50 protein-coding genes and 3 pseudogenes (1 of these 53 running past the window's edge) are annotated in these 57,671 nt (G+C 58.1%); 15 read left to right on the top strand and 38 right to left on the bottom strand.

The genetic code is table 11. The features are described 5' to 3' along the window. The 20 genes and pseudogenes from fliF to BW686_RS15090 all read right to left on the bottom strand — a co-directional run. Positions 1–768, bottom strand: partial view of a flagellar basal-body MS-ring/collar protein FliF gene (fliF, locus tag BW686_RS15185; protein WP_084918199.1) — the start only. Its footprint begins 1,020 nt before the window's first position; only the first 768 of its 1,788 coding nucleotides appear in the window; its start codon is at positions 766–768; the stop codon falls past the left edge of the window. A 15-nt stretch (positions 769–783) separates the two neighbouring features. Continuing rightward, positions 784–1,113 (bottom strand): flagellar hook-basal body complex protein FliE, encoded by a 330-nt coding sequence (gene fliE / locus BW686_RS15180; RefSeq protein WP_084918196.1) that lies wholly within the window; start codon positions 1,111–1,113, stop codon positions 784–786. A 251-nt stretch (positions 1,114–1,364) separates the two neighbouring features. After that, positions 1,365–2,780: a sigma-54-dependent transcriptional regulator gene (locus tag BW686_RS15175; RefSeq protein WP_084918193.1), complete on the bottom strand. Its 1,416-nt coding sequence runs from the start codon at positions 2,778–2,780 to the stop codon at positions 1,365–1,367. Then, positions 2,780–3,994 (bottom strand): sensor histidine kinase, encoded by a 1,215-nt coding sequence (locus BW686_RS15170; RefSeq protein WP_084918191.1) that lies wholly within the window; start codon positions 3,992–3,994, stop codon positions 2,780–2,782. Before BW686_RS15170 ends, BW686_RS15175 begins: the two co-directional genes overlap by 1 nt. 122 nt (positions 3,995–4,116) lie before the next feature. Next, positions 4,117–5,592: a transcriptional regulator FleQ gene (gene fleQ / locus BW686_RS15165; RefSeq protein WP_084918188.1), complete on the bottom strand. Its 1,476-nt coding sequence runs from the start codon at positions 5,590–5,592 to the stop codon at positions 4,117–4,119. A gap of 178 nt (positions 5,593–5,770) precedes the next feature. After that, a complete protein-coding gene (fliT, locus tag BW686_RS15160; RefSeq protein ID WP_084918186.1) occupies positions 5,771–6,067 on the bottom strand; it encodes a flagellar protein FliT in 297 nt (98 codons plus the stop codon). A 26-nt stretch (positions 6,068–6,093) separates the two neighbouring features. Continuing rightward, entirely contained in the window at positions 6,094–6,483 is a 390-nt protein-coding gene (gene fliS, locus BW686_RS15155; protein ID WP_084918183.1) for a flagellar export chaperone FliS, read from the bottom strand. Positions 6,484–6,605: 122 nt separating this feature from the next. Beyond that, on the bottom strand, positions 6,606–8,057 hold the full coding sequence (gene fliD, locus BW686_RS15150) for a flagellar filament capping protein FliD (RefSeq protein ID WP_084918180.1): 1,452 nt from the start codon (positions 8,055–8,057) through the stop codon (positions 6,606–6,608). Between the two features lie 82 nt (positions 8,058–8,139). Further along, on the bottom strand, positions 8,140–8,532 hold the full coding sequence (locus BW686_RS15145; protein WP_084918177.1) for a flagellar protein FlaG: 393 nt from the start codon (positions 8,530–8,532) through the stop codon (positions 8,140–8,142). 72 nt (positions 8,533–8,604) lie between these two features. After that, positions 8,605–9,453 carry a flagellin domain-containing protein gene (locus BW686_RS15140; protein WP_084918175.1) on the bottom strand — a complete coding sequence of 283 codons (849 nt, stop codon included), beginning with the start codon at positions 9,451–9,453 and terminating at the stop codon, positions 8,605–8,607. A 327-nt stretch (positions 9,454–9,780) separates the two neighbouring features. Then, positions 9,781–10,707, bottom strand: coding sequence for a ketoacyl-ACP synthase III (locus tag BW686_RS15135; RefSeq protein ID WP_084918550.1), 927 nt, complete (start codon positions 10,705–10,707; stop codon positions 9,781–9,783). 300 nt (positions 10,708–11,007) lie between these two features. Continuing rightward, positions 11,008–13,916: pseudogene (locus BW686_RS15130) on the bottom strand (TIGR00180 family glycosyltransferase). A gap of 106 nt (positions 13,917–14,022) precedes the next feature. Continuing rightward, a complete protein-coding gene (locus BW686_RS15125) occupies positions 14,023–17,598 on the bottom strand; it encodes a glycosyltransferase (RefSeq protein ID WP_084918172.1) in 3,576 nt (1,191 codons plus the stop codon). 89 nt (positions 17,599–17,687) lie between these two features. Further along, complete coding sequence (locus BW686_RS15120) at positions 17,688–19,280, bottom strand: flagellar hook-associated protein 3 (RefSeq protein ID WP_084918170.1); 1,593 nt, start codon at positions 19,278–19,280, stop codon at positions 17,688–17,690. A gap of 13 nt (positions 19,281–19,293) precedes the next feature. Further along, complete coding sequence (flgK, locus tag BW686_RS15115) at positions 19,294–21,354, bottom strand: flagellar hook-associated protein FlgK (protein WP_084918168.1); 2,061 nt, start codon at positions 21,352–21,354, stop codon at positions 19,294–19,296. 10 nt (positions 21,355–21,364) lie between these two features. Next, positions 21,365–22,606 carry a flagellar assembly peptidoglycan hydrolase FlgJ gene (gene flgJ, locus BW686_RS15110; RefSeq protein ID WP_084918165.1) on the bottom strand — a complete coding sequence of 414 codons (1,242 nt, stop codon included), beginning with the start codon at positions 22,604–22,606 and terminating at the stop codon, positions 21,365–21,367. Positions 22,607–22,616: 10 nt separating this feature from the next. Continuing rightward, complete coding sequence (locus BW686_RS15105) at positions 22,617–23,726, bottom strand: flagellar basal body P-ring protein FlgI (RefSeq protein WP_007252072.1); 1,110 nt, start codon at positions 23,724–23,726, stop codon at positions 22,617–22,619. Between the two features lie 13 nt (positions 23,727–23,739). Then, on the bottom strand, positions 23,740–24,453 hold the full coding sequence (gene flgH / locus BW686_RS15100; protein ID WP_084918163.1) for a flagellar basal body L-ring protein FlgH: 714 nt from the start codon (positions 24,451–24,453) through the stop codon (positions 23,740–23,742). An 84-nt stretch (positions 24,454–24,537) separates the two neighbouring features. Further along, positions 24,538–25,326 (bottom strand): flagellar basal-body rod protein FlgG, encoded by a 789-nt coding sequence (flgG, locus tag BW686_RS15095; RefSeq protein ID WP_005890056.1) that lies wholly within the window; start codon positions 25,324–25,326, stop codon positions 24,538–24,540. Between the two features lie 46 nt (positions 25,327–25,372). Beyond that, positions 25,373–26,113: a flagellar basal body rod protein FlgF gene (locus BW686_RS15090; protein WP_084918160.1), complete on the bottom strand. Its 741-nt coding sequence runs from the start codon at positions 26,111–26,113 to the stop codon at positions 25,373–25,375. A gap of 283 nt (positions 26,114–26,396) precedes the next feature. Between BW686_RS15090 and BW686_RS15085 the strand changes: the two genes are divergently transcribed. Further along, positions 26,397–26,588 carry a hypothetical protein gene (locus BW686_RS15085; protein ID WP_084918157.1) on the top strand — a complete coding sequence of 64 codons (192 nt, stop codon included), beginning with the start codon at positions 26,397–26,399 and terminating at the stop codon, positions 26,586–26,588. Here the strand turns inward: BW686_RS15085 and BW686_RS15080 are convergent. Then, positions 26,589–27,347 (bottom strand): annotated as a pseudogene (locus BW686_RS15080) (flagellar hook-basal body complex protein); the annotation flags it as partial. A gap of 1 nt (position 27,348) precedes the next feature. On the opposite strand from BW686_RS15080, the pseudogene BW686_RS15075 reads away from it, so the two are divergent. Beyond that, a pseudogene (locus BW686_RS15075) lies at positions 27,349–27,888 on the top strand (flagellar basal body FlgE domain-containing protein); the annotation flags it as partial. Here BW686_RS15075 and BW686_RS15070 read toward each other — a convergent pair. The 5 genes from BW686_RS15070 to flgB form a co-directional block, all read right to left on the bottom strand. After that, positions 27,864–28,337, bottom strand: coding sequence for a flagellar hook-basal body complex protein (locus tag BW686_RS15070; protein WP_084918154.1), 474 nt, complete (start codon positions 28,335–28,337; stop codon positions 27,864–27,866). The pseudogene BW686_RS15075 and the gene BW686_RS15070 sit on opposite strands and share 25 nt — an antisense overlap. A gap of 193 nt (positions 28,338–28,530) precedes the next feature. After that, positions 28,531–29,868 (bottom strand): flagellar hook protein FlgE, encoded by a 1,338-nt coding sequence (flgE, locus tag BW686_RS15065; protein WP_084918153.1) that lies wholly within the window; start codon positions 29,866–29,868, stop codon positions 28,531–28,533. A 25-nt stretch (positions 29,869–29,893) separates the two neighbouring features. Further along, complete coding sequence (gene flgD, locus BW686_RS15060; protein WP_084918151.1) at positions 29,894–30,583, bottom strand: flagellar hook assembly protein FlgD; 690 nt, start codon at positions 30,581–30,583, stop codon at positions 29,894–29,896. 15 nt (positions 30,584–30,598) lie between these two features. Next, positions 30,599–31,039, bottom strand: a complete 441-nt coding sequence (gene flgC / locus BW686_RS15055; RefSeq protein WP_002554316.1) for a flagellar basal body rod protein FlgC — start codon at positions 31,037–31,039, stop codon at positions 30,599–30,601. A gap of 3 nt (positions 31,040–31,042) precedes the next feature. Further along, complete coding sequence (gene flgB / locus BW686_RS15050) at positions 31,043–31,450, bottom strand: flagellar basal body rod protein FlgB (protein WP_084918148.1); 408 nt, start codon at positions 31,448–31,450, stop codon at positions 31,043–31,045. Positions 31,451–31,831: 381 nt separating this feature from the next. Between flgB and BW686_RS15040 the strand changes: the two genes are divergently transcribed. The 6 genes from BW686_RS15040 (at position 31,832) to BW686_RS15015 (ending at position 38,132) form a co-directional block, all read left to right on the top strand. Beyond that, positions 31,832–32,491: an ABC transporter ATP-binding protein gene (locus tag BW686_RS15040; RefSeq protein ID WP_256898522.1), complete on the top strand. Its 660-nt coding sequence runs from the start codon at positions 31,832–31,834 to the stop codon at positions 32,489–32,491. Next, positions 32,484–33,698 (top strand): ABC transporter permease, encoded by a 1,215-nt coding sequence (locus tag BW686_RS15035; RefSeq protein WP_084918144.1) that lies wholly within the window; start codon positions 32,484–32,486, stop codon positions 33,696–33,698. Before BW686_RS15040 ends, BW686_RS15035 begins: the two co-directional genes overlap by 8 nt. After that, positions 33,691–35,163, top strand: a complete 1,473-nt coding sequence (locus BW686_RS15030) for a TolC family protein (protein WP_084918141.1) — start codon at positions 33,691–33,693, stop codon at positions 35,161–35,163. Before BW686_RS15035 ends, BW686_RS15030 begins: the two co-directional genes overlap by 8 nt. Further along, on the top strand, positions 35,156–36,436 hold the full coding sequence (locus BW686_RS15025) for an efflux RND transporter periplasmic adaptor subunit (RefSeq protein ID WP_084918139.1): 1,281 nt from the start codon (positions 35,156–35,158) through the stop codon (positions 36,434–36,436). The genes BW686_RS15030 and BW686_RS15025 overlap by 8 nt, the downstream gene beginning before the upstream one ends. 322 nt (positions 36,437–36,758) lie before the next feature. Further along, complete coding sequence (locus BW686_RS15020; protein WP_084918137.1) at positions 36,759–37,205, top strand: hypothetical protein; 447 nt, start codon at positions 36,759–36,761, stop codon at positions 37,203–37,205. A 153-nt stretch (positions 37,206–37,358) separates the two neighbouring features. Next, positions 37,359–38,132, top strand: coding sequence for a hypothetical protein (locus BW686_RS15015; RefSeq protein ID WP_245399126.1), 774 nt, complete (start codon positions 37,359–37,361; stop codon positions 38,130–38,132). 73 nt (positions 38,133–38,205) lie between these two features. Here BW686_RS15015 and BW686_RS15010 read toward each other — a convergent pair whose 3' ends face one another. The 4 genes from BW686_RS15010 to BW686_RS14995 all read right to left on the bottom strand — a co-directional run bounded on the left by BW686_RS15010 (position 38,206) and on the right by BW686_RS14995 (position 41,073). Next, on the bottom strand, positions 38,206–38,679 hold the full coding sequence (locus BW686_RS15010; protein WP_084918135.1) for a nuclear transport factor 2 family protein: 474 nt from the start codon (positions 38,677–38,679) through the stop codon (positions 38,206–38,208). A gap of 10 nt (positions 38,680–38,689) precedes the next feature. After that, positions 38,690–39,157 (bottom strand): cyanase, encoded by a 468-nt coding sequence (gene cynS, locus BW686_RS15005; protein ID WP_084918132.1) that lies wholly within the window; start codon positions 39,155–39,157, stop codon positions 38,690–38,692. 110 nt (positions 39,158–39,267) lie between these two features. Beyond that, positions 39,268–40,095: a protein-glutamate O-methyltransferase CheR gene (cheR, locus tag BW686_RS15000; RefSeq protein WP_179149276.1), complete on the bottom strand. Its 828-nt coding sequence runs from the start codon at positions 40,093–40,095 to the stop codon at positions 39,268–39,270. A 51-nt stretch (positions 40,096–40,146) separates the two neighbouring features. After that, complete coding sequence (locus BW686_RS14995) at positions 40,147–41,073, bottom strand: chemotaxis protein CheV (protein WP_084918127.1); 927 nt, start codon at positions 41,071–41,073, stop codon at positions 40,147–40,149. 78 nt (positions 41,074–41,151) lie between these two features. Between BW686_RS14995 and flgA the strand changes: the two genes are divergently transcribed. From flgA to BW686_RS14975, 4 genes are all read left to right on the top strand, one after another. Continuing rightward, a complete protein-coding gene (gene flgA / locus BW686_RS14990; protein WP_084918125.1) occupies positions 41,152–41,910 on the top strand; it encodes a flagellar basal body P-ring formation chaperone FlgA in 759 nt (252 codons plus the stop codon). Between the two features lie 160 nt (positions 41,911–42,070). Continuing rightward, positions 42,071–42,385: a flagellar biosynthesis anti-sigma factor FlgM gene (flgM, locus tag BW686_RS14985; RefSeq protein ID WP_084918122.1), complete on the top strand. Its 315-nt coding sequence runs from the start codon at positions 42,071–42,073 to the stop codon at positions 42,383–42,385. Between the two features lie 49 nt (positions 42,386–42,434). Beyond that, complete coding sequence (locus BW686_RS14980) at positions 42,435–42,902, top strand: flagella synthesis protein FlgN (RefSeq protein WP_084918120.1); 468 nt, start codon at positions 42,435–42,437, stop codon at positions 42,900–42,902. An 82-nt stretch (positions 42,903–42,984) separates the two neighbouring features. Beyond that, entirely contained in the window at positions 42,985–43,731 is a 747-nt protein-coding gene (locus BW686_RS14975) for a flagellar brake protein (protein ID WP_084918118.1), read from the top strand. 69 nt (positions 43,732–43,800) lie between these two features. Here BW686_RS14975 and BW686_RS14970 read toward each other — a convergent pair whose 3' ends face one another. From BW686_RS14970 to BW686_RS14960, 3 genes are all read right to left on the bottom strand, one after another. Then, on the bottom strand, positions 43,801–45,198 hold the full coding sequence (locus tag BW686_RS14970; RefSeq protein WP_084918115.1) for an MFS transporter: 1,398 nt from the start codon (positions 45,196–45,198) through the stop codon (positions 43,801–43,803). A 54-nt stretch (positions 45,199–45,252) separates the two neighbouring features. Continuing rightward, complete coding sequence (locus tag BW686_RS14965; protein ID WP_179149287.1) at positions 45,253–46,494, bottom strand: glutamine synthetase family protein; 1,242 nt, start codon at positions 46,492–46,494, stop codon at positions 45,253–45,255. A 180-nt stretch (positions 46,495–46,674) separates the two neighbouring features. Continuing rightward, positions 46,675–47,586 carry a class I SAM-dependent methyltransferase gene (locus BW686_RS14960; RefSeq protein WP_084918110.1) on the bottom strand — a complete coding sequence of 304 codons (912 nt, stop codon included), beginning with the start codon at positions 47,584–47,586 and terminating at the stop codon, positions 46,675–46,677. Between the two features lie 235 nt (positions 47,587–47,821). Here BW686_RS14960 and BW686_RS14955 point away from each other — a divergent pair, with 235 nt between their 5' ends. Further along, positions 47,822–48,631, top strand: a complete 810-nt coding sequence (locus BW686_RS14955) for a glycosyltransferase family 2 protein (RefSeq protein ID WP_084918108.1) — start codon at positions 47,822–47,824, stop codon at positions 48,629–48,631. An 89-nt stretch (positions 48,632–48,720) separates the two neighbouring features. Here BW686_RS14955 and BW686_RS14950 read toward each other — a convergent pair whose 3' ends face one another. From BW686_RS14950 to BW686_RS14940, 3 genes are all read right to left on the bottom strand, one after another. After that, the gene (locus BW686_RS14950) at positions 48,721–49,416 is read right to left on the bottom strand and encodes a sensor histidine kinase (protein WP_084918106.1); all 696 of its coding nucleotides are present in this window, start codon (positions 49,414–49,416) and stop codon (positions 48,721–48,723) included. Beyond that, positions 49,413–51,014, bottom strand: coding sequence for a tetratricopeptide repeat-containing response regulator (locus BW686_RS14945; protein WP_084918104.1), 1,602 nt, complete (start codon positions 51,012–51,014; stop codon positions 49,413–49,415). The genes BW686_RS14950 and BW686_RS14945 overlap by 4 nt, the downstream gene beginning before the upstream one ends. A gap of 360 nt (positions 51,015–51,374) precedes the next feature. Beyond that, complete coding sequence (locus BW686_RS14940) at positions 51,375–52,049, bottom strand: TIGR04211 family SH3 domain-containing protein (RefSeq protein ID WP_084918101.1); 675 nt, start codon at positions 52,047–52,049, stop codon at positions 51,375–51,377. 411 nt (positions 52,050–52,460) lie between these two features. Between BW686_RS14940 and ppnN the strand changes: the two genes are divergently transcribed. Further along, a complete protein-coding gene (gene ppnN / locus BW686_RS14935) occupies positions 52,461–53,834 on the top strand; it encodes a nucleotide 5'-monophosphate nucleosidase PpnN (RefSeq protein ID WP_005771604.1) in 1,374 nt (457 codons plus the stop codon). Positions 53,835–53,885: 51 nt separating this feature from the next. On the opposite strand, the gene BW686_RS14930 is transcribed toward ppnN, so the two are convergent. Then, a complete protein-coding gene (locus BW686_RS14930; protein ID WP_084918099.1) occupies positions 53,886–54,755 on the bottom strand; it encodes a helix-turn-helix domain-containing protein in 870 nt (289 codons plus the stop codon). Between the two features lie 153 nt (positions 54,756–54,908). Here BW686_RS14930 and pobA point away from each other — a divergent pair, with 153 nt between their 5' ends. After that, positions 54,909–56,093 carry a 4-hydroxybenzoate 3-monooxygenase gene (pobA, locus tag BW686_RS14925; RefSeq protein ID WP_084918097.1) on the top strand — a complete coding sequence of 395 codons (1,185 nt, stop codon included), beginning with the start codon at positions 54,909–54,911 and terminating at the stop codon, positions 56,091–56,093. A 293-nt stretch (positions 56,094–56,386) separates the two neighbouring features. Here pobA and BW686_RS14920 read toward each other — a convergent pair whose 3' ends face one another. Further along, a complete protein-coding gene (locus tag BW686_RS14920; RefSeq protein ID WP_084918095.1) occupies positions 56,387–56,776 on the bottom strand; it encodes a hypothetical protein in 390 nt (129 codons plus the stop codon). Positions 56,777–57,671 lie beyond the last annotated feature (895 nt).

The following is a 57,671-nucleotide window of genomic DNA, read 5'->3' as shown; positions in this document are numbered from 1 at the left end:
GCGGCGGCTGTAATCAAACTGCTTGCCAGCCATGGTCAGCTCGGAGTTTTCCGCCTGATCGGACAGCAGAGCGCCCTTCTGGTCCACCACGGTGATCTGCGACTTGCTCAATTCGGGAACGCTGGTGGCCACCAGATTGATGATGGCCAGAACCTGGCTCGGCTCCAGCGAACGGCCGGCATACAGCTCGACCAGCACCGAAGCGCTTGGTTTGCGATCGTCACGGACGAACACCGAGCTTTTCGGAATGGCCAGGTGTACACGAGCAGCCTTGACGTTGTTCAGGGCCGAGATGGTACGCGCCAGTTCGCCTTCCAGACCACGACGATAACGTGTGGCTTCCATGAACTGACTGGTCCCCAGCCCCTGGTCCTTGTCAAGAATTTCAAAGCCGATGTTGGCGTCGTTCTGTACCACGCCGGCCTGAGCCAGCTGAATGCGCGCGCGCTGCACGTCATCGGACTTGACCAGCAAGGCACCGGAGTTGGGCTCGACGGTGTAATTGATGTTGGCTGCCGTCAGCGTGTCCATGATCTGCTTGCTGTCCATGCCGGCCAGACTGCCATACAGCGGACGATAGTCAGGCTGCTGGGACCAGAGCACCACGGCAAAGCCGATGGCCACGCTCGCCGCCAGACCGACCATGAGGCCGACCTGACGCAGCATGGTCATTTCGGAAAGATTTTCCAGAAAAGACAAACCAAACAGCGGTTTTCTTTCGGAAGCGCCCGCTCTAGCGGGAACCGGATCGGCTGTTGCTTCGGCCATGACTCAGTACGTCCCTTAAACCGGCATCTGCATGATGTCTTGATACGCCTGAACCAGCTTGTTGCGAACCTGGGTCAATGCCTGGAAAGACACACTGGCTTTCTGCGACGAAATCATGACGTCTGTCAGATCGATGCCACTCTTGCCGACTTCAAACGCACTGGCCAGCTGGCTGGAAGCCTGCTGGGTCTGAGCAACCTTGTTCACGGCCTGGCCAAGCATGTCGGCAAAGCTGCTGGCGCCGGCTTCCTGCGCGCCGGACACGGGCTTGGGGGCAGACATCGCATCCATCTGCATGGCCCGCATATCCAACATCAAGCGATTAAATTCAACACCTTGGCTCATGGACGTTTCTCTCGTAAGGCCCGCAAATTTTTGACACTGATTCAGCGGATACATAAGACATAGCAACAACGGTGCCAGCTAGATGGCGGCAATATGCCACACCAAATGGAAATGCCATGTCGTCTGTCATCAAATCACTCTGCAGCGCAGGCGCTTCAAGGCCTGAGAGCATTTTTTACGTATTTTTACGTGTATCGACTGCCTCACATTCCAACGACCACTGCTCACCACTGGCGACCAGCGCCAGTCATTCACGTGGCAAAGAGATACGCTTCGACATCCATGCCTGCGTCGCGCATCTGTGCGAGCTTGTAGCGCAACGTACGCGGGCTGATACCCAACCGTTCAGCGGCTTCCTTGCGACGCCCGCGCTCTGAACGCAGGGTGTCGATGATCATTTGAAACTCACGACGCCGAAGGTCGTCCCCCAGCGCGCCTACCGATTCCGGCGCAGCAGCGGCAGCGCCATTCTCCGACACGGAGATGACAGGCAGAGACGCCACAGCCTCCGTGACAACCGCTGCGGGCAAGCCCGTAACCGGCCCGGACAAACAGAAATCCTGCGCCTGAATCACGCCACCCTGCTGCAGAATCAAGGCGCGCTGGATGGCGTTATCCAGTTCACGTACGTTGCCAGGCCAGGCGTACCCGACCAGACACTGCTGCGCTTCGGCAGACAGCCGGACCGGCGCGTGCTTCATTTTATTGACATGCTTGGCCAGAAGCCGCTCGGCCAACGGCAGAATATCGGCAGTCCTTTGACGCAACGCTTGCCATGCCAACGGAAAAACCGACAAGCGATAAAACAAATCCTCACGAAAGCGCCCCGCCGCCACTTCGCCCGCCAGATCGCGGTTGGTGGTGGCCACGACACGAATATCCAGGGTGATCGGCTTGCGCGCGCCTACGCGCTCGACCTCTCGCTCCTGCAGTACACGCAACAGCTTGGCCTGAAGCCCCATGGGCATTTCAGAAATCTCGTCAAGCAGAATGGTCCCGCCATCCGCCTGTTCGAACTTGCCGGCCTGCGCCGCAATAGCGCCGGTGAACGAGCCCTTTTCATGACCGAACAGGGTGGCTTCCAGCATGTTGTCGGGGATGGCCGCACAGTTGATCGCGATAAAAGGTTTATCGGCACGCGGCGAATTTTGGTGAATAAAACGCGCCAGTACTTCCTTGCCGGTGCCGGACTCGCCGGAGATCAGCACGGTGGAGTCGCTTTTCGCCACACGGCTGGCCAGGTTCAACAACTGAAGGCTGGCGGGCTCGACGGCAATCGGACCGTCACTCTCGGCAGGCCCGAGACGCCCGAGTGCGTGCCGCGCAACCAGAGCAATCAGGGCCTTGGGTTCAAAGGGCTTGACCAGATAATCCGCCGCGCCCTGGCGCATCGCATCGACCGCACGCTCGACCGCGCCGTGCGCCGTCATCAACAGGACCGGAAGCTGCGGATGTCGACTGCGCAACAGGCCCAGCAACTGATGACCGTCCATGCCCGGCATATTGACGTCGCTGACCACCAGATTGAACGGTTGAGCCTCGGCCGCCACCAGCGCCTCTTCGGCCGAGCCGACGGCACGGTAACCGTAGCCGGCCAGTTCCAGCGTTTCGCCCAGCGCTTCGCGCAATGCACGGTCATCCTCGACCAACAGCACATTGATCGACATCAGTTGTTACCCGCCGGCCCGGAGGCCGGAATCAGCGGCAGGCTGACAATGGCGCAAGTACCGCGTCCGACGCGAGACCGGTAATGCACGCCGCCCTGATGCGCACGCGACACCGCCGTGACCACGGCCAGACCCAGCCCTGTGCCGGTGGCCTTGGTGGTAAAAAACGGTTCGCCGATGCGCGCCAGCGCTGCGCCGTCCATGCCGCTGCCGTTATCACTGAAACACAGGCGCAGCGTGTTGCCGCGACCGTAGGCATGAATTTTCAGGCGCGTCTGGCCAGCACTGGCCTGAACGGCGTTTTCAATCAGATTGAGCAACGCACCGACTAACGTGTCGCGATTGCACAGCAGCTCGCCGTCGATGCTGTCGCACTGCCAACGAACCGAAACGCCCTGCACGTGCGTGGCTGCGGCGTTCTGCAAGGCCTGGAACAGCGCGCCCGGCGTCAGGCGATCTGTCAACGGCAGTTCGCCACGGGCAAACACCAGCATGTCGCGAACCTGATGCTCAAGCTCGTGCAGGCGGTCCTTGAGACGCAAAGCGAAGCGTTGCTGGGTTTCCACCGGCAATTCCTGCTCGGCCAGGTGGCTGGCATAGATCATGGCGGCCGACAGCGGCGTGCGGATCTGATGCGCCAGGGAAGCCACCATCCGCCCCAGCGATGACAGACGCTCATGACGGGCCAGTTGCTCTTGCAGATGGCGGGTTTCGGTCAGGTCGTTGAGCAGCACCAACTGGCCCGGCTCGGCGTCCAGTGAACGGGTGGCGATGGACAGCCTGCGGCCATCCTTGAGGGACACTTCATGACCGTCGTCTTCACGCGGAGCAAAGCAACGACTGATGACGTGACGCCAGAGCATGCCCAGTAATGGCTGACCCAGCAGGTCGATGGCAGCCGGATTGGCTTCGCGCACCACCCCCATGCCGTCGATCACGATCACGCCACCTGGCAGCAGGTCGAGCAGGTTCTGCAGACGATTGGCCAGCCGCTCCTTTTCCGCCAGCTCTTGCAGACGCTGGACACCGGCATGGGCCAACTCACCTTTGAGTTCAGTGACACGCGCTTCAAGCAGTCCGTAGGAATCGGCCAGTTGCGCCGACATCTGATTGAACAGTGAGAACGCCTGCTCAAGCCCCTGACGACTTTCCAGTTCCGGGGAATACGGAATCTGGACAGATGAGGCGGAAGTCAGTTGGGCGGCCTGGGACATAGTTCATCTCTCTCGTGGCGAACCGTCAGTAAACGGTGTGTTAAGAGAGACTTAGCAATCCTCGTGCCGAAAAAAAACCCCTGAAAATTCAGAGGCTTGATTTTTGGCGTTTTGAACAGGCGTCAATCCTCCGCCTGTTCATCCCCTTCGCGACGGCTCATACCGTACTTGCGCATCTTCTCAACCAGCGTGGTACGACGGATCCGCAAACGCTCCGCAGCCCGCGCAACAATGCCATTGGCATCGTCAAGCGCTTGCTGGATAAGACCCTGCTCCAGGCCGCCGAGGTAGTCCTTCAGGTCGAGACCTTCAGGCGGCAGCATCGCCCCCGAAGAGAAGTTCGGCGTGTTGCTGTTGATGGCGACACGCTCTTCGATGTCGCTGCGCAGGCTGTCGACCATCTGCTCGTCTTCATCATCGACATAGCGGAACTTCTTTGGCAGCTCGGCCACGCCGATAACGCCATACGGGTGCATGATCGCCATGCGCTCCACAAGGTTGGCCAGCTCACGCACGTTGCCCGGCCAGGCGTGACGACACAGCGACATGATGGCCGCGGAGTTAAAACGAATCGAGCCGCGCTTTTCGTGTTCCATGCGCGAGATCAGCTCGTTCATCAGCAGCGGAATGTCTTCGACGCGCTCGCGCAGCGGTGCCATCTCGATGGGGAACACATTGAGACGGTAGTAAAGATCTTCGCGGAAACTGCCCAGCTCGATCATGTTTTCGAGGTTCTTGTGGGTCGCCGCAATGATGCGCACGTCAATGCTCTGGGTCTTGTTGCTGCCCACGCGCTCGAACGTACGCTCCTGCAGCACGCGCAACAGCTTGACCTGCATCGGCAGCGGCATGTCGCCGATTTCATCGAGAAACAACGTACCGCCGTTGGCCAGCTCGAAGCGGCCTGCACGGCTGGTGATGGCCCCGGTGAACGCGCCCTTCTCGTGACCGAACAACTCGCTTTCGAGCAGCTCGGCCGGAATGGCACCGCAGTTGACCGGCACAAACGGCGCATCGCGGCGCTTGGAGTGATAATGCAGGTTGCGGGCGACGACTTCCTTGCCGGTGCCCGACTCACCGAGAATCAACACGCTGGCATCAGTATCGGCCACCTGCTGCATCATCTGCCGAACGTGCTGAATCGCGCGGCTGGTGCCTACCAGGCTGCGAAACAGGTTCGGTTCACGATGGCGGCCACGCTCGCGGGCCTGATCGTACATTTCACGATAGACCTGGGCGCGGTGCAGGGAGTCGAGGAGTTTGCTGTAGCTAGGCGGCATCTCGAGCGCTGAAAGCACACGGCGACGCAAATCCTCCGGCAGCTCGACAGAAGAATTTTCGCTCATCAGCAGCACAGGAAGGAACTCATCCCATGCTGCGATGGTCTTAAGCAGCCCTTGAAGGCTGCCCGGAGCGCTGACGCTGCCCACCAGCACGCACAGCACTTCTCGTGGAGACGCCAGGGAGCCGACAACCTGCTGCCAGTCCTGACTGGAGCAGGAGAGATTTTCTTCGCCCAGAAAATTCAGGATAACCGCCAGATCCCGGCGGCGCTGGCTATCGTCATCGATTAGCAGAATCTTGATTTCACGCCACATGCAATAGCAACTTCCCTAGTCAACTCAATGCCCATGATTGGGGGGCAGCTTGGCATCTCAGCCGAATATAATCTTGAGACGCCAGAAAATAGTAAACATCACTAGTTAAGTCAAAAAAACGGACACAGTCAAATTTATGGCGAAAATCTCGTCCGACAATAAAAATGACAATTAAACATTAACCAAACAGATGGTATACCTTCGTCGCATTTTTGGCATTCTGGATTTGAGACATTTCATCGACAACGGCTTGACGCTCGCCGGTTGCAACATCAATTAATTGCCGGTATACGCCCAGCAGCTCTTCCAGGTTGCTGCGCAGCGCCGGTTCATCGGCAGGCGCTTCGCTGACCACCGAGTCCATGCACTCGCGACACGCGAGGTCCAGTTTGACGATAGCCTCCCAATCACGCTCGGCAAGGGCCCCTACCAGAGCTTCACGGGTTTCTTCGATACGCTTGAGCGCAGCACTCATATTCTTGTTCTCCTGAGGCCATCAGCCTACTGCATGGTACCAATCGCGTCCCAGCCTTCCTTGACGGTGATCAGCAGGCCGGCGACTTCATCGAGAATCTTCTGATCGTTACGGGCGTTGGCTTCGGCCAGGCGCGTCATCATGTAGTGATACAGATTGTCCTGCCGCACCAGGCTTTCGCTAGGCGCAGTTTCCAGGTCCAGCCCTTCACGCAGCCCGCCGACAATGCCGATGGCCTTGCTGATGAACACGCCTTTGTTGGCGATGTCCTTGCGAGCCATCGCGCCCTTGGCCTGAGCGATGCGGTCAAGACCGCCCTCCATCAACATCTGGACCAGACGATGAGGGCTGGCTTCCGAGGTCTGAGCCTGGGCGCCGATTTTCTGATACTGCCGCAACGCTAACATCGGATTCATAATGGGCCTCGTAACAAATCCAGAATACTGATACTCAAGCTATCGACGCATGGCCCGGAAACTTTAGCCCAAAAGCAAGAACCCGACACAGGGTCGGGTTCTTGGCACGTCGGTAAAAGAACTTACGAAGCGTTCTTCTGCGCGTTCATCGCCTCGAAGATCGAGGTGATGTTGCTGGCAGTCGCCTTGAGCTGACCAACGACCAGGTCCATGGCGTTGTATTTCTTGGTCAGCGTTGCCGTCAGTGTCTCGATACGGCGATCAAGCGCTTCCTTGTCATCATCAAGCCGCTTCTGAACCGTATTCAGACTTTTGGTTTTGCCGGCCAGAACACCATCAGCCTTGGTGTAAGGCTCAAGCGCACTGCCCATTCGGGTGATCAGGCCGCCGGTACCGTTGAACAGGCTGTCAATCTGCCCCCCCAGCTTTTTATCATTCAGCGCTGCGGTGAACTGCGCAGTGTCCAGAGACAGCTTGCCGTCACTTTGCTGGGTCTTGATGCCCAATTGCGAGAGCGAGTTGAGCCCCTCCCCAGAGGTGGCGCTGGCGATCTGATTGCGAATGGTAGCCAGCAGCGCACGAGGGGTGGAATCGCCCGTCAATGCAGCCGGGGTGAACACGCCCTTTTCATTCACGCTACCTTTGGTCAGCGAAGACGTCAGGCTCACCAGCGTGTTGTAAGAGTCGATAAACGTCTGCAGTGATGCTTTGATGCCGTCGGTGTTGACCCCTACCGTGATAACGGTATCGCCGGTGGCTGCAGTGCTGGGCGAAACCAGGTTAAACGACACACCGGAGATCGCCGTGCTGACCGTATTGGTCTTGCTCGTAAGGGCCAGGCCATCGATGGAAAACTGGGCATCTTTGGCAGTTCCAGAAATCGCACCCGCACCCGGGATCGGCTTGCCATTCGCATCAGTACTGGAGCTGGTATCGCTCATCAGCTTGGTGCCGTCGATGTTCAATGCTTCCTGACCGGCAGCACCCTTGACGGAGATGTCGCTGCCAGCGCCCGTGGTGGTTGAACTGAACACCAGCCGGGAGCCGTTGTTGTCGGTGATGATGTTGGCAGAGATGCCTTTACCCTGAAGCGACGTGTTTATCTGGTCACGCACTTCCTGCAGCGTAGAGGTCTTGGAGATGTCAACTTTTTGGGTAGTGCCATTTTGAGTGATTTCCAGGGTACCACTCGGAATAGCACTGGATTGCGCGGAACTCATGGCGACGGTCGCCACCTTGGAGGCCGTTGCAAGATCCTGGACTTTGAGCGCGTAGGAACCACTCACAGCGGTGTTATCTGCAGTAGCCTTGACAACAGCCTCATTGGCGGAGGTCGCGGCATAGCCCAGAAAAGCAGGCGTGGTCTTGCTGCTCAAGGTATCCATTGCTTTCTGGAACGCAGCCAGCGCTGAAGTCAGCTGACTTACCCCGGAAAGGGATGCCGTGGTAGAAGCAGTCTGTCGATCGATCTGGTTTTGCTTCGGCAGACGCTCTGCATCAGTCAGCACCTTTATGATACTGCCGATTGCCAGGCCTGAACCCAAGCCTGTGGATGCTGAAATTGGACTTGCCATGGTGCTTCTCCCTTCAAGAATGTCGCGGGATCTACCGCCCGTTCAAAGGCTGGTAACCCGGCAACAAATACCGTACCGGCAATCAGGCCTTGGCGCGGAACAACAAACTGTTCGCATCACTCAGGCTATCGGCCAGCTTCAGGATTTCTGCATTGGGAATCTGTCTTACGACTTCACCGGAGTCACTTGCAATCACTTTGACAATGACTTTGCCAGAATCTTCGTCAATCGAAAACTCGAGATTGCGCTTCACCGTGTGAAAAAATTTCTGGATGTCCTCGACGGCTGCTTTGACTTTAGCATCATCTTTGGAATCGTCCTTGTGCAGATCGGAACCTTTACTTTCGGCCGTGGCGGCCACGCGCTCGACGGGCTGGGTGTCGGCAGGCTTATCAACGGACGTGTCGGGCACGGGCGCCTGAGTCGCCGGTTGAACGGCCGGATAAGACAAGTTCAGCTTCACACTCATATCCATGACCATCACCTCTGAAAGTAAAAAAGCGAGAGAGCACTGTGAAGTACTCCCCCGCTAAAACGCATGCCGTTATTACTGAAGCAGTTTCAGTACAGCGGATGGCAGCTGGTTAGCCTGAGCCAGAACAGAGGTGGAAGCCTGTTGCAGGGTCTGTTGCTTGGTCAGCTGTGCAGTTTCAGCAGCGAAGTCGGTATCCTGGATACGACCCAGTGCAGCACTGGCGTTTTCGTTGATGTTCTGCAGGTTGGAGATGGTGCTGGTCAGACGGTTTTGTGCAGCACCGAGATCAGAACGCGTGGTGTTGATGGTCTGCAGAGCCGAGTCGATAGCGGCCATTGCGGCAGAGAAGTTGGTCTCTGCAGCAGCGCTGTCGGAACCCGCGATGGTGACTGCCGAACCGACACCCAGGGTGTTGGCGTCAAAGCTGGCGCTCAAAGTCAGAGTGATCTGGTTCGACGAGCCGGAGTTGGAGCCTACCTGGAAAGTCATGGTGCTGGCAGAACCGTCGATCAGGTTCTTGCCGTTCAGGTTAGTACTGTTGGCGATACGAGTCAGTTCCGAACTCATCTGGCTGAATTCTTTGTTCAGCGCGTCACGGTCAGTCGAGCTGTTGCTGTCGTTTCGCGACTGAACAGCCAGTTCACGCATACGTTGCAGAATGTTGGTCGATTCTTGCAGCGCGCCTTCAGCGGTCTGAGCAATGGACATACCGTCGTTGGCGTTTTTGATCGCCATGGTCTGACCTTTGATCTGCGAGTTGATCTTGGTAGCGATGTTCAGGCCAGCAGCGTCGTCTTTTGCGCTGTTGATTTTCAGGCCGGAAGACAGACGAGTCATCGAAGTCGACAGTGCGTCAGAGGCGCGACCCAGGTTCTTCTGGACGTTCAACGATGCTACGTTGGTGTTTACTGTTAAAGCCATGATGAATTCCTCGTTGGTTGGGTACTACGTGGCTTCCGGCCCCTGCAAGCGCCGGGTGTGCCTAGAGAACCTTCGTAATAGTTATCGTCGCGATAGCAGGTTGCTTGAGGGTTTTTTTTTAATATTTTGCCCGCCCCCTGACATCCCTTATAAAACAAGGGGTTGGGGCATATTCAAGCGGCTGAAAGGAACGGAATTCATCGACCGTAATAGACGGGGACACGCGAGGGAGTTACGCAGCGAAGTTCAAAGTGTGACGCGGATCACTGTTTAATTAAAAAGCGCCTGGGGAATACTCCACAGGCGCTCTTTGTCAGGCCGTGCGACTCAGCCTTTATAGATAATGGCAGAGCCCCAGGACAACCCCACACCAAAGCCACTCAAGGCGACCCGATTCCATGAAGAGCCCAGTACGTGCTTTTCAATCAGCAGCGGAATGCTGGAAGACACCGTATTGCCGGTCTCGACCATGTCCTTGAGAAACTTCTCGGGCTTGTCCTCGAAGCGACGCGCGACGGCGTCGACAATGGCGGCGCTGCCCTGGTGGATACAGAAGGCATCGATGTCATCAGGCGTCAGGTCTGACTCGGCCAGCAGCTCATGCAGGTGCGCGGGCACCTTGATCAGCGCAAAGTTGAACACCTGACGACCGTTCATGAAGAACACACCGTTGCTGACCTTGAGGTGCGGAGCCCCGGAGCCATCGGTGCCGAACTTCGCCTTGCCCAGCTGCCAGGCGGCGTCCTCGCCCATCCACGTAGCGGTGGCCGCGTCGCCAAACAGCATGGTGGTGTTGCGGTCTTCGGGGTCGACAATTTTCGAATACGGGTCGGCGGTGATCAACAGGCCGTTTTTCAGGCCTGCCGCTTCCATGAAGCCCTTGATCGCATAAATACCGTACACATAGCCGGAACAGCCCAGCGAAATATCGAACGCGGCGACATTGGTCGACAGGCCCAGCTTGTCCTGGACGATGGCGGCGGTGTGCGGCAGGCCTTCCTCGTCGCCGTTCTGGGTGACGACAATCAACACATCAATGCTTTCACGCTTGAGCTGCGGGTTGTTGGCAAACAACGCATTGGCCGCTTCAACGCACAGGTCCGAGGTTTCCTGGCCAGCGTCTTTGCGTGGCAGGAACGTGGAGCCAATTTTCCCAAGGATGAATTCTTCATCCTTGCCGAATTTGGCGCCTTGAGCGTAGTTATCGACGCCTGCAACAGGCACGTAACTCGCTATGCTTTTAATGCCAATCATCATGGCTTCCCGATGAGTAAACAGGTCATTTTCCGTCCTGATAAATCAGGGCGCTACCGAATAGGGGTGATTTTCAGACATTTTCAGGGCGCTTGGCAGGTTAAAGCAAGTCAGGCGCATGTCGCTCCCTGTAACACAATACAGTGAAGATGCACTTTATGACCTGCAGGTCACTCCCGTTTGCATGCTTTGCGATAAATTAAGTCGGGGAAAAGCGAGCTGGAGCCTGACAGACAGGCTCCAGTGCAGAGGCTTTGAAGCAGCGAACCAGCCTTCACCGGCTTCGCGTGCGTACGGAACTCAGACCGCCAGGGTGAACCCCTGTCCTGTGAGCGAGAGGTTGGCGTTGTAGGCTTCATCCTGCGCGAACTGCGCTGACCATTTGTCCATCAGCGCGGTACGTGCAGGCTCCGGCGCCTGCACCAGACCGCAATGCACCACCTGAACGTGCGGAGTCCAGACGGTCAGATAACCTGCCTGCGCAGCCTTGAGACACAGATCGACATCGCTCAGGGCTTCGGCGAACAGGTCATCGTCCAGCCCGCCCAGCGAGTCAAACAGCTCCTTGGCAATCATCAGGCACGCCGATGACACCGCAGAATAGTTCTGCTCGACCACCAGGCGCTGCATGTAGCCGGTAGACGTTTTCGGCTCGCCGACGAAACCCGAACCGACACCGCCGTTGAGTCCCAGAATGAGCCCTGCCTGAGTGACCACACCCTCACGGCCAACCAGCTTGGCGCCGACCACACCCACTTCCGGACGCTGCGCCTGATTAAGCAAGGACTCGATCCAGCCGACGTTGACAATCTGGCTTTCCGCGTCCAGCAGAATCAGGTATTCACCGCCGGCCTCCTGACTGATCAGGTTGCGCAAGGAAGACGCGCTCATGCGTTGCTCGGCACGGAATACACGCACCCGACCGGACACCTGCTCTTGCTTGTCGAGCCAGGTCGACAGTTCGGCAGACGTACTGGCGTTGTCACCGATCAGCACTTCGTAACGCTGGTAGCGGGTCCGTTGCAGAATGCTTTGCAGGCAGCGCTGCAGCTCCGGCAAATTGTCTTGGCTGTGCAGCAGAATCGAGACCACCGGACGATGGGCATGGCGATAATCGATCTTGTAAGTGCCCGGCTGCGCCGAGCTGACTTCTGCCTGATAACCGCGCTTGCCAAGGTGGCGCTTGAGCGCTTTGTGTTCGTCCGGAGTGTCTTCCAGCTCTGGCGCGTCGCAGATCAGCAACGGTTCGCTCAAGTGAGCAAGACCGCTCATGCCGCCCTCCTCGATCAGGCGCAGCAACAGGTCGAACTCCAGCGCCTTGGGAAATTCGCGCGAATAGCCGCCCGCCTCGACCAGCAAGTCGCGACGAATCAGCCAATGACGCGCCATCAAGGTCGGCAGGCTTTGCAGCAGATCGAGGTTGAAACCCGGACGGAATACCGGGGCCAGCGTGCCGTTGGATTGACGCTGAATTTCATCAACCGCGACCGCCCGGCACTGCGCCGCGTCAAGCAGTTCGGCACTGGCCAGCAACAAACCGCTGCGGGTGAACTCTTCACCGGCCTGCGCCAGCATCAGCCAGTCGCTGGGTGATTGCTTGACGATCTGGTTGATCTTGTCGACGTAGTTGCTTTCGGTAACCTTCACAAAATGCAGGGTGTTGTGCAGCGTGGTCACTGCCGGCAGTTCTCCGGTGGTGAACACCACCACCTTGAACGCCTTGTAATGACCGTTGATCAGGCTGTCGAACGTCGCTTGCAGCTTGAAGACGTCGGCGTCCAGATCCAGCAGCAAAATACCGATCTGTGAACCGGCCGGCTTGCTGGCCAGTTTCTCGGTGATCTGCTTGAGGGCGTCAGGGGCCGGATCACGCGAATCCAGCCAGTTGAGCAGTCGACCAGACGCCATACCGTCGAGCAGGCGACCGTTGTCGAAACCGGACGCCGCCTGCAGGCGTTGGCACCAGCCAGAAACAAGCTCGATCTGCTTCTCGCTGTCTTTATCGTCCTTGCTGTTGCGCAATTCCGTGATCAGGCTCTGCACGACGCCGAGATTGAACGCGTAGGTCTCGTAGGCGTACCACAGACGGCTAAGCCTCGTTTCAGCATCCGGGTTGCTTTGCTCACGCAGCAACTCGGCCTGCTTGAGCAGTGCCGCTTCAAGCCCTTCCATCTGCAAGCGGCCTGCCGGCATGACGTGAATCAGGAATTCGATTCTGGCCAGTTCATCAAACAGCGGCTGGTTGTAAAACGGCAGTTCGACGAACTGGCGAGGCTCGAACAGCGCATCTGACTGCTCCAGAGCGACGTTCCAGACCGCGCTGATAATCTTTTCATCCGCTTGAAAGCCCTGGGTCTTGAGACGTTCAGCCATGGCCGCGAGCCCGGCGAGGACGTTCTGTACACCCTGAGCGCCTGCGAAGCCCGAGCCTTCACCCAGCACTGAGACGAGTTTTTTGCAAATGCCTCACGAGCCGCTTTGGCTTTGGGGTCAGTGTGTTTGACCGCTGAGGCGATGGCCCCGCCGTGGCGCAGTTGCGCGTCTTTGCCCAGCATCAAGTGCAATGCATAGGGAATTGGCAGGATGCGCAGGTGTGCAGCCGCAACCAGGTAGGTCATGTGGCCGATTTCCTGCCAGTGCGGCTCGGTGCCTTCGGCAACCGATGCGAACCACTGCTGCGCCAGTTCAGTCCGGGTGACAGCACTGAGCAGCGACAGGCTCTCCTCCATGAAACTCAGAACCCGCTCGCCTGCGTCGTCTGCCGCATAGTCCTCGCAGGTTTTGCGATCGCGACGGAAATAATCCACCTGACTCACTTGAGCCTGATAACTCAGGCTATAGCCCTGACAGGCGCCATACGTCGGGCTGGCTTCAAGAAAGCTCAAGGCAGCGGTCAGCGCATCCGGCAGCAGAAAACTGTCGACAGGAGCCTGCACCACGAACGGCGTGGTGACATGCTTGAGGCCTTCGGCGATCCTGGCACTGAGGCTGGCGTTGGCCAGTGCAGGGTGCTGCACATAATGCAGACCGGAAGCGCCAGCGATGTCGGCATCAGGCTGCGCGGAGGCATCGACCACCACCACGTTGCACGGAAAGCCGCTGTAATACTTCAAGGCACGGCGCAGGAAATCCGGCTGGTCCTTGGCCATCAACAGCAGGGTGAGACGCTGATTCAGAGCGGCGTGTTCGTGTCCCGAATGACTTTGCATGGTCTTTCCTTATAACGAATCGATTGCGCCTTCAACCCGCAGAGGGTGTTGAAGCAAGAGCGTAGCGTATCCGCCCCGGCGAGAAAGCTGCCGGGGCCTGTTCAAATCAGTCCGGCAGCCAGCCGTTGGCCCAATACTGCAGGTTTTCGCCGCGCAGCATGAAATCACGCAGTACGGTTTCACGCAGTTCGTCGCCCATGCGGTAACTGGCATTGGGATCGGACAAATGCATGCGGATGGCCTGCAGCCATTCTTCGGAGCTGTTGGTGTACACACGGGTGGCTGGCAGATGACCGCGATACGCCTCGGTGTCGGAACAGATGACCGGGTAGCCGCACGCGCCGTATTCCAGCAACCTGAGGTTACTCTTGCAGTCATTGAAGATATGGAATTCCAGCGGCGCCAGTGCCAGGTCAAGGTTCAGGCTGGCCAGTTTGGCCGGGTAGGTCTTCAGGCTGACCGCCGAGTGAAACTCGTGAATGTAAGGTTTGAGCAGATCCGGACACATGCCGAAGAACACCCACTCGACCTCGTCGGCCAGTTCACGCACCACATCCACGATCAGTTCCAGATCGCCACGATGGCTGGTGCCGCCACCCCAGCCAATACGCGGCTTGCCGGAACTGCGGCGCTGACTTCTGAGGTTGCTCCACAGATGGGTCGCCAGCATGTTCGGCACCACACGGATATCGGTGTGCATGGTCGACAGCACTTCGGCCAGCGGGTGCGTCGAGACCACCACACGATCACACAGGCCTACGCCCTTGCGCAGCATGGCGGCAATATTGTCAGGCATGTTGCGCTTGTGCTCGTTTCGCTCAGGCACGTCGGCAATGTAATCGTCGAGCTCGAAAATGCGCATGGCATTGGAGTAATTCTTTGCCAGCTCGATATCCGGGACCTTGGCCTCGGTGTAGCGGCCCTGAAAGACAATAACGTCTGGCGACTGGCGCTCTATCTCGACCGGCGTTGCCGTCTCATAAGTCATGCGGCCAACCACCCGCCCGGCGCTCATCAATTCCAGCAGCGGCTGGCTGACCCGGTAATGACCAACCGCCGACGAGTTCACCGCCATGCCCAGAATGGAAGGCAGATGACGGCTGCAGAACGGATTCCAGCCTGCCAGCAGACCAGGGTCCAGGGTGAACGACAGCACTTCGTTGAGATGCAGGTTGGTGTTGTACGCCTGATCCCTCGCCATCTTCGGCAGCCATTTCTGGAAGAACGATTTCTGCTCGTTATCGAGTGCCTGCCGAGACGCCTCGTTACGCTCAGCGGCAGCAGGCTCGGCCAGCACCAGTGATGAATCGGGTGTCCCGACGATCAGATAACCCTCACGGCCGACCCGCATGCACAGGTCCAGATCCTGCAAGCCCTGAGTGAAGGTTGCGGCCTCCATCTCGCCTGCGCTGTCGAACACGTCCTTGCGCACCATCAGGCAGTTGCCGCTGACCGCACTCCAGTTCTGAGTCAACTGCAAACGCTGCATGTAACCGCTCGCGTTCGCAGGGAAATTGATGAAGGGCCGACCGGCCAGGCCGTCCATGCCCATCACCATGCCTGCGTACAGAACAGTGCCCTGCGGGTTGAGAATACGCGGTCCGACGATACCGACTTCCGGGCGCTGAGCGTGGTTGAGCAACCCTTGCAGCCAGTCGGCCTGATGAAGCATGGCATGCGGGCTGAGCATCAGCAGGTAGTCACCCTTTGCTTGTCGCGCAGCATGATTCTGGGCCGAGGCTTCGCTGCCAGCTTCAGACAACGAGAAAATCCGCAGCTTGTCACTGCCCAGCTGGCCCATCGCCGCGAACCATGCCCGGGCATCGGCGCCTTCGCTGGCGTTGTCGACAATCAAGACTTCGTAGTTCGGGTAGGTCGTGTTGCTGAGCAGGCTGTCTACGCAGCGCTCCAGAGCGCCCAACTGATCCTTGGCGGTGATGATGATCGACACCAGAGGCAGCGAAGGATGCACGTACTCGATACGGTTCAGCAGCGGCAACTGATCATGGTGAATCACATGCTCCCTGCCGATACGTGTCAGGTGAGCCGACACCACTGATTCGTTGTGCTCAATGACGGGAGGCAGTGACAGCCAGTCGGCAAACGCCAGACGCGACTCGACCTGCACTTCGGCGATGTGCTCGATGGTTTGCGGACCGGCACCCTCGACCAGACGCCAGATGACATCGTGCGGAGCCAGTTCACCGTGGGCAGGATCGAAACCACCCATGTCCAGCAGGTTGCGACGTTCGAACGCCAGCGTGCGCCCGACATAGGGATAGGCGCGCAGCAGGTCCAGATTGAAGCCCGGTTTGAAAATCGGCTCTCTGGATTCGTCTTCGACCAGCGCCCCTTCATCACTGTAGATGCACAACAGGCCGGACGTCTGGGCAATGCGCTCGGCCAGCACCAACAGCGCGGGCTGCGTCAGCCGGTCGCCGGCACGCAACAGATAAACCCAGTCGGCGCTGTCCAGCAGCGGTAGGACTTCATTCAACTGCCGAGCCCAGTCGGGCTGCAAGGAAAAGCGCAGTACTTGAGGATCGTCGACGCTTGCGTTGGTCAGTACCACCACCGAGTCGGCGGCGTAATCCTGTTCGGCGATGCTGCGCAATGTGATGTCGAGGCCTTCGGCGTCGCCATCGGGATCGATGATCACCGGGACAATGCGCGGCTGCCAGGCCCAACTTCCGATGCGTCGCTCCAGCAGCTTCTTTTGCGGGACGGAAAAACGGCGGCACGACAGCCACTCGGCATACAGTTCGGCATAGCTTTCACTGTTGCTGCCGACACGGCTCATCATGATGCCTTGACGACCGGCCATCACCCCGTAAAGGCCGACTTCGTCCCATTCGCGTGGTTCTTCCAGTGCCCTGCGCAACGGCAAGAAACGCACCCAGCCCTGGGCTGGTGCCTCTTCGCCGCTGCGCGCCTTGAGCATTTCGTTCAGCCAGCCCCATTCGGTGGTGGCTTTTTGGAACATGTCGGCCTGACTGCTGAAGCGACCCGGATGCAGTCGCTCGGTGCTCTCGACATTGTGCAGCACGATCAGGTTGCCACGTCGCAGCAGGCAGATGAACAGGGTGAAATCCAGCAACGCGACAAAGCCCTGCCCGGGCACCGCAATCGACGGCAGGTATTCCAGGACATCGGCACGGCGCATCAGCGCACCGCTGAAACCGCCCAGATAGTTGCGCGGCGTACGCTCGAAAATCGCCAGCATGTCCTCGCCTTTGAACACAGCGTCGTACGGCACCAGGCCAACGTTTTCCATGCGCACCGGCAACACATAGTCATCCACATCCACCAGGTGGCGTTTGCTGACGACGAGCTGCACGTCTTTGTAGGTATCGAGGGTTTGTGCTTGGTGCGCGACGCAATAGGTGTAAAGACGGTCGTCATCGCAAAGAAACTTGATGTACTCGCCAGCAGCCTCTTCCAGGCACTTGAGCAAATTCCCCTGAAAGCCAAGACGCTGAGGGTTGCCCACGTAGCGCGCACGTTCGCTGCCCGACGGAACCAGCTCGTCAAAAATGGTTTTGATTTCATCGGTTCGGCAATCGTCACAAACGATGATTTCGAGATTGCCGTAGACCTGATCCAGCGCACTTTGCAGCGCAGCGCGGAAAAAGCGTGGATTGAGAGCGGGGATGACGACACTGACGAGGGGGACTGAATTCACTATTACAGACTCGTGAGCGGCGGGGAACCGGCCAGTCGAATGGCTCCCCTCACCGCTGAAAAAAGACGGCGGATGCTCAACGTCAGGGTTCAAAGCTGACTGAACAGGTTCAACTTGGACAGCATGGTAAACACCTGCTGAGAAGCATCCAGCATGGTCTTCTGCAGCGTCAGGCGAGTGGTCGCCTCTACGATGTCGGCGTTCACGTAGGTGCCCTGCTCTACCGTGTTATTGCCTTTGAGCAGATCGTTGGTCGTGCCTTGGGCGGTCGCTGCAAGCTGACGTGCGCCGCCACTGGAACGTGCCGTGGAAGCCTGTTCGATGCTGCTGCTCATGTTGCCCAGCGCAGACGTCAATGCGGCGGTCATCTTCTGCGACGCGACCAGATTGCCATCAGTCGGCGTCGACAGGGCCTTGATCGCTGCCGTCAGCGTATTCAGGATGTTCTCGGTCTGGTGAGTACCAGACTCCACGACGAACTGATCACCGGCGGCCGGTGTGCCGGTCATGTTGAAATTGACCCCCGAGGCATTGGCGGTCGAGCCGGTCAATGTGCCGCTGGACACCGGCTTGCTGCTGCTGGTCAACGGCGCGGCGTACAGATCGTAATCGGTGGGGCTGGTGAACTTTAGAATCGCCCCTTCGGTAGGAAAGGTGTTGTTGAACGCAGTCCGGTCAGCCGCCGTGTTACCTACCGCCGAGCTGCTGATGGTGGCGGTCGAGGTGTTGCCGGCGCTGCGCGACGTCGACACGCTGTCGGGCGTCGAGGCCAGTTGGTAGGTGCGATTGGCCAGTGCAGCATCGGCCGTGGCAGCCGAAGCCCTGTCAGCCGCTGGCAGGTTGACGTTGAGCGTCAGCTCGACCCCACGAAAGGTGAATGTCTGAGCATCGAACGAGCCATTGCTGAACTTGCCGGCAGACGACGAATCGCTGCTCACATCGGTGCCCGTGGCATCGGTGATCTTGAACTGCGTGCCGCTGAGGAAGGTCAGCGTGTAGGGTTCGCCTGACTGATAAGCTGAATTGTACGTGTTGGAGTTAGTCACCAGCCCCCCACTCAGACCGATCTTGCCATCGTCGGTGGCAGGAGAAACCAGTGTCGAGGACGTGCGGGTGGTGTTGACCGACTGCTCGAACGCTTCAAAGCCGGTGGTGTTGCTGGCCATCACCAGGCCGTCGCCTACCGCCAGATTGACGCTGGTCTGATCGCCCTTGTAGCTGTAAGAGCCGTCCGCGTTCATCGAGTAAGGCGGCGTCGAGGCCTTGGAACCGGAAAAGATGTATTGGCCGTTCGAGTCCTGGCTGTTCATCAGCCCCACCAGCTGGCTCTGATACTGCTTGAGCGCCGCCGCCTTGGCCAGACGGTCGGAGTCGGTGAACGCGCCGCTGCCAGCCGATACGATCTCTTCGCGAGCCGCCTGCATGGTGTCGATGATGCTGGTCAGCGTCGTCTCGGTCGTCACGACGTTGGTGTTGATCGTGCCAATGTTGGCTTCGTACTGGGTCAGCATGGAGTTCTGCTGAGCCAGTTGCAGGACCCGGGACGCACCCACCGGATCATCGCCTGCCGTGTTGAGCTTGATACCGCTGGAAACCTCTAGGCCGGTCTTGTTGAGGTTTGAATAGTTACGCTGATAATTGGCGTTCGTGGCTTCGTAAAACTGAGTAGTCGAGATACGCATGGCTCACGATTCCTTAAAGGCTGTTGATCAGCGTGCTGAAGATGGTTTGTGCCGCCTTGATGATCTGTGATGAGGCGGTGTAGTACTGCTGATACTTGATCAGGTTGGACGCTTCTTCATCGAGCGACACACCCGAGACCGAGTCACGAGCAGATTTGGCCTGGCCGACCACGGCGGCAGTGGCCGTGACATCGTTCTTGCCCTGGCTCGCCAGTGTCCCGACCACGGACACCAGGTCCGCGTAGGAACCGGACAGGCTGGTGCCGATGCCACCGTTGGTGACGCCAACAGTCTTGGCCGTCTGCAAACCGACCACAGCCAGTGCGTTACGGTTATCGGACGAGCCAGCGCCCGTCATGCCGATGCTGAAGGTGTCGTTGGTCACCGGCGAGCCGGAAAGCGTCATTTCGAGCTGAAACGCAGTCTTGCTGCTCGGCGTTGTGGTGGTGTCGGTGTAACCAATGTTCAGCTTGATCGTGTTGGCTTGACCCTGAATGATCGAGCCGCCCACGGCGTTGCCGTTCTGGTCGAGCACTGCACCGCCGCTTGCGTTGATCAAGCTGTAGCTCTGCACCCCGGTGCTGCTGACCGCGCCCATCACCAGCTTCATGGGTGTGGAGTCTTTGAGCGCGTTGCGCAGATCGGAGGTCTGGGTGCTGCTGTAGATATTCGATCTGGTGTTCAGTACTGGTTGAGTAAAGCCACCGGTGCCGGAGTTACTGCTGCCTGCCGTCGCCGTCAAGGGCGCAGCGGCCGCGATGTCCTTGGCGTCGGTCAGGACCACCGAGATACCCGATGCGCCATTGCGTGTCGGGGTGACCTTGAAGATGTCACCGGCCGCCAGCGTATTGCCGTTGAGGCTGACGCTGAAACCCTCGAACTGCTTTGGCGGGTTGTCAGCCAGCGAACCGGTACCCACGCTCTCGCCGTTGGGTAAACGACGCACAGTGAAGTTGGAGGCGTCATTGAAGGTGACTTCGTAATCATCAGCGGTCAGCTTGCTGGTGTCACCGATGGTCACGTCCAGGTTGCCGGAACCGGCACTGTTGGTGGTCTTGCCAATGCTGCGCTGGGTAATGGCTTCAGCGCTGTTGATGCTGGAATACAGGTTTGAGCCGAAATTGCCCTTGCTGTCGATGCCCTGGTTCAACTGGCTGTTGACCTGATCCGACAGCACCATCGCCGTGCGGCCCAGCTCGTTGGCCGCGGGCACCAGTACTTCGCTCCGGTAACGCAGCAGACCGCCAATCGAGCCACCCGTGATGACCGAGCTTACGTTTGTCTGGGTCTGACCATAGGCAATCTGCACGTTGTACTGCAACGGGTCGGACGAGCTGGGTGCTGCGGACATCTTGTAAGACGTCGAGCCGCTGACCAGTGCTTGCCCGGTGCCGGTATAGACGTCGTAGTTACCGTTGTTTTCAGACACTTTCACACCCACCAGCTCATTGAGCTGGCGCACTGCTTCACTGCGCGAATCGAGCAGCGTGTTGGGCGTACCGTTGCCTGCTGATGCCTGAGTGATCTGTTTGTTCAGGCTCGCCACTGTGGAGGTCAGTTCATTGACCTGAGTGGAGAAGGTCGTGAGCTGAGAATTGACGTTGTCATTCTGGGAAGACAGCTGCGAAGCGACCGAATTGAAACGCGCGCTCAATGCGCCCGCCTGGGTCAGGAACGAAGAACGCTCTGCCGACTGGGTGGCGCTGGTGGCGATGCTCTGCATCTTGGTAAAGAAGTCTGCCAACTGCACGGAAATGCCCGTCGCGCTGTCGGACAACAGCGAGTCGGTCTTGCCGGCCTGACCGGAATAAGCGACAGCGTCCGCACTGAGGGCGGTCGTGGTTTGCAATTGGGTGTCCAGGTAGCTGTTGTAGATGCGACGCACATCCGACAGCGTTGTGCCCGTGCCGACGTAACCGGTGCCCTGACCCAGGGCAATCTGCGCCGACGCCGTGGTCAGTACCTGCTGACGCGAGTAACCCGCGGTATCCACGTTGGCCGTGTTGTTACCGATGGTGTTGATCGCAGCACTACTGGCGTTGATACCTGAGAGCCCAATTGAAATCAGCGACATGATTAAAACCTTATAAAGTCGTGGAAGAGCCCGTTGCAGCGGCGTACGTCTGGTAACTCTTCATCTGCTTCGCAATCTGCGAAATCTTGCTTGCGTAGTCCGGGTCGGTGGCGTAACCCGCCTTCTGCAATTCTTTTACAAACTGTTCCGGTTTATCGGCCGAGTTGACCACTTCTTTATAACGATTGTTGTTCTGCAGCAGGCTGACCAGGTCGTGGAAGCTGTCGGCGTAGGAGTCGTAGGAACGGAAATCCGCCGTTTCCTTGACCATCTTGCCGTCACGGAACTCGCTGGTGATGGCGCGTGCTTCGGCGCCCTTCCAGCTACCGGCGGCCTTGATGCCGAACAGGTTGTGACTGCTGCTGCCATCCTGCTGACGCATGATCGATTTGCCCCAGCCGGTTTCCAGCGCCGCCTGCGCCACCAGCATGACGGGATCAACACCGATGCGCGCTGCCGCCTCCTTGGCCAGTGGCAGCATGGTTTCCACGAACTGATCGGCGTTGCTGAATGCGCGCTTGGCGGGCGCCAGCGGAGGCTGGGCCATCGTGCGCACGTATTCCGGCGCAGGCGCCAGGTTCGGGTCGAGGGTCCAGTCACCGTTGTTGCCTGTGCCGCCAGACGCAGCACGTGCCGGAACGGGGCTGTTGGCAACCGCCGCGGTGGCCGACGGTACGATACCCGCCAGCAGCCGGTCGGTGAGTTTGCTCGGCAAGGACAGACGACGCGCGTTGAGCGCCGCCATGTCGTTGCGGCCTTCACCAGTAGCCGACGCAGCGGTAGCCGCCTGATCCGCCGCCGCCGAGCGCGTGGCCCACAGCGGACGCTGGTAGACACTGGTCGCCAGACCGGTCTTGGCAGGCGCTGCATCCGTGGCGGTTGCAGCCTTGGCCGCATCGGTCGGCGCCGCGTGCTGAATGCCCTTGTCCTTCGACAACTGGCGCATCAGCACGTCCTGCAAACCGATACCGTTGCCACGAGTAGACAGGGTGACCGCCAGTTGCTGGTCATACATGTCCTGATACTGCCGCGTCGCCGCGGTGTTCATCGGGTTGTCCTTGGCCAGCACTTCGTTGGCCGAACGCATGGCCTTGAGCATCTGGCTGACGAACAGCGATTCGAACTCGCGGGCCACCTTCTTCTGGTTTTCCACACTGTCCTTGTCGCCATGCTTCAGCGCCGCCAGCCGGTTGACGTCGGTGTAGGCACCGGAGTCGACCGCTGAAGAAATTCCGCCCTTTGGCATATCCATGCGCAAGTCCTCAGATGACGATCAGGTCGGCTTGCAACGCGCCGGCCTGTTTCAGGGCTTCGAGAATGGCCATCAGGTCACCGGGCGCAGCGCCCACCTGATTGACCGCACGGACAATCTCATCCAGCGTGGTGCCTGGACCGAACTTGAACATCGGGTGCAGCTCTTGCTGGGCATTGACCCGCGAGCGCGGCACGACAGCGGTCTGGCCACCGGACAATGCGCCCGGCTGGCTGACAATCGGGTCTTCGGTGATGGTCACGGTCAGGCTGCCGTGAGTCACGGCGGCAGGCGATACCTTGACGTTCTGGCCGATGACGATGGTGCCGGTCCGCGAATTGATAATGACTTTGGCTGCGGTCTGGCCCGGATCGACTTCCAGGTTTTCCAGAATCGACAGGTAGTCCACACGCTGGCCCGGATCGAGCGGCGCGGTCACACGCACCGAACCGCCGTCCAGCGCCTGAGCAACGCCAGGGCCCAGCAAATCGTTGATCTTGTCCACCACCCGCTTGGCGGTGGTGAAGTCGGAACGGTTCAGGTTCAGCGTCAGGGTATTGCCCTGATTGAAGCCGCTCGGCACCGAACGTTCAACGGAGGCGCCACCGGGAATACGACCCGACGACGGAACGTTGACCGTGATCTTCGAGCCGTCGCGCCCTTCTGCGTCGAAACCGCCAACCACCAGGTTGCCTTGGGCGATAGCGTAAACGTTGCCGTCGACACCTTTCATCGGCGTCATCAACAGCGCACCGCCGCGCAGGCTTTTGGAGTTACCAATCGAGGAAACGGTGATATCGACCGTCTGACCCGGTTTGGCGAAAGCCGGCAGGTCGGCATACACCGCCACCGCAGCGACGTTTTTCAGCTGCACGGTGCCGGAACCGGCCGGCACCTTGATACCGAACTGCGACAGCATGTTGTTGAAAGTCTGCAGGGTAAATGGCGTCTGGGTGGTCTGGTCACCCGTGCCGTTGAGCCCCACGACCAGGCCGTAACCGATCAACTGGTTGGCCCGCACGCCGGAGATGCTTGCGATGTCCTTCAGACGTTCGGCATGGACGCCGAACGCTGTGGACAACAACAAGGTCGCCGCTATCAGTTGCTTGAGCTTGATCATGTCTATCCCGCTATCAGAAAGGGAACAACGGGCTGAGGAAGAACCGGTCGAACCAGCCTGGCTGGCTGGTATCGGCAAAGGCTCCGGTCCCCGAATAGGTAATGCGTGCATCGGCAATACGGGTGGAAGACACGGTGTTGTCCGTCGCAATGTCATCGGCGCGAACCAGCCCGGCGATCCGCACCAGCTCATCACCGGTGTTGAGGGTCATCCACTTCTCGCCACGCACGGACAGAATGCCGTTGGGCAACACATCCGCAACCGTCACAGTGACCGAACCGGTCAGGCTGTTGCTCTGTGCCGCCTTGCCATCACCCTTGGTGGTACGGGCGCCGTTGTAGCCAGCGCTCAGGCTCAGGTCATTGCCGCCAATCGGGTTGTTGGTGGTCAGGCCCGAACCGAACAGCGACGTCAGGCCAATGCTGTTGGTGCTGTCCTTGGACATGGCGGACGTCGCCGCCTTGCTCGCCGCCATACGCTCGGAAAGCGTGATGGTGATGATGTCGCCGACGCGGAACGCCTTGCGGTCGCCGTACAGGTTCTGCTCGAAACCGGCCTGATAGATAGCGCCATTGTTCGAAGCCGCCGACATGGGCGTACGCGGCAACACCGGAGCGTAATAAGGGTCATTGGGCTTGGCCGTCGGTGCGACGCAGCCGGACAGCAGGGTGATCCCGCACAATGAAGCGATCAACACTGAAACACGCGGAACACTAAGGCGGTTCATGACACTTGAAACCTCGCGGTGTAGCAGGCGCTTATCAGGCGCCCTGTCGGATTGAGCAGTTTTCCCGGCAACAACATCAGTGCTTTACAGGTTCTGAGTCAGGTTTTGCAGCATCTGGTCCGCAGTGGAGATCACTTTGGAGTTCATCTCGTAAGCGCGCTGGGTCGTGATCATGTTGACCAGTTCCTCGACGGTGCTGACGTTGGAGTTTTCCAGGGTGTTCTGCAGGGTCGGGCCAAGGCCGTTGAGGCCTGGCGTGCCGATCTGCGGCGCGCCGCTCGAACCGGTTTCCAGGTAAAGGTTGCCGCCGATGGCCTGCAGGCCAGCCGGGTTGATGAAGTCGGCCGTCTGGATGTTGCCGATGATCTGCGGCGTGGCGGTGGCACCTGCCAGCGTGACCGAAACAGTACCGTCCTGACCGACCGTGAAGGTCTGCGCGGCCTGCGGCACGACAATCGCAGGCTCGAGCGCATAACCGTTGGCGGTCACGATCTGGCCGTTGGCGTCGAGGTGGAACGTGCCGTCACGGCTGTAAGCCACGGTGCCATCCGGCTGAGTCACCTGAAAGAAGCCGCGACCGTTGACGGCCAGGTCGAGCGGGTTGTTGGTGGTCTGCAGGCTGCCAGCGGTGAAGTTCTTCTGCGTGCCGACGATGCGTACACCGGTACCCAGTTGCAGGCCGGACGGCAGTTCGCTGTCCTGAGTCGACTGGGCGCCTGGCTGACGTTTGATCTGGTACAGCAGGTCCTGGAACTCGGCGCGATCACTTTTGAAACCGGTGGTCGACACGTTCGCCAGGTTGTTGGAGATCGTGGTCAGGTTGGTGTCCTGAGCGGCCAGGCCGGTTTTGGCGACATATAGTGCAGGAAGCATGTGTGTTCTCCTCAAGCGCCGGTTTGTCGGCGCAAGCTGTCATTGATTAGCCAAGTTGCAAGACGCGAGCCATCGACTGATCGTCTTCTTCGGCGGTCTTCATCATCTTGACGTGCAATTCAAATTGACGGGACAAGGCCAGTACCGAGGTCATTTCCTCGACCGCATTGACGTTGCTCGCCTGCAGAAATCCGGACTCGACCTGAACGGTGGCATCTGCATCGGCAGGCCGGCCGGTCTTGGTGTGGATCAGGCCGTCAGGGCCTTTTTCCATGGTCTTCAGGTCAGGCCTGACCAGCTTGATACGGTCGACCTGCGCCATCACCTGCGGGCTCTCGCCCAGCGAGCGAATGCTGATCGTGCCGTCGGAACCGATCTCGATCTGCTGCTGAGGCGGCACGGCAATCGGGCCACCGTTGCCCATTACCGGCAAACCGCTGCCGTCGCGCAACACGCCCAGCGCATCGATGTTCATGCCGGAGCTGCGGGTGTAGGCTTCGCCGCCATCAGGCGTCTGCACGGCAATCCAGCCATCGCCCTTGACGGCGATGTCGAGTTCACGGCCTGTCTGAACCATTGCACCGGCAGAGAAGTCAGTGCCTGGACGTTCGCTCATGGCATAGGCACGGGAAGGCATGACCTCGCCAAACACTGGCATCGAGCGGGCCTGTTCAAGGTCACGCATGAAACCGTTGGTCGAGACGTTTGCCAGGTTGTTGGCGTGAGCCTTCTGCGCAATCGCGTTTTCAGATGCACCGCTCATGGCGACGTAAAGCAACTTGTCCACAGTCTTCCTCCTCCGACAGACGCTTGCCGCCTGTAGCTGTTCTGAAAGGGTTAAAGCAATTTTTGAACCAACTTGTCAGGCTCGATACAAACGCTTGATTCGTCAGCAAAAACAGGCACGCGGGGTTTGTCTTGAGGCAAAGCGCCACCCAATAGCGGCGGCGGACTGCCGCCTCCCCCTTGCTGATGCCGACGCAACGCCAAAAAAACTTCACAAGTGCGCACCGACCACCTGATCGTCAGTGATAATCTGGCCGACATCACAGACCTCATCGGTAATCGCCATGTCTTTTCGTGGGTGCATCGCCGGCATTGCAATTGCCAGCCTGACGACCTTCGCGCCGCTCGCCCAGGCTGCGCCCGCGCATTACTACAAATGGCAGGGCGACAGCCGGATCGTCTGCGCTCAGACCAGCCCCGGCCCAGGCTGGAAGCGCCTGAAAGGCCACTTCATCAAGGCCGACTGCTCGATTTGATCAAGTGGACTGAATCAGCGTCTGCATCAGCGTGACCTCGGTGGATATCGCTTTCGAGTTGGCCTGATAAGCCGTCTGCGCCTGAATCAAGGCAATCAGTTCATCCGCCAGCACGACGTTCGAGCCCTCCAGCCCGCCACTGACAATGCTCCCCAGCGTACCGACGCCCGGCACATCGTATTCAGGCACGCCGGAATCAGCGGTCGCCGTCCAGCGTGTGTCGCTGCGTGGTTGCAAACCGTGGGGATTGGCAAAACTGGCGAGCATGACCTGACCGATATCCTTGCTCATGCCATTGGTGAAACCCGCACGCAGGATGCCGTCACGCCCGACATCCAGACTTCTCAGTTCCCCCGCCGAATTGCCGTCCACCTGCGCGGAAGAGCGTGAACTGGCAGCGTTATGCTGCAGCAGGTTAGTGAAGTCGATGGTGATGCCGTCGGCGCTGCCTGCCGCCCCGTTGGATATCCAGCGTTCGCGGCTTGTGCCTGGATCAGCCACCCTTACGGGCGACCAGCCTGTGAGGTGCAGAAGGTTGCCATTGCTGCTGTTCAGCCCAGGGCTGCCCGTCATTGACGCTACCGAGCCGTGTGAATCGAACACAATATTGGCTGTCAGCGGGGTCGTGGAATCCGGCGTTTGCGGGTTTCGGCCATCAATCAGGACGTGCATGCGCCAGCTGTTGGTGCCGTCTTTCACGAAATATTGCTTCAGCTCATGGGCGTTGCCCTGGCTGTCGAAGATCTGATTGCCGAACATCCGAGTGGCCGAAAACATCAATCTGGACGCGTCGCTGCCATCGCTCGCCCGATTGCCAGCCTTTGATCCGGCCGATCCGGCGACCTATACGCGAGTCACTGCCCGTAGGCTTCAGGATGCCGGGATCAGTCCGGTGCCCGCGGCCAACCATGAACTCAAGCAGTACTTCGTCAAGACCGAAGACAACCAGTGGTCCATGTACGTATTGGTGGACGGGCGCAACCCGGTGGACCCAGAGAGTGTGGCGCCGCTGCACGTCAGCCTCGAACTCAAACCGGACGGCTCCCTGTCGTACAGCGGCAATAATCAGCACATCCACAAAGTGTCGGACAGCGAATTTGCCTTGCAGGGCTGGGTGCCGGCCAGTCAGGTCAATGGCGCGTGGCTGGCTAACGGCGCCGCCAGCGGCGGGGCGGTTTCGTTGTCGCTGGATGATGGCGGGGCGAGTGTGCTTGACCCTGCCGATACGGTCATGCACCGTCCGGTTCCGGACTTCAACACCTCTGACCTGAATACCTACAGCAGGATGGTGGCCCTGGCGGCAACGTTGGACGTATCGATCTGCAAGTCCGTGCGGATACCGCTGATAATCTCGCCCTTGCCGTTCGCTGCGTAGCCCTGCAAACGCCCGCCATCACTGTCGACCACAAAATTGGCCGCGTCCTTGAGAAACGCACCAGCCCGCGTATAAGCCAGCGCGCCCTGATCACGTACCACGAAGAAACCGTTGCCCTGAATACGCATGTCCAGTGGATTACCGGAACTGATCACGGTTTCACCCTGATTGAAATTCTGCTGCACCGAGGCAAGCCGCACGCCATCGCCGACCGCCGTGTGCCCGGAGCCCAACTGAGCAGACGCATACAACGCGGAAAATTGCGCACGTGACGACTTGAAACCCAGCGTGCCCGCGTTGGCAATATTGTTACCCGCCACTTCCAGCCTTTTGTTAGCAGCATGAATGCCGCTGATCGCTATATTGAATGACATGAGGACTTCCTTGCCATAAAGGCAATTCATATAGAAGTTTTATTCTCACATCATCGTGCGTAGGAAGTTTCCAAGTAGGTTGAGGGAGCGATCCGTAACTTTCATCTCTGCCAAACCCTGAAAAACACTTGGCGATCACCCATAAAAAAGCCCCTTTTCAGGGGCTCTTTTACCATCGTTCAAACCACGCTTATTACGTCATCTGAATAGTGGTCTGCATGATGGTACTTTGCGTAGAGATCGTCTTGGCGTTAGCCTGATAGTTGCTTTGTGCCTTGATCAGGTTGACCAGTTCAAGCGTCAGGTCGACGTTGGATTCTTCCAGCGCCTGGCCAGTGACATAACCCAGAGTACCCGACTGCGGAGCGCCCGTACCCGGAATGCCCGACGAAAAGGTTTCGCGCCAGTTGGTCCCGCCAGCAGGCGCGAGGCCTTGCACGTTGGCAAAGGACGTCAGGGAAACCTGACCAATGACTTTGGACTGACCATTGGTGTAAGACGCGAACAGCTTGCCGGACGAGTCCACGCTCATGTCCTTGATCTGACCTGCCGCGTAACCATTCTGAGCCTGCGCCGAACGGCCTGTGGCCGAAGCCGTCTGCGTTGAAGCCGTCATGTCCAGCTGGATACCGGACGCAACACCGGCAGCACCGTTCGGGCCCCAGGTGGCAGTGTTACCGGTGCCCGTCTGAATGGCAGGCACCCAGTTGGATACCTTGAACGTACCGTCGGCATTGACGCTGACGTTAGCACTTGGCGAAGGTGCAGTCGGTGTAGCACCGGTATTGATGATCAGCGAGCCCGACGAATCGAACGTCAGGTTGTTTGCATCCGGAACCGTGCTGGCCGGGTTGCTGATATTGCGACCGTCAATCAGCGAGTACATGGTCCAGCTGTTAGTGCCGTTCTTGGCAAAATAGCTTTCCATCCGGTGCTCGTTGCCTTGCGAATCGAAGACGGTGGTGCTGTAGGTATCGTTGTAGGTTTTGGAGTTGGTTGCGTCAAACGGCGTGACCGTCGGAACGGCCGATGTCGAGTTGAGGTTGGCCGTGTTGGTAATGCTGCTGGTCGGACTCGCCAGCTGGTTGGAGCTGTCGACGCGCAGATCACCGGAAGAGCCGACCATGACCGTACCGTTTGCATCAACGTTATAACCCTGAAGGTTCATGCCCGAACTGTTGACGACGTAGCCGTCCTTGTCAGTATGGAAAGCACCTGCACGGGTGTACAACGAATCACCGTTGTTGCTGAGCATGAAAAAGCCGTTGCCGTTAATGGCCAGGTCAAGTGCATTACCTGTGCCCGTGCTCAGGCTGCCCTGAGAAAACTGCTGGGAAACAGCGGCCGTGGTAACACCACTGCCGACGCTGGTACCACCCGAAGTGCCGCGAATCGATTGTGCGTACTGATCCGCGAATTCGATGCGCGAACTTTTAAATCCAGTGGTCGCCACGTTGGCAATGTTGTTGCCGGTCACGTCGAGACTTTTGTTTGCAGCATAGAGCCCACTAAGGCCGATATTGAAAGACATGTTTCACTCCTGCGCCGTAGCGGCTCTACAATCCGATGGTTTGAACTTTGGACAGGGCAACACTGCCGCTGGCCAGGTTAAGCATTGTTTCCGCACCGTTGACACCCAGCGTGACGCTGTTGACCGTGGCGGGCAGGTAAGTCGAAAACTGTGTGTTCTTGCCGTCAACCGCACCTTCCGCCCTGAAGGTATAAGTGCCCGATGGCAGTGCTGCGCCGCTTGAATCCGTACCGTCCCAGGCAAAGCTGGCCGTGCCGGCCGTCTGGGCACCCAGATCGACACTGTCGACCAGGTTCGATTGAGCGTCGTACACCTTGACCGTTGTCAGCGGGTTGGCGGCAGGGATCACGATTGAGCCGGTCATGCCTTTGCTCGTATCGACCGAGGTGCTGCTCGAATCAATGATCACCGAACGACCCACCAGCGAAGACGCCTGCAAGGCCTGGGACGACTTGTAACTGGTTGCAATCGTGTCAACCGTCGACGTCAGGTTCTGCATGCTTTCAAGGCTGCTGAACTGTGCAAGCTGTGCCACGAACTGAGTGTTGTCCTGCGGGTCCAGAGGGTTCTGGTTTTTCATCTGCGTAACGAGCAGTTGAAGAAACGAATCCTTGCCCAGCGTACCTGTAGAGTTCGTGGCTGTCGGTGTAGGGTTCTGCAGCGAATTCAAAAATGTGGATGAAACGCTGTTTGCGGTGGTGCTATCAACGGCCATAACGTTCGCCTTCTATCACTGACCGAGGGTCAGAACCTTCTGCATCATGGATTTAGCGGTGTTCATGATTTCGGCGTTGGTCTGGAACGAACGACTGGCGGAAATCATGTCGGCCATTTCTTCCACGACATTGACGTTGGGGTAATAGACATACCCGTCCTTGTCAGCAGAAGGATGATTGGGCTCGTAGCGCGCTTCGAGGTTGGAACTGTCTTCGATGATGCCGTTGACCTGAACCCCCTGCCCGGCTTCGCCCTGATCCTGAAACAGCGAACCACCGGTGGACTGCTGACCCTGCATCACGGTGGCAAACACCGGGTGACGGGCGCGGTACGTCTGGTCCATGCTCGAAGACACGGTCTCGGCGTTGGCGATGTTACTGGCCGTAGTGTTCAGACGCGTGGTCTGGGCACTCATGGCGCTACCGGCAATGTTGAACACATTGGCTAGTGACATGAATTATTCTCCGCGAAGGGCTGCAACCAGCCCTTTGAACTTGCTGTTGAGCAATGTGAAGCTGGCCTGGAAGCTCATGGCGTTCTCGGTGTAGCTGGCCTGCTCGACCTGCGAATCAACGGTGTTCTGGTCCAGCGAAGGCTGCGACGGCGTGCGATACATCAGCGTACCGTCGTCATTCCCCATGCCCTCGGCTTCGATATGACGGCTGTTGGTCTTGTTCAGCGCGAAATGACCGTTCTGGGCTTTGTCGGTTTCGGCGGCCAGCACCGAAGAAAACTCCAGATCGCGAGCCTTGAAATTCGGGGTGTCAGCGTTGGAAATGTTGTTGGCCAACACTTCTGCCCGCTGAGCCCGGAAGTTGAGGGCCTTTTCATGTATGCCTAGCGCTTTATCGAAGCTGATGCTCATTTCGGGAAACCTTTGCCGGTTGACCTGATTCTGTTGTTACTGACAAAGCAATCGGCGTGCCATGTTGCAAAACCCAATGATTGCAAGGGTTGCAGGTGGCGCAGAGGCGGCAATGCCAGAAAAGCGGCAAGGCATTTCCGCTGTGGAGGGGCAAAGCGGCAAGGTGGGTGCCGTTTTTTTGCCAGTATTGAGGGTGAGTGACATCTGCATCAGGTCCTGCAGAAAACTGTCCGCAACCGATGTACTTTTATGATACATAGGCTCGCGCCTGAAAAAGTCGCCACTTTCCCGCAAGATTCAAGGACGTCCGAAATGCCTGGCATGGAGCCTGCCACTGCAAATAGCCTTATTCGTATGCAAGACATTTGTCAGGCGTACTCAATGGGTGAGCATTCGCATTTTGCACTCAAGAACGTCTCGCTCGACATTCAGCGAGGTCAGACCTGCGCGATTCTAGGCGCGTCAGGATCAGGCAAAAGTACGCTTCTCAATATTCTCGGTCTGCTCGATAAACCGGTCTCCGGAGACTTTCACTTCGGCCTGCAGAACATGACCGATGCGACTTCCGAAGCACGCGCCCGGCTGCGCAACACAGAAATCGGTTTCGTTTTTCAGAGTTTCAACTTGCTGCCGCGCCTGACGGCACTGGAAAACGTTGCGCTGCCATTATTCTATCGGGGCTATCCCAAAGCTCTGGCGCATCAGCAGGCGCAAATCCAGATAGAGCGCGTCGGTCTGGGCGATCGGCTGAAGCACCGCCCTGCCGACCTCTCTGGAGGCCAGCGTCAACGCATCGCTATTGCCCGCGCGTTGGTCAACGGGCCGTCGTTGATTCTGGCCGACGAACCCACAGGCAATCTGGACCGCACCACCGCAGACGATGTGATGGATTTGCTGCTCGGGTTGAATCGGGAAAAAGCCGTGACCCTGATCGTCGTCACGCACGACCCCCGGCTGGCCGGACAAATGCAACGCTGCTTTCTTGTTGAAGAAGGCGAAGTCTCCGAGCGCCGCCCACACAGAGACGCGCTGGATGCTTGATCACTCGCTCAGACATGGCCCGTCGTTCCTTCAGGCACTGACAGAATCATTCGACAGCTTGCGTATGCTGGGTCGCCGTTCCTTGCTGGCGCTACTGGGTATTGCCGTAGGGTGCGGGGCAATTGTCGCGCTGTTGAATGTCGGCGCAAGCGCAGCGAATGAAGCCGTAAGTGCTTTCAAGGGCATGGGTACCGAAATCATGGTCGTCTCCTTCCCTTATTCCACCGACCAGAAAAAAACACTGCCCGCCGTTATCGATACCGGCGCGTTGCTTGAAGCGCTTCCTGAACTGGCCCAGGCGGCACCGACCGTCTTTCACTCGACGCGCGTTCGCCGCTCAGGCAAGAGCGTCGACGCCAGTATCATCGGCACCACGGCGGGCCTGGCCGAAATAATGGACATAGCGCTGTCTCAGGGCCGCTTCCTTTCCGAATTCGATCAACGCGCCACTTACGCTGTCATCGGTACCAACATGGCCAAGGCGTTGGGCGTGGACCTCTCCGCTAACGTGCTGAAACAGGGCGTCACGCTACAGATTGAAAATTACCTGTACACCGTGATCGGAATCGCAGCACCGCACCTCGGCAACCCCATGATCGCCGTACAGGTCGACGAGTCGGTATTCGTGCCGATAGAAGGCATGCGCAGGCTTCGATCCGCACCGGAAATAACCAGCGTCATCGCCAGGTCGCGAGACACGGTTTTAATTGATGCCCATGCCAACGCATTGAAACGCTACCTGGAGGACTTGCTCAAGGGTCGCGACGTCGACGTGCAGATTCCCCAGCAGCTCATAGAAAGCCTCACCCGACAAGCCAGTGCCTTTTCCTACCTGCTCGCCGGACTGGGCGGCATTTCTCTGCTGGTCGGAGGCGCAGGAGTCATGAACGTGATGTTGATGAGCGTTTCCGAGCGTCGCCGGGAAATCGGCGTACGGATGGCCATCGGCGCTCGGGCAAGCGACATTCGCACCCTGTTTTTGCTGGAGGCAGCATGCCTGTCAATTGCCGGCGCGCTGATCGGTGCGTTAGCGGGAGTCCTTTGTGCCTATGGATTCGTGCGTCTTTCGGGCTGGACGTTCGTCTTGTCCAGAGAGTCGCTCCCGGTGGGAATCAGCAGTTCTCTGATTGTGGGCCTTTTCTTCGGCTTGTATCCCGCCCTGGCTGCCGCACGTCTGCAACCGGTACAGGCATTGCGCGATGATTAAATTTACGCTCTTGCTGTGCATGATGCTTTGTAGCGCACAGGCTCAATCCAGCCCCTCATCACTCGCACCCTCGCGCGCCACCATGCCAGACCGAACCACGGTGTCGTTAAGCGACGAGGTCATCGATCTCACACTGGCCGACGCAGTGTTTCTAGGCTTGCGCAATAACAGGTCGATCAAAAGTGCCTACCTTGAGCGTCTGGCGCAGAAGTTCGACCTGCGCGTATCAGAGGACCTGTTTACCCCCAAGCTGGTACTGAGTGGCAGCTACCTGGCCTCTCGCAATGAGAGCGACCGCTACCGGCAAAGCCAGATTGTTCCGACGACAACCCTGCTGGGCGAGTTCGGCACCCGTTTCAGCCTGTCATGGACGAACCAACTGACCATGGCCAACAGCGCTGGCCGCAGGGGAAATGACGGCACGACGTTCACCATCATTCAACCGCTGCTGCGCGGCGCAGGGCGCGACGTTACTACAGCGCCCGTTCGACTGGCCCGACTGTCCGAGCTAATCAATAGACTGAGCCTGAAATCGACAGTCTCACAGACCATTACCCAGATTGTGACCGCCTACCGCGACGTGCTGCGCGCGCAGGAGCAACTGCGTATTGCGCAGGACGCCATGACCCGCTCTCGCCAATTACTGGAGGTGAACCAGGCCATGATCGACGCGGGCCGGATGGCCGCGTTCGAAATCGTGCAGACCGAAGCTGACGCCGCCTCTCAGGAACTCGGGGCCGAAGAAGCCGCCAATCAACTCGACTCCAGTCGCCTCGAACTCTTGCGGCTGCTGGCCTTGAACCAGGAAACCCGACTGCGCGCCGTGGAAAGTCTGCAGGCGACGCGCATGGAGCTTGGCCGCGCAGAAGCCATGAAGACAGCGCTGGAACAACAACCTGACTATCTGGGGCAACTGATCGCCAACGAACAGGCTTCAATCAATCTGCTGGTCGCCCGCAACAATCGACTGTGGGACGTCTCACTGGTGGGGGGCACGAGTCAGGTCAGCAACTTTTATCCAGACGTACAAGGGCGGGACTCGGACAGAAGGTGGGAAGGCTACGCAGGGGTGCAGGTCGAGATACCCATTGGCGATCTGAGCCGTAAGCAGAATGTCGTGCGGGCCCAGGTCAATGTCGAGAATCAGGACATCCTTCTGACGGAGGCCAGGCAGGTGCTCGAACGCGACGTGGGCGACGCCGTTCGCAACATTGCGACGCGCTGGCGTCAATATGAGATTTCACTGCGCGCCAGAGACCTCTCGCGCCGCAAGCTGGATATCGAGCAACAGAAATTACAAGTCGGTCGCTCCAGCAACTTTCAGGTATTGAGCTTCGAATCCGATTTGCGCAACGCGGAGAGTGCCAGCGTCGATGCACTCATCGCCTACCTCAATGCAAAAACCCGGCTGGATCAAATTCTGGGCACAACACTGGAGAGTTGGGACATTGCACTCAATGACTGAACGCCTGAAACCCTTCCGCCGCTCGAAGCGCTTATGGCTGACCTGCGCCTTGCTGGTTCTCGCAGGCGCTACAGCCATTATCTTTCTGCGCCCCTCCCCTGCGCTCCCCGCTGACGCCACGTGGGTACGCATCGACTATCAGACATTGGAAAATCGTCTGGGTCTTGTGGGAAGAATTGAATCAGCCGCCCAACAAACCCTTTCCGCCCCCTTCGAAGGTGTTGTGCAAAGTGTCACGGTCACTGAAGGACAACGCATAGCGCGCGGCCAGACCTTACTGACGCTGGACACGACGTTACTGGACATTCAGTTACGCTCGGCACTCTCCGACGAACTCAAGGCGCAGCGTGCTGTGCGCGAACTGCAAGGCTGGGCTAACAGTCAGGAAGTTGCCCGAGCCAAACGGACACTGTCGACCACTCAGTTCACGCTCAGTGACATCGAGCGAAAACAGAAAGAAACTCAGGCCCTGTTTGCACGCGGTATCGTGCCGCGCATGGAAGTGGACACGCTGGACCAACAGCTTCAGACACTCAGGCTCGATCTTGCGGCAGCACGTTCGGAGCTGAGCGAAACGCTAAAAAAAGGTGAAGGCGAATATCGCCAGATAGCCGAAATGGAACTGGCCAATGCGCAATCGCGCTACCAATCCCTGTTGGCGCTCAAGGAGCAGCGCGAGTTGAAAGCGCCCTTTTCAGGCGTCGTCATCCGCCCGCGCACCGCCCAGGAAAGTAATGCGACCCTGGCCTCCGTACAAAAAGGAATGCGCGTCAATCAAGGGATGTCGCTGTTTGAGCTGGTCAATCTCGAAGAATTCCAGGTGGCTGCCCGGGTGGAAGAAAGTGACGTTCACCAGCTCAGTGAAGGCATGCCCGTCGAAATAACCGGTGACGGATTCAACGGCCTTGTCCTGCAGGGCCAGATCCGCTCAGTCGGGGCCAGAGGTATCAACACGGAAACACAAGCCGGAGGGGCCAGCTACGAAGTGACTGTGTCGGTGCTTGGGCTCCAGGCAGAGCAGCAGAAGCAACTCAGGCTGGGCATGAGTGCAAAGCTGGAGATTGTCACCTACCGCCGTGAAAACGCGCTGGTAGTCCCGGCCGATGCAATTTCACGCAATGGTCAGGGCGAGGCGACGGTTACCTACCGTCCGGACCCTGCCGATAATGCCCGCCCGCGCGTCATTACGACCGGCCACGCGACACCCGATGGAGTGGAAGTATTTGGACTTGAGCCTGGCTACATCGAGACGGGTACTGTTGCTGCACGCTGACTACAGCACGTCGAACTCAAGCACTGTTCAAATGTATCGCATGTGATACATTTGCCCTTGAACAAGGATTTCAATCGCCATTAACCCGTTTACATGGCATTCACAAGGAGCGTGATGCAGTGCCCACACCTGGCTATCCGCCCCTCATACAGTACGCTCTAATGCCCCATCAAAATGGAGCAGGTCTGCGTGCGCCTTCAGCGAGTGATCAGACTTCCTGACACGCCCACCGGCGCAAGGAATGAAATGAGCTTGCTGAACAATGAGGCACACCCATCAACGGTGTAACGGAATGCAAAATCGACATCAAGGAGCAACACGCATGAAGGCATCAAACACTCTCTTTTCAGCATTGGTGATTAGTGCAGCCCTGACAGCACATGCTGTGGCAGGACCAGCCGTTACCGTCACGTTCAAAAACATGGGCACCGCTTCGGCAACCTACAAGGTGCTCACCAACAACGAAGCACTCACCAAGACCAATGCCAACCCGCAGCCTGTGGCCGTTGTCCCGGCCGGAGAGATTGACCTCTACAAAATTCAGAGCAATCAGTCGCCGCTCGTCAACTATGCCAATTTGAGATACACCATCGGAGGCAAAACCTGCGTCTTCCTCGCCACCTACGTTTCAACCGTAGGCCCCGGCGGGTCGAGCATTCCAAAATGGAATAACACTGCCACGCCAAGTGGGGGTGCAAACTGCACAGCCAAAGTGACTTCGACCAATCTTTCGACCTATGAATGGGCCGTTGAATTCACGATGAAGTAACGTTTACCCTCGCGTAAAGAATGGGGCTGATGCCTTGGGCTTCAACCTCATTCGACGCGTTTCTTTACCGTCTGTCCTGAAAACTCCAGCGGCCGGATGAGCCGCCGATAAAAAGAAATGCCATTGGATTTTTCAAGACAAGGAGATCAGATTTTGGTCAGCTCAATCAATATCAGTACGCCTTCGAACGTCAAGGTGTCCGGCACACAGATCAGTCAGACCTCATCAGTGTCCTCGACAGCCACCGACACGCTGGCGAGCACGGCCGGAAACACGAAAGATACGAGTTCACTCTCCTCGCTGGCGCGCCAGTTAAGTGAAGCCTCCGCTCGAGCAGAAGCCAGAGACAAAAGCCTTAGCCGCAAAGAGCTTGGAGAGAAAGCCAGCCAGCTCACCGAGCAACTGGTTGGCGGCAGCTACGACGCCAATAAAGCACTGCATAATGCAGAGATCCCAGACAGCGACGATCCTGAACGCCTGGAACGTGCAAAAAACGCAACGCAATTTGTCAATGGCAGCGGAAAAAACCCGTTCGCCGGCATGTCACGAGACCAGCTTTCTGTCATCGCCTATGACGAAAGTGGCGACTTTACCGTCAATGAGAAAAAATCGGCCTGGCTGGAGTCATACCGTCAGGAGCGCGTCTGGCGCCAGCAAGTGGTAGCCCAAGGAAGCGCGGAATACACCGCCACCGGCAAACTGACTGATTTTTACACCTCAGTGCTTGATCACTATAAAGGGCTGTCAGCCATCGAGCAGTCCCAATACCCATCCAGCTATGAAACGAAGCTTCAGGAATGGATTGACCTGGACTACAACTACAAAACAAGCACGGCTGAGGGCAATACGGGTGCCAAAAGCCTTCTGGACAAGGTCCTGAACCCTGAAAGTGACCTGTATAAAGGCCAGGGCGATGCCGACCTGTGACGGCGCAGACACGCTGAACCACGAATGAAGTCCGGGCGCGCCTGTTCAACGGCTCGCCTGGACAACACCACCGTCAGAGACCCAGCTCACTCAAGCCAGGATGATCATCCGGCCGACGCCCCAAGGGCCAATGGTATTTGCGTTCGGATTCGGCGATCGGCAGGTCGTTGATGCAGGCAAAGCGCCGTTGCATAAGGCCGTTTGCGGCAAACTCCCAGTTTTCATTACCGTACGAGCGGAACCAGTTGCCTGAGTCGTCGTGCCATTCATAGGCATAACGCACCGCAATGCGGTTATCGGTAAACGCCCACAGTTCCTTGATCAGCCGGTAGTCCAGCTCTTTGCGCCACTTGCGCTCGAGAAAGGCCTGAGCCTCTTCGCGCCCGTTGACGAACTCGCTGCGGTTACGCCAATACGTGTCTTCGGTATAGGCCAGCGCCACTTTCGCCGCATCGCGGGAATTCCAGCCATCCTCGGCACCACGGACTTTCTGGATAGCCGTCTCCAGGGTAAACGGTGGCAACGGGGGTCTTCCTTTATCACTCATGTCAGCGTCCTCAGAACGGTTTGTAGGGCAGGAATTTTCCATCAAGGGTTATGACGGCACGCTCTCCCCCTTCAGGGTCTTCGACTTTCCTGATGTCCAGCTTGAAGTTGATCGCGCTGATGATGCCGTCGCCGAACTGCTCATGCACCAATGCTTTCAGCGTTGTGCCGTAAACCTGAACCATCTCGTGGAAGCGATAGATAGTCGGGTCACTGGAAACGTCTTCCACATTGCCACGCAACGGGATGGTTTGCAGCTCAACCACGGCGTCCCTGTCCAGCCCGAGACGCTCGGCAACCACCTCGGCCACCGCTTGCGGCAAGGGATGCTGACCGAGCAGCGCGGCGGTGACGTAGACCACACTCAGGCCCGTACCCTCGGCAAGCGCTGCCCAGGTCAGGTTCTTTGCCGTCTTGGCTTGCAACACACGCTCGGTAAGTTGCTGGCGCGGCGCTCCGGAAATATTGCTGTGCGGCATGATTGATCTCCTGATGATTCGCCCGATGACAGAGCCCGCCATAGCACCATAAGATCCACAACAAAAAAAGAGACCCGAAGGTCTCTTTCATGACAGGCGACAGCACACCATCACTTGGCCTTGTAAATGATCCCCGGGCTGCACTGGACCATCTGGTAGTGATCAGGCAGGCCATTGAGCGCTTCGGAAGCACCGAGGAACAGGTAGCCGCCCGGCTTGAGCGTGCCGTGGATGCGCAGCAGGATGTCTTTCTTCACTTCGGCCGAGAAGTAGATGAGTACGTTACGGCAGAACACGATGTCGAACTTGCCCAACGCGGAGTAGCTGTCGAGCAGGTTGAACGAGCGGAATTCCACGCGACTCTTGATCGGCGTCTTGACCACCCAGCGGCCAGGGCTTTTCACGTCAAAAAAGCGCTGCAGACGATCAGGCGACAGACCGCGACCAATGGCCAGGCTGTCGTACTCACCGGTCTTGCAATTATTGAGCATCAAGCCCGACAGGTCGGTGGCCACGATCTGCGCGCCCGACTTGAGCTGGCCAGGATTGGAGCGCTCGAACTCGTCAATGGACATCGACAGCGAATACGGTTCCTGACCCGACGAGCAAGCCGCCGACCAGATACGCAGTCGCTGACCGGGGCTGGCCTTGATCTGCTCCGGCAGCACCTTGTTCTTCAACACCTCGAACGGGTAGGTGTCGCGAAACCACAAGGTTTCGTTGGTGGTCATGGCATCGACCACCTGCTCACGCAGGCCACTGCGCGGCTGGCTCTGGATACGCTGGACCAATTCGCCCAACGATTTGATGCTTTGCTGCTCCATCAATTTGTTGAGGCGGCTGGACACCAGGTACTGCTTGTTTTCCCCAAGCAAGATGCCACAGGCTTTTTCCAGAAATACCCGGAACTGATCAAAATCCAAATTACCCGTAGACAAGGTGCCGCCTCTCAAATCATGTGAATCACCGGGGACGACGCCCCCGGCTGGTTATTCTGCTGCATTGATCCGCGCAACAACCCTGGCCGCGAGGTCATCAGGCCGGAATTTGGCAAGAAAGTCATCAGCGCCGACCTTCTTGACCATCGCCTGGTTGAACACCCCGGACAACGAAGTGTGCAAGGTGATGTGCATCTTCTGCATACGCGGGTCATTACGAATGGCCGCTGTAAGGGTATAGCCATCCATCTCCGGCATTTCAATGTCGGAGATCATCATCAGGAATTCTTCTTCCGGCTTTTTACCTTCCGCGACCATGTTGAGCAGGTAATCCAACGCCTGACGGCCGTCGTTCAGTGCGACCACTTCCACCCCGACGGTCTCCAGGCAACGGCTGACCTGTTTGCGGGCCACGGACGAGTCGTCAACCGTCAGCACGCGCATCGAGACGGCCTTGTGCTTGACCTCGGCATCAATGACGCCTACCGAAATCTCTTCGGAAACAGGCGCTACTTCAGCGAGGATTTTCTCGACGTCGATGATTTCCACCAACTGGTTATCAACCCGGGTAACGGCGGTCAGGTAGTGATCGCGCCCGGTCCCCTTGGGTGGCGGATGAATCTCTTCCCAGTTCATGTTGACGATGCGTTCGACCGAATGCACCAGAAAGCCCTGAACCTTGGTGTTGTACTCGGTAATGATGACGAAGGAATTAACCAGCGAAATCATCCCGGTGGAGCCTGTCGCCATTGCCAGGTCCATGATCGGAATGGTGCCACCCCGAATATTGGCAACGCCCCGAACGATCTTGCTCGATTTGGGCATGATGGTGAGTTTCGGGCATTGCAGTACTTCTTTTACCTTGAAGACGTTGATCCCGTAAAGCTGCTTGCCGTCGAGACGAAACAAGAGCAGCTCCAGGCGATTCTGACCCACCAGCTGAGTTCGCTGGTTTACCGAATCCATTACACCTGCCATGCCGAACCCCCTTACCAAAATGACCGCCGCCCACACAACCGATCAACAAGCGGCACGGGCTTTGCTATTTATAATCTCATGAACGCAAAGACGACAATTTCTCGACACTTCGCATTAGAAACCCGCAGGCTTCTGTGCGCAATCGCTCTGCTGTGCCTTTGCGGCCCGGCGAACTTCGCTCGCGCAGAGAATTTCACACTGCCTGAACAGCTTATCGGCGTCACCCAAGGGTTTCTTGAGTTCACAGTAGAAGACTATTTGGCAACCAACCAGATTGACGGGCGTCATGACATTCAGGTCAAGCAGCTCGACCCGCGTTTACGGATGGCTGCTTGCGACAAGGATTTGACAGCCAGCCTCGAAAGCCCGCGCCCGGTCGGCCGGGTGACTGTGCGCGTGCGCTGTGAGGGCTCATCGCCGTGGACGGTGTTCGTGCCCGCTCAGGTTCAGCTGTTTCGCAACGTGGTAACGGTGGTGCGCCCGCTCAAACGCGATGCCATCGTCACCGAACAGGACATCGCCATGCGCGAGCGCGATGTCAGCAGCCTGGGTCAGGGATTTCTGGCATCCCTTGATCAGGCCGTTGGCCAGAAGGTTGTCCGACAAATGGTCATCGATCAGGTGATCACCCCCGTGGCACTCGAACAGCCACAGATGGTTCACAAGGGCGATCAGGTGGTCATCATTGCCCGAACCGGCACGCTGGCGGTGCGGATGCCCGGCGAAGCGATGTCCGACGGTGGTTTCAACGAACAGATACGGGTGAAAAACCTCAATTCACAACGGGTGATAAAGGCCAATGTCACTGGCCCCGGACAGGTGGAAGTTGCCATGTGATGCATTGATGCTGGCGTAGCGCGTGCGTTTTTTCTAGACTGCGGTGAATGTCCGACGGTGGAAAGCATCTATTGAGAAGCTTTATCACAATCAGCCTAAAGTTTGATCGGGGTTGGCCGAAAACAAGGCAAGCGTCCAAACACCCAGAGGTTTTTCAATCATGGTCATAGATTTTAGCCGCCTTAACAATTCACAACTTGTCACCAGTACGTCACGTACCGGGGCCGGTAAAGACACCGCCAAAACCGATGCACCCGCACCTGCAGCCACCGCAGGCGTCAAAAGCACCGGGGAGACTTTTTCCTTGAGCAGTGAGGCTCAACAGTTGCAGAAAATCACGGACAAGCTGAACGATCTGCCAACCGTCAACAGTTCACGCGTCGCCGAGCTCAAGCAGGCCATCGCAGACGGTAGCTATAAAGTCGACAGCAATCGTGTTGCCAGCAAACTGTTGAATTTCGAAACCCAACGCTAAGCCACGGCTCGCGCTGGATATTCTGGACGCTTAAAAACCAGAGCATGCGATGCAAGACACTAATTTGCTGCAGATGATCACCGATGACATAGTTTCGACCCGACAGCTGCTCGAGCTGTTGCAGGCCGAATCCGTGATTCTTCATGGCCGCGACATGGGCGATATGGAACAGGTGCTGGCTCAAAAGCAAGCGCTGGTCATACTGCTCGATCAGCACGGTCGCAAGCGCAGCCAGTTACTGGCGGGCCTTGGTTTGCCAGCAAATCGCAACGGTCTTCAGCAACTGGCCAGCCAGTCGGATGTCGGTGAGCAATTGTTGACGGCAGGTGATGAACTGAATGCGTTGATCAATGAGTGCCAGGTTCTGAATGACCGGAACGGCAGCCTGATTCAGCTGCAACAGATCAGCACCGCCCATCAGCTTCGCATATTGAACGGCGGCGATACGCCAACACTCTATGACAGTCGGGGCTCGACTGCGCTCAGAGCAAGACCACGCCCCCTCAGTCAGGCGTAATTCCCTGTATCAAGGTATCGTGCGTAGTGGCAGAATGCCTGTTGTTGCGTTGCTGTAGTATTTTGCCTGGAGATTCAAGAACGTGAATGGCTCAAGCGCGGACGATGCTCCGCAGCCCCCGAAGGTCCTCAATACACCTTTGGAAATCGCCGCAAACCTGCGGTTGCTGGTCGAGAGTCATGATCCGCTGATCATTACCTTCAACGAGCGCGCCCAGCGTTTTCAGAGCTACCTCCTCGAAGTCGACCGTGACAGCAATACCATTGCGCTCGACGAAATGATCCCCCGTGACGGCGAACGTTTTATCGGCAATGGCGAATCCTACCGCGTCGAAGGCTTTCATGATGGCGTACGTATCGCTTGGGAAAGCGCTGCGCACATGGACATTATCGAGTCCGATGGCCAGCGTATGTACCGCGGCCCCATGCCCGAAGAAGTCATCTACCACCAGCGTCGCAATGCTTTTCGTGCTGCGCTGAAACTGGCTCAGCTGGTTGATGTCGAGATCGGCGGCGAACGCCTGAAATCAACGCTGACGGGCAAACTGCTGGATATTTCTGCCACCGGTTGCAAGTTGCGTTTCGAAGGCGATGTGTCTGACCGCATGCAGCTGGGTCAGGTGTACGATCGCTTCATCGCCAAACTGCCCTTTGGCGCCATGACGGCACCCGTCGAATTGCGCCATCTGCACTTCGAAGAACGATTCCATACCACGTTCGCCGGGGTACGCTTTCACAACATGAGCGGACTGGTGCAGCGTCAGGTCGAACGATTCGTCTACCAGCTGCAACGTGAAGCGCGCCGCTTCGACAAAGACGACGACTTCTGACAGTAGCGAACGTTTGCGAATGATTGCGGCAGCCGTGCCGCAATCCCCCACGCCTCTCCCTCTGTTACATCAGGCCTTCCAGGTCTCGCTCTCGCCCTCACGCTCTTCCTCGACGGCGTCAGCCCTGACCTCGGCCACCGACTCTGCCTGCGGCTGCATTTCCGGCTCTGGCTCTGGCTCTGGCTCTGCAACCTCCGGCTCGACGGTATTCTGCATCTGGTCCTGTACCACCTGTTCATCCACACGCGGATCGAGCGCCACCACCAACGGCGAACTGGACATGCTGTCCGGCATCGCAACGTGGTGCAGTGGTGCGTTCTCCACCTGGTGCAGGTGAGTAACGGCCTTTGGCCGGATCAACAGGACAAGAATCGCTGCAGCGCCGCAGACAAACACATACAGCATGTGGCCACCGAACACTTTCATGACCACACCCGCAGCCAGCGGGCCGATGCTCGCGCCGATCCCGTAGGTCATGAGCAGCATTGCCGTCAGCGACACGCGCCGCTCGGCCTCGACGTGGTCATTGGCAAATGCCACGGCCAGCGGATAGAGGCAGAACTGCATCAGCGACGCCAGGAAGCCGACGCCGAACAGCACCTCGACCGGCACGCTGGGGAACACTGCCAGCGGCAAGGACGCCACCACCAGCGCGGCTGCGAACACCCGCATCAGCACGGAGCGGTCATAGCGGTCCGACAGCAGGCCCAGGGGCCACTGCACCAGAAACCCGGCCAGAATGCAGCACCCCATGAACAGACCGACCTGCTCGGTGGACAGCCCCTGCTCGGCGGCATAGACCGGCGCCAGACCGTAAAACGAACCGATGATCAGCCCCGCACCCAGTACCGCCGTCAATGACTGCGGGACACGCTTCATGAAGAACCTCGGCTCCAGCGGTGCCGGGTGCAGGGGCGCCGGGTGGATGGCCCGGGTCATGGCAACAGGCACCAGACACAGAGCAAAACACAACGCCACCAGCATGAGCAGTTCAGGACCCAGTTGCGGGTGAACCACTAGCACCAGTTGGCCAAGCACCAGGCCCAGGTAGGAAGCGATCATGTAACCGCTGAACACCATGCCGCGCTGCTTGGCCTCGGCCTGTTCGTTGAGCCAGCTCTCGATGACCATGTATTGACACATCATGCCCAGGCCGACGATCACCCGCAGCACCAGCCAGGCGGGCAGCCAGCTGATCAGGCCATGCCCGAGCACCGCCGCGCCGACAATGCCGGCGCAGGTGGCATAGGCGCGAATATGACCGACACGGCCGATCAGGCGGTGACCGATCTTGCCGCCCAGCACCAGACCGAAGTAGTTGGCCGCCATCAAAGCACCGACCCACAGGCTGTCGACCTGATCAGCCGCCAGGCGCAGGGCCAGATAAGTACTCAGCAGGCCTGAGCCGATCAACATCATCAACGAGGCAAAATAAAGCGCTCGAAAGGATTTCCAGATTTGGCGCATCAACGTTCCAAAAATAGGGAGTCGCCCGAATGGACGAGCCCGATACTGCGATTCTTAAACCTGAGCAGCCAGAACGCGCCGTTCCCAGGGGGTGATCTCGTCGAAAAAACTGCTGAGTTCCAGAGCCTTCGACGCGATGTAGCCTTCGATGAATTCATGACCAAACAGTTCCTTGGCCAACTGACTGCTTTTCAGACGTTCAAGAGCGGCATGCAAGGTACAAGGAAGTGACAATTCTTCCGGCACCTCGATTTCACCCTGCATCGGCGCAGTCGGTTCAAGGCCTTGTTCGATACCGTACAGCCCGGCCGTCAGGCTCGCAGCGATGGCCAGATAAGGATTGGCGTCCGCGCCGGGCAGCCGATTCTCCACTCTTCTGGCCGCCGCCGCACTCGACGGAATACGTAGTCCGGCGGCGCGATTATCGTAGGACCAGCAGGCGTTGTTGGGCGAAGCATAGGGATGAAACAGGCGCTGATAAGAATTGACGTTGGGCGCGAACAAGGCCGTGAAGTCAGCCATGCAGGCTTGCTGACCGCCGATGAAGTGGCGGAAGGTGGCGGTCGCTTCGCCACCGGCATTGCTGAATACCGTTTGCCCGGAATCCGCGGCGACCACGCTCTGGTGGATGTGCATCGAGCTGCCCGCCGTGTGTGCCAGCGGCTTGGCCATGCAGACCACGACAAGCCCGTGCCTGAGCGCGACTTCCTTGAGCAGGTGCTTGAACAGAAAGGTCTGATCGGCCAGCCTCAACGGATCGCCATGCAGCAGGTTGATCTCGAACTGGCTGACCCCCATCTCATGCATCACGGTGTCACGCGGCAGGCCGAGTGCAGCCATGCACGCATAGACCTCGACGAAGAACGGCCGCAGGCCGTTATTGGAACTGACACTGAATGCCGAGTGCCCGGCCTCGCGTCGCCCATCCAGACCCACTGGCGGCATGAATGGCTGATGCGGATCGGGATTGGGCGCAAACACGAAAAACTCAAGCTCGGTCGCCACCACCGGCACCAGGCCCCGAGCGGCATAACGGGCGATAACGGCCTTCAACTGGCTGCGCGTCGATAACAGACAGGGCTCGCCATTCAGATCCACGGCATCGCAGATGGCCAATGCACGGGGCTGATCGCTCCAGGGCAGGCGGTGAATCTGCAGCGGATCACTGATTAACGCCAGGTCGCCGTCATCGCTGCCATAGAAACGCGCCGGTGGATAACCGCCCATGATGCATTGCAGCAGTACGCCGCGCGCCAGTTGCAGACGTCGCCCTTCGAGGAAGCCTTCGGCCGTCATGACCTTGCCGCGGGGCACGCCGTTCAAGTCGGGGGTTACACACTCCACTTCATCAATGCCCATCAATTGCTGCGCCAGCGAATGGGGGTCATTGCGTGTCATGGGTCAGTCCTTTGTCAGCAGCGCCATAAACGAGAAGCCAGCAGCTTAACGCTTAAAGCTCGCAGCTTGAAACTGTCCTCAAAGCACCGGATTGTGGAAAGGTGCGCCGGTCACTTCGATGAACTCCTTTCGGTAGTCCTCGTTTTCCGGATCGACCACAAGCGCCTGACGCAGAAACTCGACGCCTTCGGCCACATGCCCCAACTGACGGCTCAAGGCGCCGGCGAGGTGCAGCCGGGTGGCATCGAAAAAATTGAAGGAGAGCAGAATCTTGGTCAGCGTCAATGCGTTTTCCAGTTTGCCAGCCATCAGCAACTGATTGAACTGCGTGTTGAAATCGGCGACATCCTGCCACTTCTCTGCCGACAGCCCTTCTACCTTGCGCAGCACGAGGGTGTGGCCGTTGCCCACTTTCGAATCCGTCTCTTCCACGCACTCGATGTACCAGCAGCCCAGGCCTGACGAGTTAACGTAATTGACCGCGCGGATCATGCTCTGCAAGGAGAACACCTGATAGTGACCCCGCCACTCACCTTCGGCAACGGTGGTCATGTCGACCTTGTTTTCGAAGTCTTCGATCATCTGCGCCAGCGTCGTCAACCGACGCGCCCGGTCGGTTCGCGCGGCCGTGCGCTTGGGGAAGATGCAGAAGAACACGCCACCGTTCTTCAGCACCCGGAGAGCTTCGACATAGGCGGAAAACAGATTGGGAACGTGTTCGATGACATGCGAGCTGATGAGGTAATCAACCGACGAATCGTCAGTGTGAATGCATTGAAAGTCGCCGAGCATGTCGACTTTCGAGACATCGCCCGACACTTTCATCTGTTCCACGAAATACTGCTGGTAATCCTCCATGTCGCGAGGATGCAAGAACTCGACACCGTCGCACGGTGCGACATTCAGACAACTGGGGAGGTTGAACGCGTTGTGAGCCGCTGCTCCCAACTCTATACCGTGCCCCTGGCAGTACTTCCTAGCTAACAGCATCACCTACCCACCGCTCAACGTGATATTGGATACAGCCTGTCCGGGGTGTCGGCGCAACCAGGCAAAACTTTAACGGGCGCCGGCCCGCAGGCTGCGTCGGCCGGGCCATTGGCGCAAATATTGCAGCCCACGAAGCACGTACAATGATTTACGTCAGCGTAGCCCTGAACGCCGGGTCTGCGCGGATGCAAGCCATGAAAAATCAGGCTCATGCCCTAGAGAACAGAGGATCACCATGATCGATGGTCAAAAGGTTGGCTGCGGGATCGTTACGTATAACCGTCCGGCCCTGCTGAAAAAACTCTACGACTCACTGCCCACCGACGTCATCGACAGCATCGTCATCATCAACGATGGCGACATGCACCCTGAATTCTCTGCCTATGGCAGCGAAGAGTTTTTCAATAATGAACGCAACCTCGGCGTCGGAAAATCCAAGAACAGAGCGTTGTCCCGGTTGATGGACGCGGGGTGCGAGCATCTTTTCCTGATCGAAGACGACATCTACATCAAAAGCCCTGAAGTGTTCGAGCTGTATGTCCTGACCTCGACACTGACCGGTATTCAGCACCTCAATTACAGCCAGCACGGTTTGATGAACAAGACGCCGACCGGCGAAGCCAACGCCGTGTGCAAGATCGATTACGGCAACGGTATCAACCTGCCTTTGTACCGACATTGCGTCGGGGCGTTTTCCTACTATTCCCGGCGCAGCCTGGAAGCGGCCGGGTTGATGGATGAGGCGTATCACAACGCGTTCGAGCACGTCGATCACACCCTGGCCATCATCAATCAGAACATGCACCCGCCGTTCTGGTTTTTTGCCGACATCGACAACTCGGAGCTTTACCTCGGAGACGAGCCCTGGACGCTGGAAACATCAACGATTTCGTCCAACACCCAGCACCGGAAAAACGCCCTCGAAGCCATTGAACACTTCACGCTCAAGCATGGCTGCTCGCCGATTCATCACCCACTCGCCTCCAATCAGGAGCTGATGGACAGCCTCAACAGCATCAAGCAGAACTTCGGGCTGAACATCTGAGAAACCATTGGCACGCCGCAAACCGGCTCAGTGATTGCGCAGGCAGCCACACTGAACCGGGATCGTGTCGATGAACTACCGTCTGGGATTCAGGGCAGTATCATGCTGAACAGAGCACCGCCCAGAACGCCACCGTTGGCAATCTCGATACGGCCCTGCAAACCGTTGCGCACGTGCAGTCGGGCAATGTGCGCCGCAAAATACAGGCCCAGCCCGGTGCTGCCGCTGCCCTGATTGATCCCCTGCACGTAGTCGGTCTGCTGCTCGATCAGGTAAGCCGGATAGCCGGGGCCGTCGTCGTTCACCGTGATCTTCAGTTGACCGTCCTCGTCAGACACGCTGACAAAAATCTGCTCGCGGGCAAAACCGGTGGCATTGACGATGATATTGCCCACCACCGAACCCACCAGTTCGCGGTCGAAAAAGCCTAACGGACTCCCGACATCAAGGGCATAGCGAGCGGCAATGCCACGGCTGCTCAGCACTTCCTGGTGATGAGCCAGTTGCGCTTCGATGAAGTCATCCAGCTCGTGATAATCCGGGCGCAGCGGCATCTGGTTGACGCCGAGTTTGTACAAGCCCAGCAACTGCACCAGCATGCCGTTCAGGTTGGCGAACTCGTACTCGATCACCCCATGTTCGGGCGTGTCGCGCTGCTGGGCGGAAAGCCTGGCCAGCCATTCGCTGTGCGCCTGGGTCAGGGTCGCCAGCGAATTTTTCATGTCATGCACGGTGGAGGCAATCACCATGGAAAAATCCAGCCCCTGCTCCCTTTCTTCACTCATGCGCCAAACGCCCTCTCCCTGAGTTTCTGATAACGCTCGAAGCGCGGATCGCTGTCCGGGATCTTGCCGACCATCGTCAGGCTGGCACGGCACTCGTCCAGCCCGGCCTGCCCCAGGTTCTGACCGGGATGAAGCAGCGACTGCGCCATGTTGAGCGCAATACTGAGGTTCTTCGGCTGCAAGGCCAGCGCACTGCGGAAAAACGCCTGGGCTTCGGTCAGGTTGCCCGCCTTGTAGCTGCGCACGCCTTGCAGGTTCAGATCGCTGGCCGCCTTGTTGGCGCCCAGAATGGCAGGATCGTCGGTCATGCTGGCCACGCTTTTCATCACCGCCGGATCGTCGCCATAGACTTGCGCACAGCTCATCAAGACACCGGCACCCGCCTCTTCCTGACCCAGTTGCTTGAGCTGGGCGGCCACCATCAAGGCGGCATCGGCGCTGAGAAACAGCTCCGATCCATCGAGCCGGGCCATTGCCTGCTCGGTGAGTTTAGCGGCGGCTTCCGGGTCCGAGTGTTGCAGGCTGGAGGCCTTCATCAAGCGCGTACGCACTTGCAGACCTTCGTCATTGCTGTGCTCTTTAGCGACGTCACCCAAGGCATTGTTGATCTCGACACGGGTTCGCGCATCAAGCCCCTGCTCGCCGCCTTTGCTGATCAGGGCATGTGCCAGCCCAAGATTGGTCTCGGGGTCTTTGAAACGTGAATGCTGCCCTTGGGAAACCGCCTGACGATAGGCCTTGGAAGCACTCTCGAAGTCTTCGTTGCCCAGTGCCAGCTTGCCCAGCAGCCGTTGCCGGCGAACCGCCAGCGGCGACAGACGCACCGCGTTTTCCAGCACCGTCTGAGCCCGTTTGGCATCACCGAGGGCCACCAGCACGTCAGCCAGCCCGTCGTACAGCGCGGGCATGATCGGAAAGGCTTTGATGGCCTGCTCGTAAACAGCCTGCGCCTCGGCAGCCTTGCCGCGTTTCAGCAACAGGCTGCCCAGCGCGCCATACGCCCAAGGCGTGGCGCGGTCGGCCAGAATGCTTTTGAGGAAGGTTTCCAACGGCTCGTGCTGCTTCAGGTCGCGCAGGGCCTCGGCCTTGTGGCGCAGGCACAAGGGCGCATAACGCGGGTCCTGCTTGATCAATGCGTCGCAAGCGGCCAGCACCTCTGCCGGGTTACGACGGTCGAGCGCCTGCAGAATCGGCTTGAGCAGCGTCTTGCGCTGCACGAGCTTTTCAAGACGCTGAGCCAGCCCGGCCCGATTGAACGGCTTGGTCAGGTAGCCGTCCGGCTCCCACTCCAACGCACTCATGACCATTGCCTGACTGTTTTCGGCAGTGACCATGATGAAAACGCTTTCGTGACTCAGCAGCCGCTCGACCATCAGGTCTTCAAGCACCTGTTGACCGTTCTTGCGACCATCGCCAAGGTTGAAGTCATGCAGCACGAAGTCGTAGCGCTTTTGCGCACACATGCGCAGTGCTTCTTCACCGGTGTCGGCGGTATCCACTTCCTTGACGCCCAGTTCACGCAGCATCGACCTGACTGAACTGCGAAAGTCAGAGAAGTCATCAACGATAAGAAAGCTTTTTTGGTTGTACGCCAGCATCCGGATTCCTGCACAGGAGAGGGTGAAATATGAGACCCGTGCCTGAGAGCGACTCAGACCCGGCTCAGCAGCCCGTTTTTCAGGACACGCTTGATAACTGATAGCCAGGTGCCAGGCATCGCCTGCTTTCATCACCCGCACAGCGGTATCGGGTGAACGGCACCACTCAGTTTTTCGACCATCCAGGCAGAAACTGTAGAACGAACATCAACTTCGCACCTCATCGGCGCTAGCATTCAATGCAGACATTGCGAACTGGATCGAACAGGCGCAGGGATGAAGAAGGTTAAAGGCCGATTGAAGGTGCCTTTGAGTGTCGCATGCCAGCGCCAGGCGCTGGCATGCAGAACGCAAGCCGACTCAGACCCAGCCGTCGTTTTTCTTGCGGCCTTTGGTCAGGGCCGGAAGGATCAGGCCGACCAGCAGGCCTGCACCGGCAATGCTGCCGCCATAGACCATGTAACGCATCATGACCTGCTTGTTTTCATCGCCGAGTCGCGCCTGCGTGGCACGCAATTCAGCCTGGGAGTCAGCCAGTTGATCGTTGAGGGTCTTGGTCCGCGCTTCCAGTTCATCGACCAGCTTCTTGCGCGCATCCAGCGTCTCTTGCATGCCTTGCACGCGGGTCTTCCAGGTGTTGTCGATGCCGGCCAGTTGCTCGGTCAGTTCGGCAACCTGCTGGGTCAGCTGTGGCACGCGCTCGGCCTGTCCGGGGACTTCCTGCAGGTCGCTGGTGGGAATCCACACGGTAGAGCCGGCCTCGCCACGCACCTGGCTGAACTTGCCCGAGGTGGTGAGCAACTCGACTTTCTGCCCGGATTTCAGCGTACCGACGATGCGATGGTCATCCGTCGGCCCGCTGCGTACGTAAGTGGTGAGGCTGTCACTGACCCAGCGGTCGTTGTTGGCCGCCTGGGCAGTGCCAGGCACGATGACGCTCAACACGGCGCCGAGCAGACCTGCGCCGAGCAGGCGACGCGGCACGGTGAACAGGCCAGGGGCACGGAAGAGAAGTGCAGAAAGGTGACGAGACATGGCGATAATTATCTTTATCTGGAATGAAAATAAAGCCTCGTTGAACGGGCCGGCTTGCGATGGTGCGGCAGGCGACGATAGGTTTTGCAACTCCTGCCCGGACGGGTTGTCTGCCAATCAGACGCGTTGAAAAGCGCCTGACGATCCCTTCAATGAAGCCCGTCCGAAAAGTCCATCAGCTAACAGACCCTTTGAAATGGGTCAGGTTCACTGTCGCCCTGCGTCCGCGTCAAAATTCAGCCGCACGGTCATGTGAGCAAGTGCCTGCTTTCAAACGAATTCAACCCCGTGATGATTGATCTCCGACGTTTGCTTTCCAGCCCAAGTGCTGTAGAAAAGGCCTGACAGGCGTGAACGTCCTCGATGCTCACCATCCTGATGCTCGACTGCATCGCTCTAATGGAAAATAGAATGCTCCCAAGACAAGTGATTAACGCCACCGTAAGCCCGAAAGGCAGCCTTGAAACCCTGTCGCAACGTGAAGTGCAGCAACTCAGCGCTGCCGGCTCTGGCAGTACCTACACCCTGTTTCGCCAGTGCGCCCTGGCCATTCTCAATACCGGCGCCCACGTCGATAACGCCAAGACCATTCTTGAAGCGTACGAGAGCTTTGAAGTGCGCATTCATCAACAGGATCGCGGTGTGCGGCTGGAGCTGCTCAACGCTCCAGCCGATGCGTTCGTCGATGGCGAAATGATCGCCAGCACCCGCGAGATGCTGTTCAGCGCCTTGCGCGACATCGTCTACACCGAAAGCGAACTGGACAGCCAGCGCATCGATCTGAGCAATTCTCAGGGCATCACCGATTACGTGTTCCACCTGCTGCGCAACGCCCGCACGCTGCGTGCCGGTGTCGAGCCGAAGATGGTGGTGTGCTGGGGTGGCCACTCGATTAACACCGAAGAATACAAATACACCAAGAAAGTCGGCCATGAACTGGGCCTGCGCAGCCTGGACATCTGCACCGGCTGCGGCCCCGGCGTCATGAAAGGCCCGATGAAGGGCGCCACCATTGCCCACGCCAAGCAGCGCATCGTCGGCGGTCGTTACCTGGGCCTGACCGAGCCGGGCATCATCGCTGCCGAGGCGCCAAACCCGATCGTCAACGAACTGGTGATTCTGCCGGACATCGAAAAACGTCTCGAGGCGTTCGTGCGTGTCGGCCACGGCATCATCATTTTCCCGGGTGGCGCGGGCACTGCCGAAGAGTTCCTGTACCTGCTGGGCATTCTGATGCACCCGGACAACAAGGACGTGCCGTTCCCGGTGATCCTGACCGGCCCGAAAAACACCGAACCGTACCTGCAACAACTGCACGCGTTCGTGGGTGCCACGCTGGGTGAAGAAGCACAGCGTCATTACCAGATCATCATCGACAACCCGGCAGACGTCGCCCGGCAGATGACTCAGGGCCTGAAGGAAGTGAAACAGTTCCGCCGCGAGCGCAACGATGCGTTTCACTTCAACTGGCTGCTGAAGATCGAAGAAAGCTTCCAGCACCCGTTCGATCCGACCCACGAGAACATGGCGAAACTGCAACTTAACCACGACGTGCCGACGCACGAACTGGCCGCCAACCTGCGTCGGGCGTTTTCCGGCATTGTCGCCGGCAACGTCAAGGACAAGGGCATTCGCCTGATCGAAGAGCACGGCCCTTATCAGATCCAGGGCGACCCTTCGATCATGGGGCCTCTGGACAAGCTGTTGCAGGCGTTCGTCGATCAGCACCGGATGAAATTGCCGGGTGGCGCGGCCTATGTGCCGTGCTATCAGGTCGTAGCCTGATCCCACAGCGATAACCGGCAGGCAAACGGGGCGTTCTTGAGCGCCCCGTTTCTATTTGTGCTGACGAAATTCCCGAGGCGACTGCCCGGTAGCGCGTTTGAAAAAGCGCGAAAAATAAGCCGGCTCGGAAAACCCCAGGCTGTCGGACACCTGATTGATGGTCATGGTGGTGTAAATCAGATTGCGCTTGGCCTCCAGTAACAGTCGCTGGCTGATGATCTGCAACGCCGACTGGTTGCACAGACGCCGACACAGCGCGTTCAGATGCGCCGCGCTGAGGCCCATCGCCTGTGCGTGCTGATCGATGGACCAGTGTTCGCGAAAACTCGTTTCCAGTTGATGCATGAAGGCCTGTAGATGCTCGCGTCCGCGGTCCATCGCCTGAACTTCTTCGCCTGCGTGTGCGCTGCTGCGCCGACTGAGCCAGACCGCCAGCACATTGATCAACGAGTGCAGCATCAGGTCGCGGCCCGCCCTGGGTTGCCGGTACTCGCGAGCAATGGCGCTGAACAGCGTGTCCACGTAGTGGCTGTCGGCCCCCAGTGTGTAACAACGCGCCGTACTCATCGCCGAAATGTCGAGCGCCGCCTCCAGTTGCTCCACCAGCGGCCTCGCCAGGCTGAGAATGTGGCCCTGAATGTCTTCGGCGAACCTGAACGTGTGAACGCTCAAGGCCGGCACCACCTGCAATGACGGCGTCTCGACCTCGCTGACGCTGTCTTCGACCTTCAGCCTCGCCTTGCCCGATTGCACATACAGCAACTGAACCAGATCGCCATGCCGATGCGGCTTGATCTCCCATTCGTGCATCTTGCTGCGCTCGGGGATCGACTCGCAGTGGATCAGGTCCGGCGTCGGCCAGGCCGTGGTTTCTCCGTAGAGCTTGAACACCGGTATGGCGGTGACAGCCGTTCTGACCATGTTGCCCTCCCCCGTCCGGACCCTCGAAAAGTCCAGATAATGCGCTGGATATTGCCTTCTTATCTCGACGCCATCCATTAAAAATGCAGGAGACAACAATAATCGTATCTCGCTGGTCACGGCTGGCAGGGATCACCAGAGAGGGCACCCGTCATGAAAACCCAAGTCGCCATTATCGGTGCAGGCCCTTCCGGGCTGCTGTTGGGCCAGTTGCTTCAGCGTGCCGGCATCGACAACGTGATCGTCGAGCGCAAGGACCCCGACTACATCCTTTCGCGCATCCGCGCAGGCGTGCTTGAACAAGGCATGGTTGATTTGCTGCGAGAGGCCGGCGTGAGTGAACGCATGGACGCCGAGGGGCTGATTCACGATGGGTTCGAACTGGCCTTTGACGGTCGCTGTGAACGCATCGACCTGAAAAGCCTCGCCGATGGCAAGACCGTGATGGTCTACGGTCAGACCGAAGTCACCCGGGACCTGATGGCCGCCCGCGCGGCCATCGGCGCAATGACCGTCTATGACGCCTCGGACGTCAACGTACACGACCCAAAAACCGACAGCCCTTACCTGACGTTCGTGAAAGACGGCGAAACCGTGCGCCTGGACTGCGATTACATCGCCGGCTGCGACGGTTTTCATGGTGTGTCCCGGCAGTCGATCCCGGCCGAAACACTGAAGGTTTTCGAGCGCGTCTATCCGTTTGGCTGGCTCGGCGTACTGGCCGACACACCGCCGGTCAACGAAGAGCTGGTCTACGCCAATCACCCGCGCGGCTTCGCCCTGTGCAGCATGCGCTCGGCGGTTCGCACCCGGTATTACGTACAGGTCAGCGCCAACGAGAAGGTCGAAGACTGGTCGGACGAGCGCTTCTGGAGCGAACTCAAATCCCGGTTGCCCGAGCATCTGGCGGGCCGCCTGGTGACAGGCCCGTCCATCGAGAAAAGCATCGCGCCATTACGCAGTTTCGTAGTGGAGCCCATGCAGTACGGTCGCCTGTTCCTGCTCGGCGACGCCGCACACATCGTCCCGCCCACCGGCGCCAAAGGCCTGAACCTGGCGGCCAGTGACGTCAGCACGCTGTACCGGATACTGCTCAAGGTCTACCGCGAAGGCCGCACCGACCTGCTGGAAAAATACTCGCAGATCTGCCTGCGCCGGGTGTGGAAAGCCGAACGGTTCTCCTGGTGGATGACCTCGGTCCTGCACAACTTCCCCGACACCGACGCGTTCAGCCAGCGCATTCAGCAGACCGAACTGGATTACTACGTAGGTTCAGAGGCCGGGCGCAGGACGATTGCAGAGAATTATGTGGGTTTGCCGTATGAGGCGATTGAGTAGGGCATTAATGACTGAGGGCACGTGCTGCTGCAATCAGATGTTGATGCCTGCCCTGCCGACACCCTTAATATGGCTACGCTGAATCAGTGTGCGCAATGCTGCGTTCAGGCTCTACTGGCAGTGAATAAACATTCCGATGCTGACGCGCGCACGAGCCTGTTGAACCACCGCATCACCGATGCGTCGCCACGATTAAGAACGGCCCACGCTAAACAGCGGGCGGTCAGGTCATTCATCAATGACCTGACTCAAACTATCGAGCTGTGCTTGATCAGCACATCACACTGCCTGACTTACCGGGAATAAGCAGTCGTGCCCGAATACGCTCTGACGGCAGAAGTCGTGTTCACATGCCTGATGCGGTAAGTACCAAAGCCGCCGAACTCCAGATAGGAGGCTTTCCCTGTCAACGTACTTTGAGCCACTTGCACCCATCCCGAGCCTGATTGCTTGTCAATATACAACGCTGGCGCAGAACCCGTACCTAGCGCAGCTGCGGTCGAAGAAATATTCGCACTGCTGCAGCCTGAGGCAGAGGTGATCTGAAAAGGACCATAGGCCACTATTTCAGAATTGGCAGCGATGGTGCCGCTGTAGGTGTTTTTGATATTCAAGCATACGGCTGATGCTTGAAGTGAAAACAGAGACATTGCTACGAACGGCAGAATCAAAATACGCTTCATAAGTCTTCCTGACTTTAACACTACAGTAATATATAGTTCACGGCGCTTTCTCGGCACACGTACGAGATTGCAGCCTGCGTCTTAAAACGAAAAGGGTGAGCGACGACTCTATGGCCCCATCCTTCACCTCCGTTAAGATTTTCAGAAAACAAGACACGCCATCGATCAATCAACAGCACGGTGAGAAAATAGAAAACGACAGAGTGAGCAATCGATAAAACGTTTAAGGGGGGCGGGCATGAGACAGGCTACATCAAACGATGTGCAAATGAGCATCACTGTAGCAAGAGTTAACCGAGGCATAAAAACCCTACCGTCCATGTAGTCACGCAAGTAACATTAAGTCCTTAAAGTATTTATGCCTGCGCAAGACAACGATGTCAATACAATATTTTCGTGATGCATTGCCACTTGCTGGATGCGAGATCACCCCACCCTCTTTAGCGGATTGGCAGAAAACAGAAGTGTTTGCAGCCGCCTCAAAATACGTGCTGATTGAAGTTTTTTGGCGTGAACCTCAAGCTTTCAGACATGCCACCAGGCTCTGTGCGACGCCGGTGGACGAGAATCCTTGATGCGCAAAATTCTGCGCATCAAATGGTCGGGTAAAACGGGTAAAGGCATACACCTCAAGCTCTCCAGCAGACAAACAAAAGCTTGCGCACATGCGTATGGAACTGCGCGCTATTTCACGATTCCTGGTTAAAAAACTGTCTACACACCTTGCCTTATACGGCTATCTATCTGTTTTTAAACAATAAAAATATTTTCGGCACACATTTTGGAATGCAGTTCTGCATAAGGCGGGTGAATGGCCCGTTGCTGCGCAGAGAATTTCCCGCATGACCGATAAAAACGGCACCCATCAACAACGACGTGCTGCACGCTTCCCCAA

The organism is Pseudomonas syringae, assembly GCF_002157375.1.
Lineage (GTDB): Bacteria > Pseudomonadota > Gammaproteobacteria > Pseudomonadales > Pseudomonadaceae > Aquipseudomonas > Aquipseudomonas syringae_T.
The sequence above is the reverse complement of the archived record's forward strand: the minus strand, read 5'-3'. Positions and strand labels throughout refer to the sequence as shown.

Bases quoted from the DNA above. Each gene is read 5' to 3' on its own strand.
- fliE (WP_084918196.1), bottom strand. From the start codon at position 1,113: ATGAGCCAAGGTGTTGAATTTAATCGCTTGATGTTGGATATGCGGGCC.
- BW686_RS15175 (WP_084918193.1), bottom strand. From the start codon at position 2,780: ATGTCGATCAATGTGCTGTTGGTCGAGGATGACCGTGCATTGCGCGAA.
- BW686_RS15170 (WP_084918191.1), bottom strand. From the start codon at position 3,994: ATGTCCCAGGCCGCCCAACTGACTTCCGCCTCATCTGTCCAGATTCCG.
- fleQ (WP_084918188.1), bottom strand. From the start codon at position 5,592: ATGTGGCGTGAAATCAAGATTCTGCTAATCGATGACGATAGCCAGCGC.
- fliT (WP_084918186.1), bottom strand. From the start codon at position 6,067: ATGAGTGCTGCGCTCAAGCGTATCGAAGAAACCCGTGAAGCTCTGGTA.
- fliS (WP_084918183.1), bottom strand. From the start codon at position 6,483: ATGAATCCGATGTTAGCGTTGCGGCAGTATCAGAAAATCGGCGCCCAG.
- fliD (WP_084918180.1), bottom strand. From the start codon at position 8,057: ATGGCAAGTCCAATTTCAGCATCCACAGGCTTGGGTTCAGGCCTGGCA.
- BW686_RS15145 (WP_084918177.1), bottom strand. From the start codon at position 8,532: ATGGATATGAGTGTGAAGCTGAACTTGTCTTATCCGGCCGTTCAACCG.
- BW686_RS15140 (WP_084918175.1), bottom strand. From the start codon at position 9,453: ATGGCTTTAACAGTAAACACCAACGTAGCATCGTTGAACGTCCAGAAG.
- BW686_RS15135 (WP_084918550.1), bottom strand. From the start codon at position 10,707: ATGATTGGCATTAAAAGCATAGCGAGTTACGTGCCTGTTGCAGGCGTC.
- BW686_RS15120 (WP_084918170.1), bottom strand. From the start codon at position 19,280: ATGCGTATCTCGACTACTCAGTTTTACGAAGCCACGAACGCCAATTAT.
- flgK (WP_084918168.1), bottom strand. From the start codon at position 21,354: ATGTCGCTGATTTCAATTGGGCTCTCAGGTATCAACGCCAGTAGTGCT.
- flgJ (WP_084918165.1), bottom strand. From the start codon at position 22,606: ATGGATATGCCAAAGGGCGGAATTTCTTCAGCGGTCGACTCCGGTGCC.
- BW686_RS15105 (WP_007252072.1), bottom strand. From the start codon at position 23,726: ATGATCAAGCTCAAGCAACTGATAGCGGCGACCTTGTTGTTGTCCACA.
- flgH (WP_084918163.1), bottom strand. From the start codon at position 24,453: ATGAACCGCCTTAGTGTTCCGCGTGTTTCAGTGTTGATCGCTTCATTG.
- flgG (WP_005890056.1), bottom strand. From the start codon at position 25,326: ATGCTTCCTGCACTATATGTCGCCAAAACCGGCCTGGCCGCTCAGGAC.
- BW686_RS15085 (WP_084918157.1), top strand. From the start codon at position 26,397: ATGTCTTTTCGTGGGTGCATCGCCGGCATTGCAATTGCCAGCCTGACG.
- BW686_RS15070 (WP_084918154.1), bottom strand. From the start codon at position 28,337: ATGTCATTCAATATAGCGATCAGCGGCATTCATGCTGCTAACAAAAGG.
- flgE (WP_084918153.1), bottom strand. From the start codon at position 29,868: ATGTCTTTCAATATCGGCCTTAGTGGGCTCTATGCTGCAAACAAAAGT.
- flgD (WP_084918151.1), bottom strand. From the start codon at position 30,583: ATGGCCGTTGATAGCACCACCGCAAACAGCGTTTCATCCACATTTTTG.
- flgC (WP_002554316.1), bottom strand. From the start codon at position 31,039: ATGTCACTAGCCAATGTGTTCAACATTGCCGGTAGCGCCATGAGTGCC.
- flgB (WP_084918148.1), bottom strand. From the start codon at position 31,450: ATGAGCATCAGCTTCGATAAAGCGCTAGGCATACATGAAAAGGCCCTC.
- BW686_RS15040 (WP_256898522.1), top strand. From the start codon at position 31,832: ATGGGTGAGCATTCGCATTTTGCACTCAAGAACGTCTCGCTCGACATT.
- BW686_RS15035 (WP_084918144.1), top strand. From the start codon at position 32,484: ATGCTTGATCACTCGCTCAGACATGGCCCGTCGTTCCTTCAGGCACTG.
- BW686_RS15030 (WP_084918141.1), top strand. From the start codon at position 33,691: ATGATTAAATTTACGCTCTTGCTGTGCATGATGCTTTGTAGCGCACAG.
- BW686_RS15025 (WP_084918139.1), top strand. From the start codon at position 35,156: ATGACTGAACGCCTGAAACCCTTCCGCCGCTCGAAGCGCTTATGGCTG.
- BW686_RS15020 (WP_084918137.1), top strand. From the start codon at position 36,759: ATGAAGGCATCAAACACTCTCTTTTCAGCATTGGTGATTAGTGCAGCC.
- BW686_RS15010 (WP_084918135.1), bottom strand. From the start codon at position 38,679: ATGAGTGATAAAGGAAGACCCCCGTTGCCACCGTTTACCCTGGAGACG.
- cynS (WP_084918132.1), bottom strand. From the start codon at position 39,157: ATGCCGCACAGCAATATTTCCGGAGCGCCGCGCCAGCAACTTACCGAG.
- BW686_RS14995 (WP_084918127.1), bottom strand. From the start codon at position 41,073: ATGGCAGGTGTAATGGATTCGGTAAACCAGCGAACTCAGCTGGTGGGT.
- flgA (WP_084918125.1), top strand. From the start codon at position 41,152: ATGAACGCAAAGACGACAATTTCTCGACACTTCGCATTAGAAACCCGC.
- flgM (WP_084918122.1), top strand. From the start codon at position 42,071: ATGGTCATAGATTTTAGCCGCCTTAACAATTCACAACTTGTCACCAGT.
- BW686_RS14980 (WP_084918120.1), top strand. From the start codon at position 42,435: ATGCAAGACACTAATTTGCTGCAGATGATCACCGATGACATAGTTTCG.
- BW686_RS14970 (WP_084918115.1), bottom strand. From the start codon at position 45,198: ATGCGCCAAATCTGGAAATCCTTTCGAGCGCTTTATTTTGCCTCGTTG.
- BW686_RS14965 (WP_179149287.1), bottom strand. From the start codon at position 46,494: ATGACGGCCGAAGGCTTCCTCGAAGGGCGACGTCTGCAACTGGCGCGC.
- BW686_RS14960 (WP_084918110.1), bottom strand. From the start codon at position 47,586: ATGCTGTTAGCTAGGAAGTACTGCCAGGGGCACGGTATAGAGTTGGGA.
- BW686_RS14955 (WP_084918108.1), top strand. From the start codon at position 47,822: ATGATCGATGGTCAAAAGGTTGGCTGCGGGATCGTTACGTATAACCGT.
- BW686_RS14950 (WP_084918106.1), bottom strand. From the start codon at position 49,416: ATGAGTGAAGAAAGGGAGCAGGGGCTGGATTTTTCCATGGTGATTGCC.
- BW686_RS14945 (WP_084918104.1), bottom strand. From the start codon at position 51,014: ATGCTGGCGTACAACCAAAAAAGCTTTCTTATCGTTGATGACTTCTCT.
- BW686_RS14940 (WP_084918101.1), bottom strand. From the start codon at position 52,049: ATGTCTCGTCACCTTTCTGCACTTCTCTTCCGTGCCCCTGGCCTGTTC.
- ppnN (WP_005771604.1), top strand. From the start codon at position 52,461: ATGCTCCCAAGACAAGTGATTAACGCCACCGTAAGCCCGAAAGGCAGC.
- BW686_RS14930 (WP_084918099.1), bottom strand. From the start codon at position 54,755: ATGGTCAGAACGGCTGTCACCGCCATACCGGTGTTCAAGCTCTACGGA.
- pobA (WP_084918097.1), top strand. From the start codon at position 54,909: ATGAAAACCCAAGTCGCCATTATCGGTGCAGGCCCTTCCGGGCTGCTG.
- BW686_RS14920 (WP_084918095.1), bottom strand. From the start codon at position 56,776: ATGAAGCGTATTTTGATTCTGCCGTTCGTAGCAATGTCTCTGTTTTCA.